We start from the raw sequence: 56151 nt of genomic DNA, 5'->3' as shown, positions 1-56151 counted from the left end.
GCAAGCGCCCGCCGTTAGTTGCTTTCCGACTTCTGAAAATCGGCGAACGAATTCCCCGCCTCCCCTGTGCTGTTCAAAAGTGCTAGATACAGAGACGAAGGAAGTAGAACCACGCGAGTCTTGCCGCCCTTACCATAAATCGAGAGTTGCCCACTTTCACCGTTAGGTCATCGCACACGATCGCTGAATTAATTGTTGTAACATCCGATCAATCTCAGTGATCGCTCCCAGGTTGAGACAAAAAACATTCTCAAGGGTAGCGCGGAACTCTGCAACCGTTGAAAGGACGCGGTGTTCTGTTCGACCATCCAAATAATGCACCGTAAACTGATTATTCCACAAGGCATAACGACAATTTGAAGCTGGTTTTGCCACCATCAAGTTAGTAACAAAAATCGAGTTTGGATGAGTTGAAACATACCAATTGCTCACCTCATAATCGGGTAATTCTTGCTCCTGAAGGTCGAATCTGTAAAGGGATTTCCACTCCTGCTTGATATATGCTTGCATAATGTAGCTGCGATCCGTTGCGATCAATCGATATGGTTCATGGGATGTAGGTTGTTCAATATCCGGTGTCAAAGCAAGCGGCGCGGTAAGCGTTAATCCTCCGAATCCCACATCTGCAATGTATGGCTCTCCATCAATATTGACCCCTAGCACCATATGGCTGCGAGGTGCGATCGTCCCGGATGGCAAATTCCACAGCACGCGGGCTGCCAAATTCTTTACCTGAAAGCCAAGAGCAAGCAAAACAGCCCGCAACAGTGAATTTTGTTCAAAACAATAGCCACCCCGTCCCTCGTTGATTAGTTTTTGTTGCAAGGATGCTAAATCCAGCTTCACAGGTTGTTTCAGGAGTGAATTGAGGTTTTCAAAGGCGATCGTTTGGGAATGTCGTTGATGAATTGCCTGTAACGTTGTCAGCCTGGGTGAGCAGTCACCACTATAGCCAATTCGTTGAAAATAGGCATCCAGGTCTATCTCAGTCAGTCGTTGTTGCAATTGCATATTTTATTAAAAGCGTTAGGGGCTTTGATTTGACACTCGATCAAGACCGAATCATCTCCAAAGTCAGGCAGCCTTTACGAGATAACGACCAAGCTCACCCGCCGCCGTCCGGGAGCGAGAAACGAGCGGACTGTAGGCGGTCGGGTGCAGCGCCTTGTTAGCCTGTTGTTGGGGCGTTACAGTGCCAGCGCCGTGAAGCCGAGCAACGCCCAATTATTCTTCCGTGATTTGTCATCATCTGTAAAATACTTGTGGTCGAACCAACGGAAGCCAGGTTCTTTTCTCACCGACCCGTCACGCTTTGGCTTGCTCATGTACTCATCGTAGATGTGATTAACTCTTTCCACGAGTTCATCGTGTTTGTAAATATAGAAATCGTTTGTGCCATTGTCGTGCATATTTACCAGAACAACATACAAGTTGTCGTTATTCTTCTTTACGCTCATGTTTGGCCCGAATTTCCAACCTTGTGTGTTGGCGATTGCCATAGTTTTGACTTGAATCGAGATTGTTCTTTGGCCGAAAGTATCCGAAGCCAGAACATCAAAAATCTCGTTATTCTTTGGCGTGACAAGTGCCAAAACTCCACGTCGGCACAATTCGGCACAAACGTAGTATTCACCTGCGGCACCAATGAGGTTTTTCGAGAGCATGGGCGTTGCTGATTTAGGGTATGAAAGGCTAATAGGCAAGTCATAGAAACCAGTATCGACAAAGCTTAGGGATTTTCAACTTATTTTTTTCATACCCTGGTTAAGCAACGCCACCAAAAGTATGGCAGTAGCAAAATGCAACAAATTGATATTAAACGTGTCCTGTTTTGTTAGCGGTAATGAAAAAGATATGAGGGTCATCAATAATAGAACGCGGTGAAAACTGAAAGGTAAAACGTCCAAATGAAGCTCCATCTTCACCGGGTTGAATGCCAAAAGCGTTCCAGCCATACTCGGCAAAAAAGGATTCAGGATGATTGCAACTCGATTGCCAATATGAAGTTAGATCGCCGGAACTGTTGAGGATTGCTTCGTTGATAAGATCCGCTCCCAATTTGCTACCTGGTAAGGTTATGGCATTAATAGTTGCCATCAGCTCGTTCACTTCACCGTCACTCAAGTAGTAGAGCAATCCTTCCAACAACCATACCGAGGGTTGGTCTGCTCGATAACCGCTTTCGACTAATGGTTGCACCCAGGTCTCTCGCAAATCCATCGCCAGCACGTGCCGATGACATTTTGGCGTTATGTCTTTCAATATGCTTTCTTTATAATCTAAAACTGATGCTCTATCAATTTCATAGTAATGCGTTTCCGGGTGCAAATCTAGCCGATATGCACGAGTATCCATTCCGGCCCCCAGCAACACGACTTGGCGGATGGTGTGGCTATATTGCATGAGGAAGTCGTCGAAAAAGCGAGTTCGCACTGCAACGTAAGGTCGACCGTTCGCTTCGTATTCTTCTACTTTGGGGAGCATTAGTTCCATTGCTTCGATTCCCGCCAATTGTTCGGAAAACGGCTCGTTAAACAGCCGATTGGTTCGTTTGCTCTCAAATGCTCGACTGGCGGCCATCAATCGAGCTGTAAAACTAACTTGGGCTTCCGTATTATGTGACATAATTATTAGAACACTATTATTTATTAGAATTTAGAACACTGATACAATCATATACTACGTCTCCAGCAGTTTAGTAGATAATCCAGCCCAATCACCGCCATCCGTCACCCCAACAATGTAAGCATTGATGTTGATGTTACCAACTCGATAAACCTGGATGTTGGATAAGTTCTGCTTCAACACCCTCACCAAGTTCTGAAAGCGTTTCACTGTTTCCCGTTCTTGGCATTGCTTAATCAGGGTATGAAAAAAATAACTTTAAAATCCCGAAGTTTTGTGGGTACTGGTTTCTCTGACTTGCATATTGAGCCAGTCATACCCTAAATCAGCAACGCCCTTTACCTTTCGCTTCAAATCAATTTTACAGTTTCACGCTTGCATCGCCCACCGTCTCGGGCTATACCTGTGCTGACATAACGCATCTCAAGAGCTAATCTCAAAGTTAGTTCTTTACCGCAATTGCTCATGGGTAGCCAATCTACAGCCAAAACTATCTTTCTGGTCGCCTCTATGGTGGGCTGGCTTATCGTTGGTGCATCTTTGATGTATCTTTTTCCGGTCGTCGCAGATTGGTTAATATCCTCCGATCGCACCCATATATGGATGCAGACCCTCAGCCGTAGCGGTTACAATCCTATGCTGGCTTGGGTAGGAGGAGGCATCACTCTGGTTATTACCGTGTCGGGGTATATCCTCTGGCATCAGAGGTTTGAAGGCAAGATTTAGAGCGATGTTGACAGATCGATTTTGGAGCGATCGAGTTCTGAGTTCTTAGAAGTGGGAGGCTTTTGCGGTGAGGCGTAAAAAAGCCTCCCAAGACGACTATCAGAATTTTAGATATTTATGTGTGCTGGTTTGATATACAGTGCTTACTTGTTGGAAAACAGCTAATGCTCTATTTCTAAAAGTTTTAGCTAATGTAAGAAATCATAGCCTAATGAATCTAAATTGGCAACAGTTATTAAACTCTCAGGGATTTGGTCTTTAAGTTTCTGCTAGATTGCCTTGAGGTCTTAATAAGAGCATGGATAGTAGAGATTGAAAGCTTAAATTTTATTACAATATGCTTTTCAGCTTATCTACGTTACCTTAAGTCTTTTCTCATTTGATGAAAATTAGGCGTAATAACCTCCCATTCTTTCACCGGGTTTGAGGGCTATGTCCTTGATTTTATAAAGCTTTTGATGGGGTTGTAACCCCGTCAGATTCTGACCTAGCCGTAACAGTTTCAAGTTCTAGACTGAGAAATACCAATTTCCTGCTTCAGAACGTCAAACCTCTACAACTACGTGTTTGTACAGACGTATCAAAGCAAAAAGGGAATTAAGGTAGAGATAGAGGTAGATTTTTATGCGAGACGCTATAGGATGATCGAAACGCGATCGCAACTCCCTCTTGATTCTGCTGCATCTACGGCTTGTTTGACTGCAATACCAAACCAGAATGAAACTTGATGAAAATTAATTACAAGGTATCCAAAGCCTTGGCTGCTGCTTTTTTAGCTTTATCGGCTGTCTCGCTCGCGGAGAGTAGCTGGGGACATTCGGGTCGCACTGATGCCAGCGGATGTCATACCAATCGCCAAACCGGAAGCTACCATTGTCACAATGATTCAGGTTCCGGGTCAGGTTCCGGGTCAGGTTCTGGGTCAGGTTCTGGGTCAAGTTCACCCAGTGGCGGAGGTTCGGGAAGCGTTTGCCTGACGTTCACCGACTGCATGAGTCGGGGAGAAGCGCAGCTTAATTCGGATGCAGCCCAGGCGCTCAGATATTTCCAGCAAGCCTTACTCCTCAAACCAGGGGATATCAAAGCATTTACCCAGATTAACATTGTCGAGCCTTACGTGATGGCGATACCCGGTTCTTGTCCAGATTTTAAAACCTGTATGAATTTGGGATACGCAGGAATGAAACAGAAAAACTACCAAACCGCGTTAGTCAATTTTAAACGAGCCTTAGCGTTTGATTTAGGAAACAAGTACGCCGTTGAAGCGATTGGTAATGTTTCTCGCTATATCCAACAATCGCGCAATTGATATAAACCCTTTAAATCCTTTAGAGCCGCTGCACTGTGACTGTGGCGGTTTTCTGCATTCACCAGCTTTTTAGAAACATCAACCATTTACATCTCAACACTTTAAACAAAAAAGCTAGCCACACCCTGTGAGCGATCCGACCGTGCCAGTCCTCACCATCCAATCACCCCAAAACCCCGTCTAACCCCGTCTAGAGTGCATTTTGGGAGCCGTGCCAGATATGCAAGGCATCGGGGCGATCGACACCGGACGATCGACGCTTTAATTTGGTTTAGGTTGATTTTTCTTGACTTATTCTGATTTTCTTGGTTTAGGTTGATTCTTCAGTTTCCTGACAGCCAAAGGATCTCGCCGTCCTTGTCCGGGTGATATGTCAAGTCAAGTTGCTTCTCATCTGCGAAATTGCTTGATTCAAACCCTCGCTGTGAATCCAGCCTACGAAGCCACCGTAAATCATTTTGCCATCGGGATCGGCTAAAAAAATGTGGTCAACGCCGAGGGGGTTTTTCCAAGCCCTAACCGCAGTTCCATCCCTAAGTCTGATAATCGGATTGGAGCTGTTAAAATCCCTGTGGTGTGCTGGTGTCATTCCTGGGACAGCTTCTAAAATGGCGCGAGCCTCCCTAGTAACATCTGAAACGTTTGCAGCGCTGGCTGCTGAACAGCCACATCCATCTGTTACAGTTTGCTTGAGCCTTTCTTTGATATCGCCATCAAACAGGGATAATTGCTCAATCTCATCTAAAAGTTTCCCGTGTGGCTCAGATAAGCGCCTTTGGCAATAAATGGCTGTCAGCAAGTCCTCTAACCCTACTTTTGTTAAGGCATCTGCAATCAATCCCGTCAAACCTAGTACGGCAATACCTCCGAGCATCCCTGCCGGGCCACCTAGAAATGCTAGAGCTGCTGTGATTGCAGCCGCTCCTGTTAAACCTGTCGCAGCCATCGTCACTACCAGGATGATACCTGGTAAACCCAAAGCAGCTATTTTTTTGACGACTTCATCCATTTTACCAACCTTCGCTGTTGCTTTCTTTCCTCTACCAACCAGTTGCCAGCACGAAAAATCTGTTAGCGCAACAAGTTATTTATTATATCCTGACCTTGCCGTAGCAGTTTCGAGTCGTAGATGGAAAGATTAGATTATCCTGATGGATCTGTAGCGGTTTCAACCCCTAGGCTGGAAAATATACAAAGCTGACTCTCGTACCAAAAAAGCAACGCATTAAACCAACGAAATTACCTATGACACTTGGCAAGCTTGAACTCATCATCAAAATTAACGAACTACCGAACAACGTAGAGACTAACAAAGACAACTGGAAAACCTTTGAGCTTGACTGTGACGGTCGGATAGTGTCCGTTAGTGTTAAGCCAAAAATATGGAAGAAGCTTGAGGATGCAGCTACCAACTATCCCATGTGGGTAGCTGCTATCGGTGGCAAGATGGGTGAATCAACCTCTAACGGCTTTGTGCTATTAGAGCCAAGTATTCAGGTATTTGAGAAAAAACCGAAGGAACCTAAGCCTGAAGCAGAACAGTGAGAGAGATTCGATTGGCTGCACGGCCGGTAAGATCGGAACGGGTGTCTTAAGTGCGATCGGCGCGGTGCTTGGGCAATCGGCAACACAGTAAGCCATGCTCAAGCATAACAACAACAGAATCAGTAAAAAACCTCAATCACTTTTAATGATTGGGGTGATAAAAATTTATGGTTTTTACGTGATTGGGCGTATCACCGATTGTTATGAAAACAAGTTTCTAAGAATACCAATTGGTGTCGGTTCTACCAAATTAAGTATTGTTTCAGCCTTAGTAGGTGTTCCTGCCTCGTGAAAAAAATCCATTACAGCCTCGCCTTTCTCTTTAAACGTTTTTTTAACTGCCTTCCAGAATTTTCCACCGCCAACAATGTCTTCGGTTTCATTGCCAACAGTGTTGCAGTAATCAAGGTCTTCAATAAGTAGGTGTTGTTGAGTATCTTTCATAGCTATATCTGTTCTGTAATTTAACAACTTCAGGCTAAGCTAGCCATTTAGCTTAAGGTTGCCAAAATGGCAGTTAAACATCAAAATCACGAAGTTATTAACCTAGCTCTAGTTTAATTCATTATCCTGAGTCTGGTTCAAATCCCGATAACGCTCGCGGCTCGGACGAGAAGCCCGAGCGCACTTGGAAGAAAAATTCCGGGATTTGATAGAAGCCATGACCCAAACTGGTCAATCAGAGACTGACGATCGAACGACGGATTCTGACTCTCTACCGGAAAAGGGCGCTTTTACGGCTAGCTGACTAACCAGGATTAGAACAACACCGACTAGGATCGCCGGACAATTAGAACAAAGCCTAAAAGCACTCAAACCCTTGTTTAGACTGGAAATAGTGGTACACCCGCCCTGTCACGGCGGAAATTGTAGTATTTAAGTGCTGAATGCTGGCAGGGGTTCTGGCACGATTAAGCTGTGGGATGTCGCCACCGCACGTTGTAACCGGACGCGGATGGGCTATCCGCTGTATAAAGGCATGAATATTCAAGGGGCAACAGGATTGACGAATGCTCAAAAATCGAAATTGAAAGCGTTAGGGGCTTTGATTTGACACTCGATCGAGGTTCAAAATCATCTCCAAAGTCAGGCACCCTTTACGAGATAACGCTCTAGCTCACCGGACGCAGATAACCTTTGAAACTCCACCAATTGATTAGGACATTCTGGTGCAGCACGGTTGTTAGGTGTTTCCAATGCTTCTTACCTAGTATAAAAACTATGCTACTATGCGGGGCTTAATTGCCTCCTAATTTTGTATAAGCTGTCAAACATCTAAACTGCATTAACTAAGTTACCTTTATTTTTTATTTTTCGGTTCCATTTCATAATTAGTTCTCCTTCATTTAACATTTTATTCAACAGAGATTCTAGTTTTTCACTAGATTCAAATAATCTATTAGCAACATATTCCTTGGCGGAATGCCATACTAATTCAGCTCGCGTTGTAATCAGGACTATACTTGGGCAAAAACTCTATGATGAGATTCGGCATCTCTGCTGCTATTTTCTGCAAAGTCTCTGCTTTTTTATGAAAACTAGCGTTGTCCAAAATTATCACAAATTTACAGCCTTTATCTTCAAATTTTTCGGCTAAATTTCCTTGTAATATCCACTCTGATCTTAAATCTTCATAAAAATTTTTCAGCACTGCATAAAAATTAGCAGAATTCCCAGACGGAATAAAATCCACCCATCTTTTCTTGTCTGAATATGTCACTCCACCCATGACATTAATACGACCTTTTCGTCGGTCTCCTCTTTTTTTGCTTCGAGTCCCTTTTTTACACCAATTTTTCCTTCTAATTACCCTCAAACTAAATCCACTCTCATCCCAAAACCATACCTGTAGAAGAGCTGGAGATTCTTTGGCTATTCTTAGATACTCTGCTAGTTTATCTTTAAATAAACCTCTCTCTACGGTGTCTTGCTTATCCTCTAAGCTATATTTAGCCCAGAGGTAAACATACTTTTTTGCTTTTAAAATCCTCCTTACTTGGGTACTACTCAGCTCAATTCCTGTCTTTTCTCCTAGATATATGGCAAGTCTAGCTGTTGTCCATCTCCCGAATTCATAGCCATATTTTTCAGGTTCTACTTCAAGGGTCTCTAAGAGTAAATTAATGTATTCTTCTGTAGCTTTTCGGTAGTTACCCTTCATCCGCTCATCTTTGAAACTGTCTAAATTCTCAGGATCACCATGTATGCTCCAATAAGCAACTTTTCTCAAAGAACATCCAATTAGTTCCGCAGTTTTAGCTTGTGTATTTCCGTTATTTAGTAACAAAAAAATCAAGGCTCTTTGCCGAATATCTGGATGCTCATGCTCTTTTAATGCTTGTTGTAGACTTTTTTTGGTCTCGCAACTGAGGAAGTTTTTAGTAGGCATTGACTTTTTCTAAATACCATCATATTATACTATGGAATATGCGTTTTAAATGCTGAACAGCTTATCTCATCATAATTTAGCTTCAAGAGGGGCATACGAATTAAAATTCCATTTAGAGAGATACTTCCTTGTTCCCATCCTAATACTGCTCTATTGTAGATATCTATTAAAAGGCTATCTGTAACCCCCTTAAAATCCGAAAGATTCAAGCTTTTAGAAGATAAAATCTTTATAACTCCGTTAAGCAATTGAAGATTTAGCACAGTTATATCTTTTTTTAGCTTCCAGACTGAATGAGTGCCCAAACCAGCACGGCACAATAATACACTTACACATCGAACTTCCTCGACTCGTATTTCAAATATTTCCGATATCACAGAATCACGTCTATTTTGAGGTAAATTTTGAAAACGGTTAAGTTGGTCTATTCCCTCTTTTGAACGATTTTCAACAGCTTTAGTCATTCTTGCACCTTGTGGTGGAATAGGTGCTTTTGCTTGAATATGTAGCACTGTATTAGAGCTTGATTGATAGATGAGCAGATCAAATTCTCCCTCGCTCCAACTTTTATTAGAGACTATCCTCAAATCTGGTAGTATTTTCCATATTTCTACAGCTTGTTTTAAAAGCGTGGGTTCTAGATGCTGTGAAACAATATTGTCGAATTGATTTCGGTTACGCCTGTTAAGAACATAAAAAATATTTCTGGTTACCAGCATTGAGCGAAGAATATATGGGCTAAATAAATAAGAATGTGAATAATCTACTAAAGGCGGAAAAAACCCATCCCCAGCATTTTCAAAATCCTGATTTTCAACATTAAGGGTAAAAAACTTTAGTATGCTTTCAATTGCAGAACTTTCAACATTTGTTAAAGCCATTAACAAACCCATAAAAAAGCTCTTAGTATTAAAAACCGTAACCCATTCATAAAATTCATCAAATAGAGCCTCCTTCTTTGTGTTATTACTCTCGTTAAACCAAAGAAATTCTAAAGCGTTTGCAAGACCAATACTGTAGTCTGCATATGCAAATAGTGCAGCTCTAACTTTGCAAAACTCTTCCCATGTTGTTCCAATAGATATTTGAAAAGCATTTGGTTCTAAAATTGGTACTTCCTTAATACTATTTAAGCGATATTGAAATAGAGCTGCTAATACTTTACACATTAGAACCATATTAAGATTAGGAACTTGACGTGCTAATTCAATAAATTCTTCCTTTAAATTCGGAGCTTTGCCAACTAAAAACGTCAAGCTAAGTTCAGTCAAAATAATGTCGTACTCTTCAGCCATTGCAAACTCTTCATTGGGATGTACAAGTTCAAATCCTTCCTCGAATTTTCTAACCTCATAGTAACCTTTCCGCACTTCAGGCATAAGCTCACAAAAATGGGAATAGGATATTAGCTCTTGAAAATCTTCAATAAACTGTGCAGTAGTTGAAAAAGCATGGATTGCACTAACTCCTATTTGTGAAGTGCATTTTTTTAGAAAAGGGGCTAAGTAAGAGAGCCTACTACCTAGTGCTTCGGCTTCTGTTTGCCTCTTAGATATACTGTACCCAAAATGCTGACCCCGAACCATAACGTCGATCCCCCAGAATAAGTGTGTTAAAACACTCCTAAGCGGTAACTGAAACACATTAGATTGGGCAATTTTCTTGTCAATTTCGTGTTCAAAAGAAAACAGATCGTCTCGATCGCTCATTACTCTTACTCTCCTAAATATTTAGGTTAACCTAACCTAATATAACGGGAACCACAAGAGGCTTGTTACAACTCACAACTGACACCTAACTTATAATTGTACGGTTACTCCGGCGCTGGGATGGGGTCTAGTCGATCGCCAGATCGCTCTTCGCCCTCCTCCTTCCAGCAACTCCCTGTTTATTTGTCTGGTCTACGGTCTGTCCCCGTTGCCCCAAAGCCGAAACCTTATGATGATGGCGGCCAATTTTGCTCCACTAGAAAAGCATGGAGAGTTTTTGGCAGGCTTGGTCGCTGCGGGCCACCTGTTTGTTTCCGCAGATTTTAGACATTACTTACGGCAGGCAGGCCGCTCTCCGCTGTTTTCTCTTTTACAGAGAAGGAGAAGAGGAGTTGACAGCGCGGCGGGGGCTGGGGCCGGGCCCAAAAATAAATTGTAAAGAAATGTTGCATAACGGATTTGTTTGGGAAGCGTCATTATGCTTTGGTGCGCCTGCTGTGGGGTAATACTTTGAAACGAAGTTAGTCAGTTGAGTGTCCGTAACTTTGACCCGGCGGGTAAGACTTTGCGGATTCTTGGCAAGGGACGCGGTACGCAAGCTGAGTGGATATCGTGCGGATGTTACTGGAAGATGGATTGAAGGAGGTGGATGGGTAAAAGCGATCGTCCTAGCCCGCATTTAAGTGGTAAAGCTGACGGGGTGACAAACATGGCTATGTCCTTGATTTTATCAAGCTTTTGAAGGGGTTGTCACCCTGTAAAATCTAAAAATCTTGTTCTAGCGTATTACCGTTATCGCGTAACCAGTTTTTTGCAATTTGATAATTTGGGACTTGGACGGCGACTATATTCCAAAATATGGATGTGTGATTACTTTCTAGCAGATGGGCTAATTCGTGAACAATCACATAATTTATGACAAACATGGGGGCTTTAATCAGTCGCCAGTTGAAATTTATGTTGTTCTTAGACGTGCAGGAACCCCAACGATATTTGCTATCTGTGATTTTTGCTAGGTTAAATTTTACACCCATACGTACTGCATAAATTTGAACGCGAGGTAAAATCTGTTCTTTAGCTTTTTGGATGTACCAGTTCTTAAAAACTTCACCGCGCTGCTTTGTTTGTGCTTTAGGTACTAAAAATCGATTACTAACAAATTGAATTTCCTCATTACTATCTGATAGTTCCAGTTGATAATTACGCCCCAAATAAGGCAAAGACTCACCATTAACTAATTCTTTTCCTGGGGGAGAGAGAGGCGGATGATACTTTTGTTCGTGGTTGGTTTTTTCATAAAGCCATAGTTTTCGTGATTCTACAACTTCCTGAATTTTTTCGAGGTCTGTGCCAGTGGGTGCTTTAACAACAATAGAGCGATCTCGCTCAACAGTAATAGTTAGCTTTTTGCGTTTAGGAGAATATACAATCTCGTAGTCAAGTTTCATTTTAGTTGAGTCAGCCTAGTTTAGTCAGCGTATAAAATGGTATCATTATTTTTCTTGGCTAACTCCATTATGCGCGATATAATCCGTTGGCGATTTTGAACTATGTTAGGTAATTTTATAAAGTCAGGTGATAAGAGAATTTTCTGAATTTCAGATTGGAGTTTTTTAGAGGCGGGAATACTTTCCCAAAAACCAGTGAGTTGCAATTCTTGTTCGATTACCATGAACACTTGTTGAGTCAGTGCCACGTTCTGGGCAACCCGAGCTTCATCTAGTTCTGTATCACCAAAACATTCAGTTTTGAACATCCGAAAAAAAGGCATTTGTTTTTTCTTGTGCAATCCATAAGTAGGCTCGTTTTCGGCATTTTTAATGCGCTGACGTAGTTTTTCTAACTCTGCGTAGATTGTCTGCCAGTTGTCTTTGAATTGTTCGAGGATTTCTGCAAGGGCTGCGGCAAAAGAGGCTTGTAGCTCGGGGTCATCATCTAGTTCGGTATCGATGTGGTGACGAATAGCGTGTTCGACAACCGCAACTTTGGTTTTTGTACGATCGCGCTTGCTGACTTCACGCTCAAAGTTATCATCTAAAATAGAAATCGGCTTAATTTTGAGATCGATACCTTGGGAAATTAGGTAAGCATCGGTAATTGCTCGTAGTTTTGCGGGGATGCCTTTCATACTAAGGCGAGAATCGCGAAAGTGATTGCTAGCTTGCACGTTAATGTTAGTTAATGCCTCATAGTCTGACATATAGCGCAGGGCTTCTTTAGCCGGAAAAACTAAGTTAAGACTGCGAGTAAATTCTTTGAAGGCTAGAATAAACTCAAAGCGAATGTCTTCATCATAAAATAGATCGAAAAAGGCATCAACATCGCTCAAGTCAGTGAGTCCCTTTTGAGCAAGCATTTCCATAATCGCCCGATGGTTTGCTTCTAACTGGCGAATTTCTGCTTCGGGAAAACTGAAGGTGTCTTCGACTTCCTTTTGTTCGCGTTCGTCGTAGTTATCGAGTGCTTTCTTGAGGTGATGCCCAATGCCAACATAATCTACAACAAAGCCTTTTTCTTTATCCGCACCACCGACACGGTTAACACGGGCGATCGCCTGTAACAAACTATGAGCTTGGATAACTTTATCGAGATACATCACCTGTTCGATAGGGGCATCAAAGCCTGTTAGTAGCATATTATTAACGATGACAATGCCGATTTCACCCCTAATACCACTATCTTCGCTATCAAAAGGTAGTTTAAAGCTTTTGATTGTAGTCTTGTGTTTGGAAGAGTTAGAGTATGCCTTAAGGTGGAGTAGATCGTTGTTATTACCAGAAATAACTACATCAGTCTTGAGTTTTTTGAGGCGTTCGAGGTTGAGATTATGGGGGTTAGATTGCTCTAATTTAGTAATACTATCGGCTAGGGCGAGATCGAGGTGAGTTTTATAGCGCACGGCGGCTTCGCGAGAGGTGGCTACGACTTGGGCTTTGTAACCATTAGGAAAAATTGATTGCAGATAATGGGTAATGATATCCTCGGCTTTTGTAGCTATGGTTGATTCAGCTTCTAAGTAAGCATCGCGGGAACCATAGCCCAAAATTTGAAGGCGCTCGGTAAGGTTGTATTCGCTAAAAACATCTTCAAAAGCGCTGTCCATACCTGCTTGGTCTGGTACTTCGGCGTTGTGCGTGCGTCCTTCGTAAACTATCTCTAAAGTGACTTTATCGGCAATTGATTGGCGCATGGTGTAACTGTCGATGTAATCGCCAAAGACACGCACAGTTTTGTCGATCGGGGTTCCGGTGTAGCCGATGCGAGAGGCGTTGGGGATAGCTTTATCGAGATTGGCTCCCAGGAGGCTGTATTGCGATCGATGTGCCTCGTCGGTCATTACCAGAATGTTGGTGCTGGGGTTGAGTTCGGGGAAAGTTTCCTGTAGGTCACGCTCTTGGAATTTATGGATCATCGCCATAACGAGATCCGAAGAGTCGCTACGCAGGAGTTCCTTAAGTTTGGCAATACTGTCGGCGGCTTTGACGGTGAAACCGATATTTTGACCAGTTTCTGCCAATTGTTGTTCTAACTGGGTACGATCGGTGATAAATACCACTTTCCACTGAGAGAGGTTGGGATGGCAGTACATGGCTCGTACCATAAACATCATAGTGAGGGACTTGCCTGAGCCTTGGGTATGCCAAATGATGCCGCTACGAGATCGCGGAGTTGTGCCTTCTAGGAGGCGCTGCACGGCTTTTTTGACGGCGCGAAACTGTTGATAGCGCCCTACAATTTTGATGGTTTCGCCTTTGTCGTTAACGGAGAAGAGGGTGAAGTTGCGAATGATTTCTAGCAGGTTATTATGGTCAAGCATTCCTGCAACGAGACGCTGCTGATCGTTGGGGCTACTGGCTCCGCGCTCTAGGTCTTCCAGGGTGCGCGGGTAAGGATCGGCCCAACGATAAAAGTATTTTTCGGTGTGGGTGGAAATGGTGCCAAATTTGGCTTCGTTACGACAGGTGGCGATGATAAATTGATTATAGAAAAACAGGGGAGCGCTGCCTTCTCCCTTGGCTCCGCGCTGTTCGCTGTAACGCATGAGTTGGTCTATTGCTTCGGGAATCGCGTCCTGTACTTTTTGCGATTTGCATTCAATGACGACGACGGGTAAGCCGTTGAGAAATAGAACAATATCGGGAATGATGTGGTGTTCTGTGCCGAGAATACGGATTTTGAATTGGCAAATGGCGATAAAGGAGTTATTGCTGGTATGAGCAAAGTCTACAAATTTGACGGTGGGACTTTTTTCGCCTGTTTTGCGGTTTTCGGAGACGCTGGTATTTTCTTGGAGTAGGGTGAAGAGATGGCGGTTATTTTCGAGGAGGTTATTGCTGGGGAAGTTGGCGGTCAGTTGTTTGATGACTTCTTCTATTTGGTCAGTTTCGAGCCAAGGGTTAATTACCTGAAGTTGTTGGCGCAAAATTGGCAAGATCACAACTTCGGTGAAGTTTTCGCGATCGCTATCTTGGGGTTTTTGGTGTTTGTCGAGGTCGTGTACTTCCCAGCCTAAGCCATGTAATTGATCGAGTAATGGCTTTTCGACGTGGTTGCGTTCATCGAGTTTGATAGCGGTTGGGGTTTTATCTGGTCGCATAAACTTTTATTACAAATGTTGCCACGTTTTACCGTAATATTTTTAGGTGCTAGGGACTCAGGGGCTGGTTGGGTCTTTTTCTTTGAGGAGGTTGGTTACGCGGACTTTGCCAGTTAAAAGGTCTTGCATAAGTCCAGTTTTTCGACGTTTTAGCTTTTCAAGACTACCTCTATGTTTTAATATACATTTATCAGATTTTTTAATAATTTCCGCTATAAGATTCTGCTCATCAATTAGCTTTGGTATTGCAATCTGATACTGACGAAAAAATTGTAATCCTATAGTGACAATGGTACTGCCTGATGCAATACCTTCAAATTTGGGCTTTTCTTTTTGCAGCCAATAATAGAGGTAGTAGTTATTAAGATTTGTGCCACATTGCCAAACTATAAAATGTTGACTAACTGCCATTTCTGTCCCCAAAATTGCGCTTTTACCAACTCCTGCATCTCTAGATAAAATAACTGTTCCTTTCGGATGTAAAACAGCAGAAGAGTTTTTAAGTCCTTGGGTACTGATTTCTTTATCTGTATCAAAAATATAAATTTGATCGAGCTTATTAGAATCAGCTAAGGAAACCCATTTAATTCCCCCATTCCAATAGTTTGGATGACTTTTATTAGGAGTGTGACCACTACCACGTTCTCCTAACTTATCTAATAGTTCAACATCCCACTCTACGGGAATACGTCCGATCGCAGAATCCTTAAACTCATGGGTGGCTTCACTGCGGATGTTGCCCTTTTCGTCAATACCTTTGGTGAGTAAGTCCTGCATCAGTCCCGTTTTGATTCGCTGCTGCTTGACGATGATGGCTTCGGTTTGGGTGATCGCGCGATCAATAGTTGAGAGAACCGCAGCAATTTGTTCTTGTTCTTCTTTACAGGTAGGAAAATTAACTAAGCAGTTGGCAAGTGTACCTAAATAAACTCCACCTTGTGCAGAGGCATTTACTGAATTTTTAAGTTGTCTTTGAAAATTTTCTGATAGAAAATAGTGGTAAAGATAGTTGGCGTTAATACTTTGTGGGCGAATTACTGAGACGCTTCTTTGGATAGTAAAACGAGGTTCCGAACCTGATACTAAATAGCAGCGACCAATTGAACCAACTACGGTCAATAAAATGTCATTTTTAGCTATCTCATAATTCTTATGAATCAATGAATAATCAAAAAATGAAATTCGACGACAATCATTTGGAATTTCAAGAACTCCATTACGGATATCTTTTGCTGATAGCAATGGCACTCCACTATCAATATCTTGGTGTGTACCATGCGTACCATCTTTTATAAGAGAAGTTAAATCTTCAAGGGGTAGGGACTGCCATCCATTTATCTTACTCATCACGCTAAATACCCCAACTTACTCAAAAATTGATTTAACTCCACTAAAGTCTCCTCTCGCTCTGCCTCCAATTCCTGACTGGAAACCGCATACTTATCCCAAAGCTTCTCAACCAAAGCAATCAGCGCCCTTTTTGCCCCATTCAAATAGCGAGTTAACTGCTCCCGCACCCAATCATAGAGCTTCTGCAAAATCAACCTCTTCGCCTCCTCCATCGTCAACGGCCCACCAATCGCCACCAATAACCCATCAATGCGTGTCAGCCGTTTCTCTAACGCCTCCTTATCCTTAGTCAAACCCGCAATCTTGCGTTTATCATCTTTGTCATTAGGCTTTAGCCCCGCCATTTCCGCAATCACTTGCTGAATCAATCCCTCTGTTTCTGCTTGAAACTCCTCTCCACCAACCCGCTTTAGCTGCAACTTTATATCTAACTCTGTCTGCTTCTCCCTGACATCCACCTTCAAATCCTTGATCTGCTTTTCAAGCTTGGTGATCGCCTCATACTCAGCCTTATATTTTGCCAACTCCCGCGCCGCCGAAATACCTGAGACATTCTTAAGATCGTCCATCAAATCCTTCAACGCCTTCTTAATCGAAGTCGCCGTTACCGTCTCATCTTCCTCTGGTTCATAACTCGCCACCTCCTGCGCCGTCTCAATCGCCTCACTCAGTTCCCCCTGGGCCGCACTGATTTGACCTTCCAAATCCTTGATCGCCTTCACCTCCTCTTGAAAAAATGCCGCAATCAGATACTCATCAGGAATCAGCGTATGATGCCAACCTGTATTAACGATCGTTTTCAAGTCATAACGAATCTGTTGCCACCAATTGACAAACACCCCCGCTGCCTGAAACTCATCCAACACCCCCAACCCAATCAGCTTATCCTTTAACCCCGTCAGCAACTCCCGCCGTACCTCTGGCATTTTCTTGCCTTTGCCCACCAACTGAGCAAAATCATCCCGTGCCACCTGCCACCAGCTTTCTAGGGCCTCATAGTGTTGATTAATAGTATTTTGGAGATTAGCATCAGCTTCCAACGTCCCCTTAATCGCAGACTTAGTAGCGATCGCCTCCACAAATGCTAAATAACCCTCACGCAATGGCCCAAACAACGTCTTAGATTCCACCTTAAACCGGGCAAAATCTACCGCTTGGGCTGCAACTTCCGACTGGGGAATCCCACCAATCAAGTGAGCCGTTACATCTTCGGGTTCAGGTTCGGGCGTATTATCCACATAGCGGCGAATATTCAGATTGTAATCATGTTGCTCAACAATTTCTTGCTTACTCACCAAACGGCTGTATTTGGGATACTCCTTTTTGTGCGTAAACACAAAATCAATTTTCTCAATATCTTCAGGGCGTAACTTATTCTGAGCCTTACCCTCCGCAAATTCGAGATCGGCATTCACAAATAAAATTTTATCCCGCCCTTCATCTGGTTTGTTCTTATTGACCACCAAAACACAGGCAGGAATCCCAGTGCCATAAAACAACCCCGACGGTAAACTAATAATCGCCTCAATCACATCATTCTCGATCAATTTTTCCCGAATCAGCTTCTCCTTTCCCCCCCGAAATAACACCCCATGCGGCATAATTGTCGCCATGTGTCCGTCAGATTTCAAACTCGCAATCATGTGCTGCACAAACATCAAATCCGCTTTCTTACCCGTCTCTGGGCAAAACTCCCAAAACCGATTGCTAAATTGCAAACTAGCCCGACTATAGTTCTGCGAAAAAGGTGGATTAGCCAAAACGCGATCGAACTTACGAATTTGGCTATTCTCTAAAATCTGCGGATCTTCCAGCGTGTCCCCATTTTCAATCGTGAAACGGCTGATATTATGCAGTATCATATTCATGTTGCAAATTGACCAAACCGTACCATTAGAATCTTGACCGTACAAAGCCAAATTATTTTGGTTTTGCCCCTGTTCTTCCACATACTGATATGACTGGATTAAAAAGCCTCCTGAACCCACAGTCGGATCGTAAATTGTATTGCCCGCCTCTGGTTTAACCAGTTGCACCAATAACCGCACCACCTCTGACGGCGTATAAAACTCCCCCCCTTTTTTACCCGCACTATCGGCAAAATACTTAATCAGATACTCATAGGCGGCCCCTAGCAAATCGGGGAACTCAAAGTTATCGTTAACTAATACAAAATTAGGCTGATTAAAGTGATCGAGTAAGTCCTTCCACCTCTGATCGGGAATCTTGGTTTTACCCTTAATAGCATTAAAGTTAATATTGTTTTTTAGCACCCCCGCCAAGGCATCATTGGCATCTTCTACCGCCGCGATCGCCTTATTCAGCATATTGCCAATATCTTGCTTGAGATGCTTCAGTGGCGGCACTTGATTACCGTCTTCATCTAACCAAGCTTCGTGCCAACGAGCGCGGGGTGGCACAAAAAACGTCTCGCCATAGGAATCTTTTTCTTCCAGTAGTTCCGCTAACAATTTCGGATCATCAATATGACTATATGTTTTTTTAACTTCGTTACGCTTGCGATCGAATTCATCCGACAAGCGTTTAATAAATAGCATTCCAAAGATAAATTCCTTGAACTCTGAAGCATCCATCTTTCCGCGCAGAATATCGGCGGATTTGAAGAGAAAATTCTCTAATTGACTGAGAGTAATCTTATCTTGCTGCAAGGTAATTTTTCCAACTCCTTAAGTTTGACTAAGTTATCAAGTGTAAATAATATTTTTGCGATCGCAATCGCGACCACCCTGAATGAGAATGAAAATAGTGGCAAATATTTAAGCTGCTTTATCTGGCTTGGCTTTAGCTCTCTGCTTAAAGCTTTCAAAGTCTACAACTTTAGACTTAATAGCCGCCTCCCACACATCCTTAATGAGGTTAGCTAGCTGGGGAATAACAATTAGTACAAATTGACCGATGCCTTTATTTTTTTTGTCAGCTACTTTCATTACCTGGGGCATATCAGTCCAGTCATGCTTGACCCAATAAACTTCATCGTTAACAACGACCAAGTGTTTATTTCTGAGGCTGTCATCAAAGCCAGTCTCGTTAAGGAACTGAATAATTTTCCTAACTGTCTGCAAGGAAACTCTTTGCCTGAGATGGCCGATCGCTCGAATCTCTAATACCTGTTCCCATGTATAAATTACCGTCGGCTTCTTGGAATTGCCGTACTTCTGGGGCATCACTACCCCTGTCCTGTCTAAGTAGGCAAGACGGCTAGATGTTGTCCCAGTTAGGGCTAAAGTTTCTTGACGGGTAAAGCCTTCCATAGCAATCGCTCTCCTACAATACCATCTGGCAACTCCACTGCAACGGAATTGCCTTTCCCTGTAACATACACCTATTCCTTCAACGTCTTAATAAAAATTTAACATTTCTTAGGGTTTTACACGTACACCTTGTAAAACGTTATGTTACTTTGTAAAAAAGATGATTAACCCAGGTGAACTATATGCCGAAGGGAAAAAACCAGCACGTTGTCCCCCATCAGACCGGATGGGCAGTGGAGAGAGAAGGCGCTAGCAAAGCCACGCAGGTATTCGCCACCCAGCAGAAAGCCATTAACCGAGCACGAGAGATTGCTCAAAACCAACAATCAGAGGTAGTAATTCATCGGCAAGACGGGACGATTCGGGACAGAGACAGCTACGGTAATGACCCCTGCCCTGCGAAAGATAGAAAGTATTGAGGTTTTGTAAGAGCGATTAACCCAGTACACCGGGGAACTCGCTCTTAGTGTTCTGTCAAATTGAGTAAATTCGATTTCCCCCCATTATAAAAATGAATTTGTGCATTAATCCTCATTGCCCGAATCCGAAAAATGCCGACAATAATTTATTGCTCTGCTCTAGCTGTGGGTCTAATTTGTTGCTAGGAGGGCGCTATCGCGCCACCCGCCTACTGGGAGAAGGTGGCTTTGGCAAAACTTACGAGGTCAGCGATCGTGGCCTGCCTCCAAAAGTTCTAAAAGTTTTGATTAAAAACACCCCCAAGGCTATAGAACTATTCAAACGAGAAGCCGAAGTTCTATGCCGCCTCAATATTGTAGGAATCCCTAAAGGTGAGGAGTCTTTCACATTTACTCCTGGTAACACTCAGAAACAAGTGCATTGCTTCGTAATGCAGAAAATTGAAGGCGAAAATTTGCAAGATTGGATGTCCCAGCGGGATAATCGACCGATCGGCGAAAAGAAAGCCCGTTTTTGGTTAGAGGAGTTAGTTCATATCCTGAGCGACATCCACAAGAATCAGTTATTCCACCGGGATATTAAACCGTCCAACATCATGATTTCTCAGGACGGATTGTTGGTATTAATAGATTTTGGAACGGTACGGGAACTCACCCACACTTATGAAAGCAAACACGCAGCGAAGCAAATCACGACTATTCATACCCCTGGCTACGCTCCTTTGGAGCAATTTAATGGTCAAGCTTCCCCACAATCCGATTTTTTTGCCTTGGGTCGTACTTTTGTTTATTTACTAACGGGAAAGCATCCTGCTGATTTCAACAAACCCTATGAACATGACCTCTACACTGACGATTTAGAGAATTGGCGCGATGAAGCACCCCATGTTTCGCCCGTGTTTGCAGATTTTATCGACCAACTCATGGCGCGACCTCTTCAAAAGCGCTTTGCGGATACTAAGGCAATTTTGCAACGGCTTAACGAAGTTGACGAAATTTTGCATCCTCCTGTAGTCATTACGTGGGAAAGGTACCGATTGCAAAGAAAGTTGCAAAAAATGCAGAGGGATGAAGAATTGGCGTCACATTTGTGCCAGCTTTCTAACCATATATTTGGGGATTTTCTGACTGAGAAAACTGCTTTAGCAAGTTCAGTAGATTGGCAAAAAGTTGCGTTTGACCGCCCGTTGGGCGATTTATCATCTGGACACTCAGCACCTGTACGCTGCATCGCTATTAGTCCAGACGGGCAGTTGCTCGTTAGTGGCGGCGACGATCGGATAGTCAAAGTTTGGAACATCCATGAGGGAGAAGAACTTTACACACTTATAGGTCACTCAGCAAGCGTAACTTCTGTAGCCATTAGCCCAGATGGCGAAACTTTGGCGAGCGGTAGTGTTGATAAAACCATAAGATTGTGGGATCTAAAAACCGGACAAGAAATAAAAATTCTCTCAGGGCTTTCAAAGCCTATAACTTGCGTCGCTTTTCATCCAAAAAAGAATTCAGTTTTATTTAGCGGCAGCCTCGATACAACTGTCAGGGTTTGGAATGTTGAAACCGCTCAAATAACGCATACCTACGCTCGACATACTAACGGCGTTACTTGCCTAGCCGTTCACCCTAACGGACAAATTATAGCCAGTGGCAGCCACGATTGTAATGTCATCGTTTGGAGTAAGTACACGCTCGTTGGTCATTCTTACCCTGTGTTATGCCTAGCAATTAGTCCCGATGGACAAACTCTGGTTAGTGGCAGTCAAGACAAAGAGATTAAAGTCTGGAACCTGAGCAACGGTGAGCTGCTTCGTACTTTTACCGGACATTCCGCCCCTGTCTTGTCTCTGGTAATGAGTCCAGACGGACAGACTCTCGTTAGCGGTAGCGAGGATACAACCATCAAAGTTTGGAACTTAGAGACGGGGGAGGAAATTAAAACCCTCGCTCAGAATTTAGAATCTGTTACCTCTTTAGCTATTAGTTTTGATGGTCAACTTTTAGCTAGCGCGAATCAAGACTATAGCATTAAACTGTGGAAATAGTGCCTTGATGTAATAATTGACACCCTAATTTAGCTAGTTGATAGTACCCAATAGAACATCGATATTTGTCAAACTTTCCCGTTACACCATTCAGTTAATAAGCCCGTAATCTCGCCCTCTCGTAGAGTTATTTTTTTTGCAGGATAAAGCAACAGGCTTATGCGATCGCAATGCGTAATTAATTTAATTTCTCTCCTAAATCCAGAGAAATTCCTAAAACTGCATTTTCGATGTTCTCCTGAGAAGGCGGAAGTATTTCAAATCCATGCTTCTTGTACCATTTGACCAGGTTGGGATTATTGTTGATATCTTTTTGAGTTAGAGAACCGCTGATTCGCTTAATTCCTCGCTGACGAGCTTTCTTTATCGCAAACTGCAACAGGTGAGTTCCCAGTCCCCTGCGACGGTAATCGATTGGCTTGGGTTCAACCAGCCGTCTCAAAAGAGCTGCCCCTAAGTGCTCTGGAGCGTGAATTACATCGTCGCGAATCAAGATATCGCCTATCACCAACTTATCAGGCGGATACAAAACGCATTGGAGCCTACCGACTTCCCTGTTGCGGTACAGGAGTTTGGCAGTGAAATATTGGTCTTCGTCCGCGTCTACTTGCAGTCGGTATTCTCGTCCTTGGCGATCGCGAATAATCATCTGAGCATTGTTTTCCGATGAACTTTCCCACATCATTTATTTTTAGAATACCCGATAGCGATTGTCGCTCATCGAATCTACGATGACCCTTATTTTCCTTGGCATCTCTCCTACCACGTTAAGAAATACCCCCAACCGATGCAGCAATGCAGTATTTGCGGCAAACTCTGTGGTATAGGGTCGAGTTTACCAAGATGAAGATAGAGGGACACGGGCAGGCCAAGATATTCACGCAAGAGGAAATCGAACTCTTGTTCAACGAAGGTTTGCTAACCGATCGCGATCGCGCTCTCTTTGGAATTTGTCTCTACACCGCCTGCCGGATTGCGGAAGCTTGTTCCCTGGAAGTCATAGATATTTACACTGCCAGAGGTACAGTCCGACCTACAATCAACTTCCGCAAGCGCAACACCAAAGGAAAACTCCAAACCCGAACGATTCCGGTCATTGAAGATTTGCGATCGCTCCTAACATCTTGGAAACCCAACGCGGGTCAGACTTATTTATTCCCCGGCCGCTACCCGAAACACCACTGGAAGCATTTGCACCCCAACTCAGCGGATCGGATTTTGAGAGAAGCGTTCGATCGCGCCGGCATCGAGGGAGCCTCTACCCACAGCTTCCGACGCACCGCCCTGACTCAGATGAGCAACGCCGGAATTCCGCTGCGGATTATTCAAGAAATCAGCGGCCACAGTAACCTCGAACAGTTGCAGAAATACTTAGAGGTGAAGCCGGATCAAGTCAAAGGAGCGATCGCAAGTCTTTCCATGCTTTCCTACGAGGTATTTCCCCGCGTACAGGATGAATTACCCGCAGGGCCGTTACCAAGAGAGCAACTGTCACAAGGCCTATCAGACTCGGAGCCTGAAGAAATTCCTGATTGGTGACGAGCAATTTTAGATTTTAGATTTTAGATTTTAGATGCAAGGATGAAAGTCACGCATCCCAAATGGAATGCCGATCGCTTTCTTTCCCAAGGCAGAAGCCCTAACCCCTGGATTTGTTAGAATCGTTGGTCATGTGGAGCGGGTGCATCTCCAGAACCGGCTCAAAGGAGAATTGTTGACAATGTGGCTTAAATTTGGTGTTGCTCTCAGCGGCGAACTGACGAGCATTAATGAAGTTGGGCGGGAAAAACTAAAAACACCGCTACAAAGAATTTAATTATCGCATTGGGAAACTGACAGATATTTCACGTTTCCTTTCGGTCAAGCTTATGCGGAATGATTTGTACGGGTCTGATTCCATTGAGGTTGGTAATCAAACAACCATTTGAACTGCAAGTCAGCCAACCTTGTCGGAGTGAGCTTGTAAATGTAGTTCCGCAACAAACATCCGATCGCCGTATCCGCCTGCCCCAATTTCCCTATTTGTCTGGAACTATTGAATACGCGAGTAACTCGCTGAGTGCGGCTGGCTTCAAACTGCCGCAATAGGGAAGGAACAGTATCGCCACCAGCTTGGCTAGTACATAGCAGTTTGGCTAGTTCAAAGGAGTCTTCCACCGCCATACAGCCCCCTTGACCGATACTCGGTTGAACAGGGTGCGCGGCATCCCCGATTAAGGTAACTCGCCCTTGCCCCCATTGGGTTCCCAGCGGTGGCCGATCTACAATATCATCTCGGTAAATCTTCTCCCAGGCGATCGCCTCGATGATAGCTGGTACTGGGTCAGCATAGCCTTTAAACAGGGAGCGCAAGGCATTCAAGGAACCGCCCAGTGCATCGTCATTACCGCCCGCTGGGGTATTGTTGAAAGCATAGAAAGCAAACCGACCGCCACCGACATCGAAGTAGCCAAACCGAGTACCCTGACCCCAGAATTCTGCCCAACTGTATTGTGAATCTAGTGTTAAACCAGATCCATCAAAGTAGCCTCTCCAGCAGCAAGTCCCGCTGTACACAGGCTCCTCTAACCGCTCCCTACCGTTGAGAGTAGCGCGTACCTTGGAGTAAAGACCATCAGCACCGACTAAGATGTCACCCTCAGCAGTGCGACCATCAGAGAAAAAGACCCGAATGCCGTTGCCCGTGTCCTCAAATTTCTCAAAGGCAGCGCCAGTCCGCACAGTTCCCTCTGGCAATGCTTCAAATAAAATTTGCTGAAGTTCAGGTCGCAGGAGGCACACACCCAAGTCATCTTCGCCTATGAATTGAGGAGCGTTAATGTAGAGGGGTTCCGCTTTTTGGTCAAAAAACCCACCTTTGAGGATCTTGCCTCCCGAATGGTAAAAACGCTGATAAATCTGCCCTGATTGCAAGAGCTTGTAGACGCGCAAAGCATTGCGTTGGATGAATATGCCTCCGGGTCCTGAGAGCATAACATCCAGACCGCGCTTTTCGTAGAGTTCAACTGCAATGCCGACATCGAGACAGGCACGGGCTAGGGTCAGACCGCCAATTCCACCGCCGATGATAATTACCTTTGATACTGAAGTCATATTATTGAGTGAGCTGTACAACATGAAAAAATTTAGGAAATTGACTGGTGAGGGGGATGAACCTTTCAAAAAAACTGCCGCTCAGAAGGGGAATTGGTGAGGAATTACCGACTGACTCACTGTGTTCAAATAGCCGAATTTTAAATTTTTATCGACTGCTGCTAGCTTCACTGAAACTCCAGGCAATCTCAAACGGAGGCTCTACAAGAAATTGTCCCGTCCTCTCAGAACGCTCTGCCGAACGCTCCTCTAGCAATAAGTAACAACATCCAACTAAAGGCGAGGAATTAGAGCAATTGAAGGTGCTGCCCTTAAGAGTGCGGCAGGATTGAGCGCTCCATTTCCAGAGATTCGATCGACTTGCTATGGCGGTGGTTGGGATTGCTAGAATCAGAGGGATCTCACCTTCTGGGCGATTGCATTCCCTGATTGTGTCGCGGATACAGAACACTTTGTAATTACAGCGCCAAACCTCATGACAGGATCTTTTCACTTGGTTTACAAAGAAATCTACAAAAACCAGTCGATTGAAATTTATTGTTTCAGTCAGTTTGCGCCTGGTGGAGTTGGCTCTTCTCACTACTATGCCATTATTGATGATTACACATTGCCTGGAAATTTTGATTGCCGCTCCCATAATCCTTTTCGTGCTTCGGAGGATACAGGAAATCAGCCAACTCCCGAGCATTCGTCAGCACTTGCAGCAGCCAAAGCTTATTGCTACACAAGAGTGCAACCAAGTGAGCAACCAAGTGAGCAACGCTCCTGACGAACTGCTTCCCCTCACCCTATTCTACCGGAAAGTTAAAACCTTGCTGCGCCAATTTTTCTCTTCGCTGGTAAAAAGGTGAAGCTGCAACAGAAAACGGCTAAAGTGATACAATGATCGAGCTCGATAGTCAATAAAAGCGGGTGCATCTTCAAACCCTGCTTTGAAGAATTTTTATAAATATGTGGCTAAAATTTGGTGTTGCTCCCGACGGTAACTTGGCGAGCATTGATGAGGTTGTGCGCGGAAAAACTAACCTCGCTTGCCTCTACTGTGGCGGCTCTCTCACAGCGAAAAAGGGTTCCGTGAAAGAACATCACTTCGCTCACACTGAGGAAACTTGTAAACCCGTGTCACAGCGGATTAAAACCAAAGCGTTTCCCGCGCTGCCTCTCTACGATAATTTCACCATCCAGCTTAAGGGTGAGGAATTGGAACAGTTGAAAGTGCTGTGGAAAGAGTACGGCGCACAGGACTACGGTATTCCCAAAGACTTGGTAAACTTTCGGTGGCAATTGAAAGGATTGCTAGAGTCGTCGGGCGATCGCATTTATCAGTTTACCGACTTGGGTAAAATCCCCGTCGGCGCTCTTCCCCTGGCGCTGTTCAACAAAGTCCAAGAACCTTTGCTGGTGTCGGAACTGGCTTCATTGGAACGCTCTGTAGAGATTGCTTTATCTGCGGGGTTATCTTCTTTGGAAGAACGGCGGGCTGATTTGCTGATTTATCGAGCGCAACTTCGTCGGATTTTGGTGAATTCGCTCTATTTCCTGGAGGTCAAAGCGGAGGGTAACATCTTCTATAAAATTGGAATTACTACTCGATCGATCGAGGAACGCATCGCCGAAGTGCAGCGGGATGTGAAAGCGCATTACTCGGATGTGGTTGTCAACTTACTGGGGTTGTGGGAACAGCGGGGGAATGTGGAGCTGTACTTCAAGCACCGGTACAAAGCGTTTAATTACCCGATTGGGAAACTGACGGAGTATTTTGCGTTTCCGAACGTCAAGGCTGTTCTGAATGATTTGTATGAGATGAAACCCAAAATGCTGAGTGATGTTGAGTTGGAGGTGATCGGCGGCAGCGTGGAAGAGGATATGAGTTAACATCGAGAGAGCAGCGGGTTAGATAAGTGCGCTCGCACTTACAAACATAATTGATTGCAGTACAGTTACAAGTGTTAATTTAGCAACTATCACTAAAAAAAATAGGTAATTATGAAAGACCTTTTCACCCCGAAAAAAAAAGTATACTCGTGCAAAGACTGAATAATTTACTACCATAAAGCACCCCATCTGATTATACAACAGGCCTACAATGTTCGCTGTAAAAAAAGTCTAGTTAATCGCTCACTGAAAACGTGTTAATACTTTGTTGAAACGAGGGCAAGCGCTGTTCAAATTCCTCAGCACTGGTAGTAAATGCAACAGTCCACATATTGCTTCCCTGCTTAATCGTGTAGACTATCTGTTTGACAGATGTTCCATTCGGAATTATTGTTTCTGTCCCAATCTGACCTGCCTGATAGCCGCCAAGCGATACCTTCTTCTGCTCCACGACACGAATTTCGCTAGGTAATTGTTTGGTAATCATATCCAAGTATGTATCTGTCGTCACTGTAGATCCAACTGACTCTACAGCAATAGCGACATTAGTCAGAAAACCGGCTTTACCCACCTTCGAGTCATGAGCCCAAATGGCGTATGCGGATGGATTCTGTTTGAGAGACTGAGCTACCTGCTGATAGTAGGGTCCCCAAGATTCCAGCTCTTGAACCACCACGTCCAGATTTTTGCTGAGATCTCCGCCGCTATAACTCTCCGGTAACTGCAATTGGGCACCGCGTCCCTCAAACTTTTTCCAACCTGGGATGGTGGTGGTTTGTGTGGCGGCAAACGGACTTGATGTTTGTTGAGAGGTTTCTGGCTGCTTGCAGCCTATGACTAGGCTTGGTAGCAACAGACAGAGTATCAGCAAAAAGTGTTTTTTATTCATGGAATTATAGTTTATACCCCAACTTGGTATCACTCATGATTGTACGTCTGAACGCAACTTGGTATGAGATTTGATATATTTTTGGTACTTCGGCGAATGTAACTTTAACACTTCTCTTTGTGATGAATTTCATCTAAATAGCCAACAGATTGATTTATCTTGTACTTGGACACAGGTCACGGCCAGTTGGCGGTTTATGGCGCGCTTGTAGCTCTCTTCTTCAGAAATCCGTTGTAAGGTGGCGGGATGGCGGAAATATACCACACCGCAGACACCATCTATGCTCATGCTATCCTCGGCACAAGGTCTTTCTCCGCGCCCTTGTAATCCCCACGTCATTTTTGTTTGCCCGCCATCTTCCCAACGCAAAGTCCTTCCTCCGCCTCCAGCCCAAGAAACCGACTCATAGATGCAGGTTTGTTTAAGTTCTACCTTGTCTTGGCGAAGCAACCAACAGGAAACAGATGCTCCCTCTATTCTGCCTGCGCGTGCAGGTGTGGCAATCATGCCCAGTGCTAGAATCGGTAGGAAAACCGACAAAGTTTTCACATTTTTATCCACGGTTAACATATTCGGAAATAAGCGGAGTGTCAGGCTTAGCAAGTTCTCTTGTCACAATGACCAATCTATTACCAAACTTGTTGCCGCTCGCCACCAATACGCCAATTTTGCGAGAAACCGAACCAAACCCAACACCAAACCATGCCCCCAATCTCGAAGAGTGCGGTCGCTACACTTTATATGCACGCAACCCGAACCCCCGTTGCACCGGCCTGCCTAACTAATTATTTCGCGTTTCCTAATGTCAAGGTCGTGCTGCGGGGTTTGTACAAAAGGAAACCAAAAATGCTGAGTGATGTTGAGTTGGATGCCAAAGGCGACGGGGGTAGGAAGTGAAGAAGTGCGATCGCTACACTGGTTACATCTTCCTTTAAGTATCGTTATCGTTGACTGGAGCAATATCAACTGCAATCACCGTAGCATAGGGATTGAGAGCTTCTTCAGGCACTTGAATTGTTAACTCCCCAAGAGGATCGGCACTTAACATAGAATCGACAATGGCACAGCGAGTTGAGTATTGTAATGATTCCCCTCCAGCGACTTGAGAAACGGCTTGAATCCGTTTAATGGGTACACCTCTTACTGTTACTGAATCGTAGGGCTTCATTAGCAAGAACAAGTAAAAGCGATTGCCCAGCCGAGTAGAAGGGCCGTAGAATTGCCAAGGTTCCAGTCCAGGCTGTGTTCCTACGATACTCTGGGCATGAACAGCCATCCATGCTTCTACCAATTGCAACAAATCCAATTGTTCAGATTGAATCTGCCCATTGCCCATAGGACTGACATTCAACAGCAGATTGCCGCCTTTACCTGCAACTTCACAGAGGGTATGAATAAGTTGGCGAGCTGACTTGAATTGGGTGTCCTTCGGGTTGTAACCCCAACTTTCATTCAGAGTTAGGCAAGCTTCCCAAGTGCGCTGAGGCGGTTGAGGGGGAATGAATTGCTCGCAGGTATCGAAGTCTCCAAATCCAGGGAGGCGATCGTTGATGAGCAAATGCGGTTGCAGCGAGCGAATTATTTCATGTAGCTCTCTAGCTTGCCATTGTTCTGGTTTTCGCTCCCAACCGCCATCAAACCAAAGCAAGTCAATCTTTCCGTAGTTGCTCAACAATTCACTGACTTGAGCGAACATAAATTCAAGGTAGCGCTCCCACTGAGAATTCGTCGGCTGTCGGAATTTCCCAAACTGATACGGTTTATCGGCTTCTGTAAAAGCCGGGTAGTCAGGGTAATGCCAATCAATTAAGGAAAAATACAACCCAATTCGCAAACCCTCCGCCCGCATCGCCTCCACAAATTCTCGAACAATATCTTTTTTATACGGCGCATACTCGATAGAAAAGTCGGATTGCTGGGTATGAAATAAGGAAAATCCATCATGATGTTTAGCCGTCAAAATCACGTACTGCATCCCCAAGCGTTTTGCTAAATTAGCCCAAGTTTGAGGGTTGTATTCAGTCGGATTGAAAGTTTGGGCGGTGCGGTGATAGTCCGCTACAGGGACATCTTGGCAGTACGGCAGGCTAAAGACGCCTCCGACCAAGGGCCAAGATACTTCGTACCCGCACTGGCTGCTGTGACTCCAATGAACAAACATTCCCAATCGTGCTGTCTCAAACCAGTTATTTTCTTGAGTCATTGGTTCACCCTGAAATATAGGCGGTATTGTGAAAGAGTAATGTTTACTCGCAGGTAAAATTAATAAGCTAGGGTATACTTCTTTGTTGGATTTGGCTGCAATGAACCTCCCCATAATACCCCACTGAAAATCATGAAAGCAGACACCATCGAAATTGTTGGTTTTCACGCACATATTTACTTTGACAATGATCGCCGCGATGCTGCTGCGCGTGTACGCGAAGGATTGGCTCAGTTTGAGGTGCAGCTCGGGCGTTGGCATGACAAACCCATTGGCCCCCATCCCCAAGCGATGTATCAAATTGCGTTTTTACCCCCGCAGTTTGGCAAAGTCGTTCCCTGGTTAATGCTCTACCGCGAGGGGCTAAATATTCTCGTCCATCCCGAAACAGGGGACGATGTGGCAGACCATACTCTACATTCTTTGTGGCTAGGAGAGAAACTAGAGCTGAATGTCGAAGTTCTGCGACCTAAAACGGCCAACGCAAGCGAATAAGCGATCTGTCTGTAAAAAAAGTAGCAGTTCTCTTGTCGTCGCCGAGCGCTCCGACAGTCGCGCTCTGGTGGTCGGCACCCGATCGATTTGGATGCAGTGCCACAAGTTGAAATTGGTTAGTTAAAACAACCTTTTATTATATCAGGTTTTTGTTTCACTTAGCAAACCGATGCTGCAAATTGAAATGGGTTATTCCTGAAAAAAAAAACATTTAAGTATATCATATTTTGGTTTCACTGGCAAATCGATGCCTGCACTTAATCGCCAATGGCATCTCCAATCAAGACTTTAATGGGTTATTGGAAAAGTCCACTTTTTCTTAGACAGCTAGAAATTAACGTTTTTGGAAGGATACCAAGATTCAGGGGAGTAAAATTTGTCAAATTGACAAAACTGTTTTACAGAAAAGTTGTTATAAGAGAAACACCCAGAGTGTTAGTACCACTTTGGGTGTTGTGCAATTTAATTCATTACGCCCATGATAAACCCTTTCTCGCAAGCCCGCATATTAGGGGCTGTCGTTTTGCTATTGGTTCTCGGTTCCCTTGGGCTGGCCGTCATCGACCGAGCGTACCCGACCGATGTTTGGGGACCTGACTAAAGTTGTGGTTGGAGCTTACATCGGGCTGTACATACCAGCGCCCGGTCAAAGACCAACAGCAAAGCAGCATTCATTAAATCGCTAGAACTCTGTTATTTTGCTTGCTACGGTAGCGGCGGGTCTAAGTTCTAGTTTCGAGTCGGCGATCGCAGCAGTTGATTTCAACCGAATTTGACCGTTGCAATCGCCGAACCCTAAAACTACGATATCAAGAGAGCTTTCAATCTCTGATAGAGAGTGCCATCGATCGCGAATTGCCTCGCGAGCAAAAATTTGGAAAGCACTATCGGCATCGGACAAAATTATGGGATTTTACCGCTAATCTGGAGTTGACCAGCTCCAAGTTGGATTACCATCTTTTACATCTTGTTTGAGAATTGCAGGCATTGAATCTCTACCAGCAGTCATACCTGTCATATCCAAAATGAGATAGGCGTTCTCATGGATAAAGCGCATTCGTAGATATGAATGACCGTCAAAGGGTCTGTCATTAATTTTGGTAATTCGGGCAGTTGCTTGGCAATTATGATATTTGGCTTGCAGTTTTGCCACCCAAGTTACGCTAAATTCATCCCTGTTCTCAATCTTAAATGGTCCGGCCAACCAACCTAGGGAAGCTGACCCCTCACTCGTAGCGCCACCTTCGTAAGGGCGTGATGTTTCAGTCACATTAAACTCAGTGGGACAACTTTGGCGCTGTATGTAGGCGAATTCTCTCGTATAGAGATGATAAACGCTGAACGTGAGACGAATGGGGATGACTTGACTGGGATTTGCCAATAGAGACAATTGGGTGATAACTAAAATCCCCATACATAAAGACAGTTGCTTCAGAATTTGCCTGAAATACTTAACTTTAAAGCTTTTCATATCATTTTCTAATCGTGCTTGCACCCAGTTTACCTTTTATCCTGATTCAGTACAATTTGCGGTTTGGTAAATTCGTTGATTCGGTTATGTTGGAGAACCGAAAAGAGGTTATCGAACGGCAGCTTCCGGGTGACGATTTGTACTTGCCTTCTTGGGATTAACTGACCAGAAGTGCGATCGTTCCTACAGCTACGCTAGTTTATTGAATTTGTTCATTTTATCCTCAAAGTACCTTGAATGTTTGACCCCACAAAGCCCAACGATATTCTCAAACTCGAAGACCTAGATTTATCAGAGTTTCTACCTTCTGCCGAAGATGACCGACACGAGTACAAAAGCAGTGCAATTAAAAACGAAGGGCTCGGCGATAAAATTGCCAAGGCTGCTTCGGGGTTTTGGAATAGCGGGGGTGGATTGTTTGTTGCAGGAGTAGATGGGAACGGTCAGCCTGATGGAGGAATATCTCTTAACGTGGGGCGGCAGTCGCGACGGGATTGGGATCGATCAGGTAATTTCACAGGTGACACCTAAATCGGCTTATGCGGTACACAGTATTGAAGATAATGGATCCGGTTGTAATATTGAACCGGGAAAGGGTGTATTTCTAATTGGCTTTGGTGAAAGCGAAATAGGCCCGCACATGGCTAACGACCACCGTTACTACATTAGGGCTGGAGCGCATACTCTTCCGGCAAATCACTTTATTGTCGAAGCTATTCACGCTCGGCGGGGATTGAGAACACCTTTACTCAGCCATCTTGTCCGCGTGAAGCCGGGAAATAGTGGAGTTATTCAACTCGGTATCGTTGCGTTGAACGCGGCCGCTGCAATTAATGTTTCTATTAAAATTGACGCGCCACCCAAAATACTACATTCAAATTTTGAGGAAAAACTTTCTCTACAGATTCCTATTATTTGCGAGAAATTTCCTTTGTTTTTTGATATTTATGAATATGAAAATACATTCGGCAGGCAGAAAATATTGCCTCCATTCGAGATCAACTTAACTTATTCGGATATGGCAAACCGCACGTATCAACAAAGTTTTGAAGTTGATATCGCTCGTCAATTAGGACCAAATATCATTTGGGGCAATGGATATGACCGCATTGAGAAAGAACTTAGAAACATCGCCAGCGCTATCGAAAAATAGCAATTCTTTTTTTCAGGCTACCAGATTCTGGGAGAAACTAAACTCAAAGCAAAACTCCAACCCGCCTACCATGCCCCAATTCCCCGAATGCGTAGGCTCCATCCGGGGCGGAGTCATCGATGTCTTCTCTACGCCCGCAATCCTTACTTAGTTTGTGCCGTTCACCCCACAGGCTCCGACACCGACACTTGCCCCGACTTTCAAGAAAACCCCAACGCCGCATCTGAGGAATTGTGGGAACTCGAAGGTGCGAGCTACAACTTAGATTGGAGATTTCGCAATTTGAAAAAGCCGCCAGTGCTGCAACCAAGGGTTAGCCTGAAGTATCGCGGCGTTTACTATCAAACTGGCACAACCCCAACCCCTAACAGCACTCAGCCGACAAACACTCCGGATTTCTCTACTCAACATTAGGCGCGATTGCTAATGCACAATTAGAAGCGGGCGCTCAAAAATCGTCAGCGATCCATGTTGTACCGTGCTGTGGCAGAATTTGGGTTGGCAATTCATCCTGCCTGGTAATCTGGCAGGGGAGCATCTCGTTTTTGTAAATCAGGGATCTAGGACTACTCAAGAATAAAGCTATGAAAACAGGGATAAATCGGCAGTTACGCTTGGCATCTCGTCCTGTTGGTGACATAAAGGAAAGCGATTTTGAGTATCGGGAAGAACCAATCCCCAGCCCTAAAGAGGGTGAAGTTTTGGTACGGTCTATATATCTTTCGCTAGACCCTACCAATCGCATTTGGATGAGCGACATGGAGCAGTATATGCCTCCCGTTGAAATGGGGGAAGTCATGCGCGGTGGTATTATCGGTGTGGTTGAAGAGTCTAAGAATCAAAATTTTAAACAGGGAGATCTGGTTTCGGGTCTGCTGGGTTGGCAAGATTATGCGATTGCTGAAGGGAACAGCGGCTTTTCTCTCACGCAACTACCTGACCCTTTGCCCTGTCCGCTCACCGCATTCATGGGACCCCTAGGAGCTACGGGTTGCACGGCTTATTTTGGGCTTTTGGATATTGGACAGCCAAAAGTTGGAGAAACTGTGGTCGTGTCAGCAGCAGCAGGAGCAGTTGGTTCCATTGTTGGACAAATTGCCAAGATTAAAGGTTGTCGTGTAGTGGGTATAACTGGCTCTGATGAGAAATGCCGCTGGCTTGTTGAAGAACTTGGGTTTGATGCAGCGATTAACTATAAAACCGTTGATTTGGAAGGCGCGATCGCTCAAGCCTGTCCCAACGGAATTGATGTTTATTTCGATAATGTTGGTGGTTCTATTCTTGATGCCGTGCTGACCAAAATTAATCTGCACGCACGTATTCCTCTATGCGGTTTAATCTCAACTTATAATGCAACAGAGCCTGTTCCCGGTCCTTATAATTACAGCCAGATTCTGATGAAGCGTGTTCGCGTGCAGGGGTTTATTATCCTCGATTATATTCCCCGATGGTCAGAAGCAATAAGCGACCTCGGACAGTGGCTCAATCAGGGAAAAATTAAATATGCTCTGGAGGTTATCGAGGGCTTGGAAAATGCACCGAAAGCAATCCTAAAACTTTTCGACGGCAACAAGAAGGGAAAACTGGTCGTAAAAGTCTCAGAGGAACCTAGCTAAGACAGTAACTATCCCAGCGTAATTTTAGCTGTAATTATATTGCTAGAAAATGCGGCTAATCGAGTCAGACGCGAGAACTTAACAGTAAGACCCGCTAAAGGAATGCAGATATTTGAATTAGTAGGCGATCGCCTATATGTATCAGATTTTGCATATCTCAATGGTGAATTACTCTATGCCTCAGCTACAGAGGGAGTCAAAAATCCCAAGGTTAAGGTGTACGTGGATTCAATTTTGCAATTTGCTATGGGAGATGCTGGTGAAAAAGCAAATTTTCTGGCACAACCGATCAAAGACCTGGAGCGCTATTAGACGATAGAAGCCGAAATATTGCAAGAATTTCCCCCAACAAGCGATCGACTTCCATTAGATGAGGGTTTGCGTCTAGTGCGCCAGTGTTGTGACAAGCTAGAAGCCCAGGTGTCCTGGCTAGATGAGTCAATCTGAGTGAGGCTTGGACTAACGCCGTTGTGCCTAACTCTACCTCTATGTTAGGCAAAACAGACGGGGGAACCTTGGCAATTAGTGCCGAGATTCTGGTGGCCGTATTTTGGGAAAGGGAAGCAATCGCCGACCGTGAAGTGTAGTAAATTAAGTCAGATTTACTTAGTATGTTATTTTGTTTTTCCCACTCATCAAGTGCATACCCTGCTACACATCACCCGCACCGTGCTTTTGGTACGGTTAACACCAGCGATACTTCCCCCGCTCGCACGCCAGCAGAGTTCGCTCGGCTGGCTCATCATGGCGTTGCCACAGCATTTTCGGTTTCTAGGAATAGCTTGGTACGGTTTTCTTCACTACCAATTAATTCTGATTATTTAGCACTAATTCGGGGAAATACGACAACTCAGTGGGGTTCTCCTGACTGTTACTCCCACTTATAAAGCGGCATCATAATAACTGTAAGCAACGAGCTTCAACCCTAACTTTCCTGATAAAGCATTACCAATCTTTGAGGTGACAGATTATGTTGATGCGCCCCAAGCAACCCTTCACAGAAATTGAAACCATCCGCCAGCAACTCGATAAAGTTTTCGACCAATTGGCAACAGCGAGAGATAACTCAGAAGCCGCTTGGATGCCCGCTCTGGAATTGGCTGATGCTGGGGACAGCTTCGTATTAAAAGCGCAACTGCCCGGAATTGACCCCAAAGACATTGACGTTCAAGTCAGTCGCGAAGCAATTTCTATCTCTGGCGAACGCCGCTACGAAAACATAAACGAGAAATCTGGCTACGTCCGCTCTGAATTCCGATACGGCAAATTCCACCGGGTGCTTCCCTTGCCCGCACCCATTCAAAACGACTCCGTGCAAGCTGAATGCAAAGATGGCATTCTAACGCTAACACTACCCAAAGTGACTGAAGCTCGCAATAAAGTCGTCAAGATTAACTTAGCCGAAATTGCTGGAGCTTCAACGAATCCAGCTTTGGAACAGGCTAACCAATAACGGTCGGCTGTGCTTAATCGAGTGAGGCAAATTTTCCTTTCATTGAGCCTGCTTGGATTTACTTAACAACAGCGGAACTGGAAAAGGTGATGCCGGGAGCTACACTTGCTCTCGGTATTCTTTATTTGGGAAAGCCGAGCGAAAAACCACTTGAACCCGCAGTGAATTCAGTAACTCTTGCAAGGCAGGCTTCCAGTAAATGCAGGAGAGAACACGACGAGCAGAATACCCAATCGATCGTCCAGGGGCATTGAAGTCCCTCAGTCCTCCGTTCCACCACTTCTGTGGCAAGTAAAGGCGCTGGGATGTCTGTGGCTGTGGTTGAGACTGGGGGCGAACCCGGTCGTGAAAGAGCCCGTCACACCTATGAAAAGGTGGGCTTTGAGCTATTCCCACTTGCCAGATACTTCAAGAAGCTCGGTAGTGCAGATGTTAAGTCTCAAGGTTTACTTTGTTCTAAAGGGGCGATCGCACTCGTTCCAATACTCCGCCTTGGCATGATGTGCGAAGGCTCCGCCTCCAGCAAGCGGCAAAGCCGTATCGGAGCGGTAGATTGCGACATAGGTTAATCTTGGAGAAGACCGATATCGGGGGTGGTATCCAGCAAAAGTGACGGATAGCACCCAAGAACCCGGACTTAACCTGCTTTCGTTTCTGTTTAATTCCTTAAAACTAGGGTGTTATCTAGCAGAGCTGACGGATAATCCACCCCCCGGTAAAGGTGTTATCCAGCACATCTTTTGAATACTGAAGTTTCTACTGTCCCGGCTTAAACGGGTAGCCACGATGCTGATTAAGCAAACAAAAACAGCGCTAAGTTCCCTAGGTTATGAACTAGATTGCAGTGAGGAGGCTTTTGGTTATCTAAGGGATTCCTCCGATGTACTCGGACAGCCAGAGCAATTGCGACGGAGGATGCAACAAGACGGTTATTTATACTTAAAAGCCTTTCTTAACTCTCAAGAGGTTTGGCAAGCTCGTCAGGAAATTGCAGCTTATTTAGCTGCTGAGGGAAGCTTGGAAATTGACAGCTCTGTTCTAGATTGCATCGCTAAACCTGGATTAAACATACATTTCCGTCCCGATTTAGCAAGCAAGAGTTCAACACTGAAAACACTGCTTTATTCGGGACGGATGATGGAATTTTTTGGAATTTTTTTAGGCGGTCAAGTCCGGCATTACGATTACACCTGGCTTAGAGCGGTCGCCCCAGGAAAAGGAACTTACGCTCATTGTGACATTGTGTATATGGGACGGGGAACTGACAAGCTTTACACGGCTTGGACTCCATTAGGCGATATTCCTTGGGAATTAGGGGGGTTAATGATTTTGGAAAATTCTCATCATCTAGAGACTATTAAAAATAGCTATGGATGTAAAGATGTCGATCGCTATTGTGCCAACAGAAAAACGGCCCCTTTGTATGCCTCCAATCAAAAAGGGTGGGATGGAGCCTTATCCAAAAACCCGGTTTCTTTGCGCTGTAAATACGGAGGACGTTGGTTGAGTTCCGAATTCGAGGCTGGAGATGTTCTGATTTTTGGTATGTTTACCATTCATGCGAGTTTGGATAACCATTCTCCTTCTATTCGACTCTCCTCGGATAGCCGTTATCAATTGGCATCGGAACCAGTGGATGAAAGGTGGGTTGGCAGTAACCCTATTGGTCACTCTACTGCTGCTAAGCAAGGTCAGATTTGCTAGAAGAAGACTTTAGTATTGTGTGTTTGAATTAAAGTGTAGTCAGCCCGCCTCGCTACCGCACCAGGCTCGGAGCGCTCAAGTATCGTTTCCTCAAAAACACAGTTATGTACATCTCCCGTCTTCAGTTACTTAATTACAAGTCATTCCGGGATTCTGGGGTGTTAGAATTCCAACCCGGCATCAATATTATTGTGGGAGCCAACAATTCAGGAAAAACAGCGCTGCTGGAAGCTTTAAGCTTAAATTTCGAGAAGAAATCCCATCGCAGTCTCAAAACATTGCTACATTTTAATTCAGACTCATGCGCCAAAGTTTCTCTAGTAGCAGACAAGTCGGCAATCGAAGAAGTTGCCAAAAAACTATCAATTGATTTTCAGTTCGTTTACAGTGACAAAACAGACCGAACTCTATCGGCTCAAACTATGCACAGCCTTTTTCTAGAGTGGTTGGAGGTTCGTGCTGCTGTAGAAATTAGAGTTAGGATGGAGGAGAGCTGCAAGGTAGCTGAAATAGAGAAAAGCTTAAGCGATAGCCTAACCTTTAACATCTATTGCGTCAACAAACAAGACTACCTTATTGATAGAGCGTCGGGTGTTAATTTCAATAGGAACACTGCCGACAACGAAATAACAACCAGAATTGTTCAATATTTTAGTTGCCATACATACAGGCTTTATGCAGAACGCCCCAATTTAGCAAGCTGCTTATTTGGCGATCGGTCTGAACTGGAGCCGGACGCCTCGAATTTGGCTGAAGTCTTAAATCAACTTCAACTTTCTGGAAAAAAGAAACTTTTTAATCGTTTTTTGATGTATATATCCACTATTTTTCCTGAAATAGGCGAAGTTTCTGTCAGGCCTAAGCCCATCATCAAAGATTCGAGTGGGATTAACGCGAGTCGCAGAAGCCAGGAATTAGAAATTTTAATTTGGTCGAAAGAAGCATCTGAAAATGATAGAGAAGATTTAGCATTTCCCTTGTCAGAGTGCGGGACTGGTATTGGTCAGGTGCTGGCAATTCTTTACGCGGTGTTGGCTTCCCCAGCTCCTCGAACAATAATCATTGACGAACCCCAATCTTATTTGCATCCAGGGGCGGCTAAGAAACTGATAGAAATCCTCAAAGAGTTTCCGCAGCACCAATATTTTATTGCCACTCATTCGGCCGAGATTATTTCCGCTGCCAATCCCTCAACTATCGTGAAGCTGCGGTCTGAGGGCGGGGAAACGAAAGCATCAATGATGAATTCGCAAGATATCAAGGAACAGCGCTCTCTATTAGCCGAACTGGGAGTCAGTTTGTCTGACGTTTTCGGTGCGGACAGGATCCTCTGGGTGGAAGGGCCGACCGAGGAGCGGTGCTTTCCGTTAATTTTGGAAAAAGTAGCCAAAAAGCCTTTAAGGGGTACTCAAATTATTGCTGTTAAGAATACTGGCGATTTTGAGGGAAAACGCGCTCATCTCGTATTTGATGTTTACGACAAACTCAGCGGTGGCAGCAGTTTGTTTCCCCCGACGGTTGGATTTGTGTTCGATCTGGAGGAGCGCTGTCAGCAAGAGATGAAGGATTTGCAGAAAAGAAGCCAGCACCCAGTTAAATTCCTGGAGAGGCGAATGTATGAAAATTACCTGCTCCATCCCGATGCTATAGCAGCCGCACTCAATCATGAAGATGCGGGGCGAGAACAACCTGTTAGTGGCGAAGAAGTTCGAGAACGGCTCGAAACCCATAAATTAAATAAGAATTACTTCCCAAAACCCAATACTCAGCGTTCAAAAGACGATACTTCAAAACATCTAGGTAATGCCGAATGGATTGGCAAAATTGATGCTGCAAAAGTCCTCGATGCGCTATTTGCCGATTTATCAGAAGCGCGGGTCAAGTTTAAAAAAACCTCGCACTCACTAATGCTCACGGAATGGCTGCTTGAAAATAACCCAGAACACTTTGCCGATCTAGCCCAATTTTTGCGAGGTATCCTTGACAAAGGTAAGGCAGCGCTGGATTGACGCGAGTGCGATCGCTCCCAACACCCGGATTTTGGGAGAAACTAAAACCAAACCCCCAACCCATCCGCCATGCTCAAACTTTCGCTTGCCTGCAATCCCCGCTTAGTCTGTGCCGTCCGAAGTCCTCCACTTTATCTCGAATTACCTAATGAATCGAAAAAACCCTGAAATAAATGAACAAATTGCCCAACTTATAGCTAGCTTGCCCAGCGATCGCCTCCTACAGCAAGCTAAGACACCAGCTCAGATAGAGGAATGGCACAAAGCAAGACAAACCCAGATTCTTTTGGCTGAGTGCTGGAAATCTAAGTGGCTTGTTAAGGACTATTACCCAGTTGAGGAAGCTGTAAAACGGCAAGAGATTTCTAGGCGGAAAGCTGAGTTAATTGACCGCTGCGTTAATGAATACAAATCTCGGTGGGAGCTTTGCAAAGTAGCTGAAAAATATGTCAAAAAATGCCACACAGAGCTTCAAATTTTGACGAGTTCTGTGGAGCAGTGTCCCCAGCTCTCCGCTCATTTATCGTCCAAATTTTTGCACCAAGCTAGCCTGAGACAATATCCATTTCAATCAGCCTATGATTTATTTGCGGAAACTTTAAAAGAAGATGCGGACAGTTCTTTCTCTGTCTGTCTGAAACCCTACTATGACGTTCCGATGAAAAAGTGGAGGCAAGTAGGTAAGCAGTACACTCAACTTCTGGCTCGATCCGAGTTGGATGGTACTTACCCAGAACTTAAGAAGGCAGAGGAGCAGAGATTAAAAACAAACTTAGTTTGGCACAAAGTTGGTTTTTCTTGGATTGGGATGGTTCTGTGGACGTGCCAAATTGAGGCAGAAAATGACCCATTGCTCAGAAAGCAATTGGTTGCCTACAACAAATCGCTGTGGGAAGCACTGAGTTTAGGAGTGTCAGCTAGCCGCAATTTGCACGGCTGGGCATGGCACAAAGGGGAATTGCTTTGCACGGATAAGGCAGGCGGCATTTACCGCAAAGCTTAATAAAACTTCAAATCTGGATCGCATAGCCTCTGACGCTTGGGCAGTCCACCTATGCTGGATTGCAATAGTTTCACAGAAAGGAGCCTTTTTCCTCATGTTCGACCGTCAGACCGCTATCGTTGTATCAATTTTCCTTGGTGCTTTCATTGGTATAGCCAAGTTTCGGCGAGAGCCAGTAATGCTTTTAGGGGGTTTGGCTGCTTTCGGTATTTATTACTTTCTGTTTCTGCATAACACCTTACTAGGCATTCTCAAGCTGATAGCACTGGGTCGTTAGACAATGAAAGTGTCTTGGCTGTTTTGAATTACTGCTTGGGAGGATTTATTAGCTAGCTTGTGGGTAACACCCCGCTTGTGGAGGCGTTAATGTGGGAGTCCCACTCCCGCAGCTAGCTATATTGGTAATAGCCCGACTTATTACTAAGCCGGGCCATTACCAAGCTACCCGAGAATAGGAGTTAGAAGCGTCTAGCCTACCCGCTCAATCTTCAACAATGGAGTTGTTGAATGTAACGGTGATGTCAGCATAATCTCCGCCTTCATCATCATTATTAACCCTTTCAGAATGGGAAGCATTCTTACCGCGCGGAACCAAAACAACAAAATCTCTCTGACCGTCCAGATCGCCTGTACTTTCGCTGGTTCCTTCAAAAAGTTTAGCATTTCCATTGACTCGGACATCTCCATTATCCAATGCCTGAGCGACTAAAGTAAGTTCAACGCGGCACTCTCCTCCCCATCGACACTCCAGAGAGAGAACATTTTGAGGTACGGAATCAGAGAGTATAGTTTCCCGAACGAGAGAAGCATTGCCATACTCATTCGACCCGAATGTCTCATCATCAACTCCAGAAATATAACCAGATGCGGTTAATCGCCTTGCCATGACTAATCTCCTTAATCTAAATCTATGTGCTTTCTATCGAAATTTCTTTGACTCAACCGAGTAATACACCACAACCCGCTCTACACCATTAATCCTAAACCTGCATCCATTTACTTTGTTAGCCTAAGTAAATCAGGAAAAAGTAGAAAAGTAAGAAAAAGTTTTTGGCTCACAACAGTTGTAGTGATCGCCAAACAAACGTATCGTTAGTGTAGTATCGCGGTTGGACTTCGTGACGGGAATGTACAAAACAAAGCGTTCTCTGGAGTTGGCACAAAAGCTAGAAATATCAAGTTTATGCTGCCGAGTCGGACAACCAACGCTTACAAGCGAACTCATTCAGGTTTAGGAACTACGAAGCGTTTTTTATTAATGCGCCTAAAAGAATGGTCAATCTTTGCCACTCATTAAGTATTGTTTTCGACAAAAGTTTTTAACCTAGAAGCGTTCCTCACTGCATTGCCGTCTCCGTCGTTGTTGAAGTAGGCGAACACACGGAGCCCCTGACTTTCCCACTCCTGGATACGCTCGGCCCACCACTGCAAATCCTCATCCGAGTAGGAGCCGCCGTAGAGGTAGTTGGGGTCGGGGCCGTGGAGCCGCACATAGACGAAGGGCGCTGTTGCACGGAGGATACAAGGCAGGTGCGCCCCGCTCATCACGCAATAGGCCGCTCCAAACCTTTCCAGCATCGAAAATACCTCTTCTGTGTGCCAGCTTTGGTGTCGGAATTCGACAGCTACTTTGATCCAGGGGGGAACCTGTTCTAGAAAGTAGGCTAGGCGGGCCAAATCGCAGCCGAACTGGGGAGGAAGCTGGACGAGCAGAATACCCAATCGATCGCCCAGGCACTGAAGTCCATCACTCATGCGTTCCAACCACTTTTCTGGGGAGTAAAGGCGCTTGGAGTGCGTTAGACCACGGGGCGCTTTTACAGTCATCAGAAATCCTGGGGGGAGGCGCTGCTGCCAGCTAGCGAAGGTAGCATTTGGCGGCCAGCGGTAGTAGGTGCTGTTAACTTCGACGGTTTGATAGTGCTGGATGTAGCAATCGAGTCGGGAGCGAGGCGGTAGCTTGTGAGGATAAAGCACACCTTCCCAATGGTCGTAACTCCAACCTGAAGTGCCGATGTGAACAACCATCGCCTTTTTACTCCAACCAGACTGTGTTTGTGTTTGAATTTAAGTTTAGTCTGCCCGCATCGCTACCGCACTCTATCAATCAGCTAAAAATAGAGAAAGCAAGTTGAACTATTAAGAACTCCTTTAAACGGCGAGCCAGATATGACTGCCTTGGGCGAACGTCTCAGGCTTTTCTATCTTGAAGGAGCGAGGAAATTAATAGAAGCTTGAACGGCAAAACACTGCGAGAGCAATCGCTCCAAACAAGAGTGCTGAACTCATGCCTCTGGCAACTCCTGTAAAATCTGTTCTATTGTTACCTTCTCTCACCTTTAACGGAGGTAAATCATTCTGTTTAAGCTAAAATTAGCCAACGGTAACATAACATCGATTCGGAAAGTAGTCGCCCGATTTGATGTGAGTAAAGCATTTGTCCAAAAACTGATGATTTTCTGCTTTCCCAATTCCTCAATAGATAATTAGCCGATGAATATCCATACCCTCTTGAGCCAAACCGAACGCCAACGGGTGAGTGATGGAGCCGTTTTACCCATCTTGAGCGGCTGCGAATCCTCTATGAGGCAATTGGTGCTGTTCTTGCCACAATTGGGAGATTTCGACAGCCTTGAATATGCTTGGTGGTTGCAGCGGGACGCTCAACGGCTTGAAACACAAGGGATAGCAATCCGAGCTGTGGGAATTGGCTCACGCTCATCGGGTCAGCGATTCTGCGGTTATACAGGATTTTCTAGTGACTGTTTGTTTGTAGATCCCAGTGCCCAACTGCACAACAAACTTGACCTGTATCCAGGTTTATCGTTAAAACTACCCGGTTTCTCGACTGCTATGAATGCTTACCTCAATCTATTGTTCATGTGTGCAGGGATTGGTAGCCCTGGCACTTTGGCAGAAGTATGGAGAGGATATCGAGGCGACGCAAAAGCACCTCAATTAATTGGTGATGATGAAATTATTCAGGCTTTCCCTCTTCCACCCCTCAGAGGCTCCACTTTCCGGTGGGCAGGTGGCAAGGGGTTCCAGCGTCCATTTGAATTGGCAACTTTACGGCTGCGGAATATGGGAGAAGTGCTAAGTCATTGGAAAACCTATGTTCCAAATGCTGCTTATCTCACTCAACGAGGCGCAACTTTCTTGTTTAATGGTCAGGGAGATTTAGTCTACGAGCATCGCGATCGCGCTATCCTTGGTTTCGCTGCTGATATGAGCAATCCCCTGACATTTCTCTCAGAAATGGTGGCTGATGGAGATTCGTTGGGGCATGGCAATATGCACTAACTACCACACTTATGGTGTGGGACTTGCAGGAGCAAACTATACCCTTTACTTTCGTAGTTTGAACTCGCTCGCGTCTTCAAATACCGAAAAACGGCGGAACATACTTAATGTTCCGCTATTTTTAATGGGAACGCTCTCAATCAGAGCCTGTTATGAAGTACCGTTCTCCAAAAAAGTTTTTAACCTAGAAGCGTTCCTCATTGCATTACCGCCTCCGTCGTTGTTGACGTAGACGAACACGCTTCGCCCCTGACTTTCCCACTCGCGGATGCAATAGACCTACCAATACAAATCCTCATCGAAACATAGCAGCTAGTAGCAGTGCATTAATTAGCCAATATTTCATCGAAAATTTCTTTCTAACGCCGCCATCACAAGCATTCGTGAACGAACCTGACGGTCAACTGAGTACAGTTAGACCGCAGGCTTCTTTTTCCTTTTTTTCAAAGGCTTTTTTGAGTGACGGAGTTCCCCCGCCACTTTCGTGACTCAGACCAATTTTTCTTATAAGTTTGGCTGAATTTTCATCTCGATCCAAAGATTCTCCGCATTGACAGGAATGCCATCGCTCCGATAATTCTTTCGGGACTTTGTTGAGGCAGTTCCAGCAATGCTGAGAAGTTCCCTTTGGGTCAACAAATAAAACGCTTTTGCCTAATTTCCAGGCGACATATTTTAGGACGTTGGCGAATTGCCCATGAGCCGCATCAAGCATGGATTTATTCAAGCCACTCTTAGCTGACTGACCGTTGGGCAAATAAACCAAATTACCATTTTCAACATCAGTCTTGGGCTTGGCACGTCTAGTTAAATTCTTGACACTCAAGTCTTCAACCACTAACACCTCACACTTGCTAAATAACTCATGTGCCGTTTTGAATTGAAAATCTACTCTAGCTCTAGCTACGAACTGATGGAGTTGGGAAATCCTGTTCTTGATGATTTTCCAAGGCTTGGAACCTTTAACTCTATTAGCTAACTTCGCTTGAAGCCTTGCTAATCTCTGGGCAGACTTCCTCAAAAACCTAGGATTTTCAACTCTTTCGCCATCACAAAGGTAAGTGTAGTTGGTTATTCCCAGATCGATACCAACAGTGTTTTCTTCAGTCGGTTGAATCTCTGCAACCGTTACGGGAACTGTTTTATCTTCTAGCGTCAGGGAAATATACCACCCATCCGCTTCTCTGATAACTGTGCCCGTCTTAACTTTGAACTTTGTTGGTATTGGACGGTGAAAGACCATAGGCACTTGACCTATTTTTGCGAGGCTAATACAAATCCTGTTTTGTTCATCTTTGACAATATCAAGATTGTCTAATTGAGTGTAAGTGAAGGATTTGTAATAGTGAAGCCCTTTGAATCTGGGCTTACCTCTACGATTGCCATTTTTATCGGGCGTAGTGAAGTTTGAAAAGGAAGTTTCAACTCTGTTGACGACATCTTGCAAAACCTGGGAATCTAACACTTTATAATCAGGGAATAATTTTTTAGTGTTTTTCAGGTCGGCTAATTGTATCGTCTGCCACTGTACATATCCGCCTTCAATGTTTGAGAAAACATCACCTTTCCTAGTTAAAGGATTGCCCAACTCATCCTTTTTCCTGCCGTCCCTAGTTTGCACTCTAGTCAAAGGAATATTTTTGTAAATCTCCTCAACAGGGACTATCGAAACAATCAATGGGCAGGCGTTGATAGGCGTTCTCGTGGTTTCCCACCACCTAAATCTTTCGCCGAGTCGGTAGTTATACTGCCGACGGCAGAGTTCTAAATGAGCCACAATAGTTGCTAGTTGGGGCTTGGTTGGTTTGAGGCGGTATTTGTAAGTGAGTTGCATTTTTTAGCTTCCTTTTTCGACCTGCCTTAATATACCATTTTTTTTGTTTTAATGCTTAGAAAGTACATCAAAGTTAAAGGTACTCGCAATGTCTAATTGTCGGTTTCCGTACCTACACCCGACGAGCCTTTCATCACGCTCGGTAATTCCCAACGGGGTACTTCGCGCAGCGCTCAGATTAATCCCCTCTAAATATACCGAGGGACTTCCCGGCTGGTAGTTAATTCAATGTACGAACGGCTCTTAGAATCTATTCTACGGCATGAGGCGTAGCATCAAACGCATAGATTCTGTTTCGTAGGACATAGTAAAGCGTATCGTTATACAAAGATGGTCCCTCAATAGAGGGAGAACGTCGCTCACAGTTGTAGCACTCTTTATATTCCCAGTAGGGATTCCCGGTTTGAGGATCGAATGCGTAAAGAACTTCTTCCCGCACAAAAAAGACTGTACCCTTGTGGGCAAACGCACCTGTGTAACTGGTAGATGCTTTGGTAGGAAATCGCCATTTCTCTTGTCGCGTTACTAAATCAACAGCATGCAAATTGGGGCTAACCCCACCAAAGTAAATGACATTATCGGAAATTGCCAGATCCGAATCCACCATGCCCTCATCCACTGAATATTGCCATTGAAGTTTGCCGGTCTGAGCATCAAGCCCATAGATGTAGCCCCGATGTCTAGTCGCATCGCCAGAGCCAATGTAAACCCTCCCCTTGTCCAAAAGGGGAGTGCTGTCCACCGAGTTATCAGTGGCAAATCTCCAAAGGGGTTTACCAGTTTGGACATCTAGCGCGTATAAACCGCTGCGAGTGCCTATGTATACAACGCCATTCGCAACCGTTGGAAAAGACATCACCTCATCTGGACGACCTTCAAACCGAGTGTTAATTTTTAACGGTGGGAGCGTTCCGTATGCCGGGAAGCTCCATTTCGAGTTTCCTGTGTTGGCATCAAGCGCATAAAGATACCCATCTAGGCTTCTAAAGCAGGCTACACCATCAAACACTACGACTGGCGAAAGAACGTTGCCACTAGCCTTGGTTTGCCACTTCAATTGCCCTGTTTGGACATCCAGTGCATAAACATGAGGTGATGAACCAATTGTGCCAACATACAGCATACCGTCAGCGATAACAGGAGTATGACCAATTGCGTCCACAGGGGGTAACTTAAAGCGCCAACGTTCTCTTTCTGTCTCGACCTCAACTGCAAAAACAACTGAGGAAAATAGAGATATATCAAAGCTTTCTTTGCCACCGAAATACATCACGTTTTGTGCAATCGCAGGTGCAGTGGTAGCGTTGTATGTGTAGGTATGCTTCAGTTGTTTAGAAAATAACCTGTCTATCCAGGAATCAGAAGATATCCTAAAATCAGAACATTTCACAGCAGCTAGCAACAAACTCATTATTATCACCAAAACAATCCAGAACCGAGAATGTATTGCTCTTTGTAAATAAAACATACATGAGAGAGGTTTTTCCTTAGTTTATTACTCAAGTTTATACTACCTTGCTTACGATGTTGAATGATGCAGTGGTTGAACCCCAAACCAGTGAAGATGTTCTCGACTGAAACAAATCCCGTGTAGGTAATGGTGATGTATTGTAGGCGACTGTTCTCAGTATTTCTAAAAACGGTAAATACGAGATTGCAGTCAACAATCAACCAGACAATCCGGGCAATGCTGCTTTTCGTTTTGGATTGCCAGCAACTTGCGGGAGGAAAAATTGCGAGAAAGCCTCCTGAAACCAATTCCAAGTATCAGGATCAATACAGCCAAGTAAAACTAATCGATGGCTCTCCATCTCGTAACAGCTTGGTGTGGTGGTACTGTTTGTTGGTCGAGCGCAAGCGCGGATATCGAATAATATTTTGTACTAAGTTGCATCCAAACTGCACCAGCCCTATGCCGCCATTGAAATTGCCAACTCTGCAATCTCAAAGCAGGCGATCGCCGACTCAAAATCAGCGTTCTACCTTAACGTTCCCAAACTTGACATACAGCCCAACCCGCCCGCCATGCCCAAACTTCCCGAATGCCATCGCTGTCTCCTCTTTGCCCGCAACCCACACCTCGTCTGTGCTGTGCATCCCACAGGCCCTAACACCAATACTTGCATTGACTTTCGAGAAGACCCCGACGCTGAACCGGAGGAACTGTGGGAACCCGAAGGGGCAAGCTACTATGGCGACGAACTTATCCTGCAACCGAGGCAACGGTGGACACCAGAACAACAGTTGGAACTTTTGGATACTCACCCACTGTTTACCGGCCGGTGTCCGCAATGTGAAATGACTTATCCCCAGTACGAAACGCCGCCTGTTCATTGGGATTGCGTTTGTTGTGGATGGATGGATGATTCGGTGTGAGGCGATCGCAAAAGCTTTCAGTTATCTGGTTTGCCAAACCAAATTAACTGGGGGCTGCTTCTTCGCGTTCTTTGGTATCTGCGGTTATCCGGATCTGCCGTTTGGTGTTTGTATTTTGAGAGAATTAATGGGTTTGTTTTGGTGGCAAGGAGAATTTGCGCTTCTTGCCACGAGTTCATCTGACAAAGCGAGCAAGGAAAAGCTCTGCGCGGTGGATGACTAGCGCCCTTGGTAAAGTTGGCTCGGAATTTGATGAAGTGGAATTCGGATAGTTTGACTAATTTAGAGTGTAAAAAGGATGTTCAGCGTTTGGGGGTGACTCTGGAATTTGCAGGACGTGCATCTACGTCGGGATTCTGCACGATTTGGGTAGAACCTGTGGAAAAACGTAGGTTTAGGAATTAAATTATATGGTCGGAGTAGTGGAATCGGAATTGGCAAACTTGGTGATTTCTGCTTTTACTGAGTTGAAGTCACAGAATGAGGCAGTATCAAAAAATCAAGAAAAGATTTTAGAAAAACTTGATGAAGTTCAAGATAGCTTACGAAGCCTTGGGCAAAAATTGGATGAGCAAATTTTGAGAGATGCAAGAGCAGGAATGCGCCATCTAATTGATGGTATCAATTCAGGCATTACAAAGATTCGTGATGGTGAATTTCAACTCGCTCGCCAAAAATTTACTGCTCTTATAGAGCTTGATCCTAACGAAATTACACATGGAACATCTGGTCAAATCGACAATAAAATCTTGATTGGTTTGGGTTATTATGGCAGTTTTCATTACTTTAATCTACAGGGCGATAAACGAAGTGCTGCGATTCAAGTATATGAGTGCGTAGAAAAGTGGTCAGAGTGGGGAGGTTCTCTGTTTGCTTTACAGATGTTTTCTCCCAACTTTTTCAGTAAAAACTATGCTCAAATCATTGAAAAGCTTATTCAGCAAATTTCTAAGGCTCAGGTGAGTTCAGGAAATGCTGAACAAGAAGTAGGAACTTTGGGTTCGGTAGTTGGTGCTGCAACTATTTATGGAGTGACAGCGGGATTGGCATCTGTATCTGGTATTAGTCTAGGGACTGTGGGTCTTGGATTATTGTTTGCTGGTCCTGTCGGCTGGGGCATACTGGGTGTTGGAGCGGTTTCTGGTGGAATTGTAGCAAGTATGTTTCCCAAGAAACAAAAGCAAGTTGAGATTAATGCTAGTGACAAAGCAAAATATGAGCAACTGGTCGAAGATTTGAAGACTATTAATACTGAGCTTTATGAAGAATGTAAAAGACGCAAAAGAATGCTTCAGAATACCACACTTGATAATTTGTTAGGTGTTGGGATGAAAGCCTACATCATGCCTTTTACACTTGAAGTAGAAAATCTTCTCAAACGACCAAATTTAAAAATTTCTAATAATGATAAAATGACTTTAGAAAGAGAAGTTAGGCAATTGGCTAGTGCTGTTAACCAAAAAAGTACAAGTCAAGCTGAGGTGGCTTTATTTAATGTTGGAAACCTCCTGAGAGGACTAAGTGGTGTGGTTGAAGAGTTTTCAAACCTACTTGATAAGTGGAATGGGTTGACTGAGCAATTGAGCAAAAGTGGACTTTTACGGCAGTAATCAGCCGCTTAACAGTTTAAATGCAGCGGATGATCGAGAACTGATGGTACTGAGTTCGAGGTTACTTGCTGCTGCTGATTTGAACCGTTGAGCCCGGAGGTGAGTTGGCGAGCAATTCGGGTAATATCTCAAGAATCTTTTGCGCGATCGCATTACCCAATTCCCTCGGTTCCAGCTTATGCAGTCCACCGCCATACACGCGCCCTTCACCCATCAGCGCCTGAGCGGAAATGCGATCGAGCGCCTGCCACACCTCTTTGAGCAATTCTGGCTTCTCTAAAAGCACTTTGGCAAGAGCAGGTTTAGGATACAGCATTAAATAGACATTGGTAGCCGTAGCCATTGAGTAATTCTGAATAAATCGAAAAGGTCTACCTCTACCAGTAGGACAACTTGAGGATAGCAAGTTAAAAACCCCAGGGGTGGCCGGGACTGTGTGCGATCGTCAAGCGAGTTTCTGCTACTGTGTACTTTGTGTGCTCTCACTTGGCGATCGCTCTCCAAGTCAGACAAGCGTGAAATGATGGTGAGGCACTAAGAAATATGGAATGCAGAGAAATGACTGACTCACCGCTCGAACAAATCGATTTGCTAGACACGGACTACGCCGACATCCTCGCTCACAGCAGCGATGCGTCATTTGAACTACAACTGGTCAGGTTTGGGGTGGATGCAGCAGAAGCCCGCATCAAAACCAATTTCCTCACCCTGGTGCGCCAAAAACCTGAGACTCCAGAGGAGTGGGAAGCTCTAACCGCAGCATGGGAAGCTGCTTGCGGGTATACACCAAACACTCAAGATTTTCAACAAATTATAGAATTGCTGTGGAAACCCGCTCTGGAATAATCGACAATCGATAACTTGTAGCGTAGCTGTACCCACCGTCAAGTAGATACTTTTACCGTGCATTTTATAAAGCTGTGAATTTGTTTTGAGGTTGGCTATCGAAACATCCCAAACAATATCGATTGTCAAAAATTAAACTTGCCGAGAAATCGCTTCGTTATTCATTTTTCAACCAAGAATAAAGAGCGCTTCTTGAGCTGTACAAAATGTAGAATGCTGCTTCTTCAAATCAACTTGCTTAACAAAATTTTTAATCCAAGCTGGACTTTCAATTTTATTCTGGCTCCAAATAATTTCTGAACCGTGTATGTCTACAGACACATTGTAGCTTTCTTTCACCCAGTTAGCTATAGGACAGCAATAAGCTGTTCCTCTCATACCAACAGAGTCGCTTTTCTTTTTTGTCAACAACCAACACTCGAATTCTTCCTGATTAAGTAGTTGAGGCAACATTTGAATTGTAATCATACCTGAATTTCCTGATTTAATACCTGTGGGTTAGTTTGGGACAAACAAATTGGGGACACTCATTAAATTCACCGCAATAAGTTAGCAAAAGCATTAATCGGTAATCCCTCTTTGAGCAGGGAAAACTTTTCGATGTAGTTGCCATCAAATATGCTGAGGTTATCCATACGGTTGCGCGTGGCTAGAACAGACTCCACCCATGTTGTAGAGAGCGGAACTCCAAAATAGCAACCCGGAGAATCCCAAGTCGGGTCGATGGCGTATCCATCGGGTGCGAGCAACCAAGCATGGCTAATTGGAAATCCAACACCGGCATGAAGGGCGTATCCTTCGACGTAGGTGAGGCTGTCCGAAGCCAATACTAACTGCTGGCAATTCCAATAACAAAACTGAGGTGCGCCAAATTCGATCGTTTCGGGTAGCGCCTGGGGTTCCATAATGAAGCCGCAGTCTAAGACTAATTCCTCATACCTTTGGTACTTCCAATGCGCTCTGGCGGGCGGTACTTCCATTGCTGCAACTACACCTTGTAAGTATTGTTTTATCTGCTCTCCTGAGATAGTTTTGGTTACACTGTTCACGGTAAATTTCCTGTTGTATCGGGTTTATTGGTTCGAGCTTTCCAATCGATTCCACAGGGGCATTAGCTCGACGTCCTGCGGATTGTACAGGAGTTCCTTGAATAGCGCGAACTCTTTGACGTACATCTTGTAGAGTTTGGGATTGCTTTTGAGGCTAGCTTCGGTGTTGGCTATTCTATCAGCCAATTTAACAATCAAAGCTTTTTTGTTTGACTGGATTTTTAAGGCAGTCTTGCCAAAGCGATCGACTCGGTTTTGTCCCGGTTCGCTGGTTACGGCAAACACAATATCGGCTGTTTCTTTCCCGAATTCGGACACAAGCATCTCATAAGTTGTTGGCGTATCTTCTAGCGTATCGTGGAGCCATCCTGCTGCTGCAATCGCTTCATCGCCTGCATACCCGAATTCAGCCAGCACTTGAGATACTTGAGCTAGATGATAGGAGTAGGGATGCTCACCGTATTTCTGAGTGCCGTGTTGGGCAATTGCAAATTCTTTAGCTACGTCTGCGATATTCATTGAATCTACCCCCTTTAACCATCTTTTGTGCTGCGTCGGCTACTGTTTAACTAAGCCCTTAGTTTGCTTCCTTTCTTTTAACCGCCAATCTTTGTTTAAGTAACCAAACTCGCGGGTTTGCATTCTATCTAAAACTTCATCTTCCCAATTAGGAAAATATTGCTGCAGGACTTTGACGTGTTCAATCTCCTGTTTGGTCAGCCACCACTGCCGACCGGCGAATCTCATAGGGGATGTGAGCTGTTTGCTTTTTTCAAGGTACTTCTCTAATTCAGCAATCTGATTCTCATCCAACCCGTAGGCTTCTGCTTCATTCTGCCACTCCGTCCAACTCCTGTGCGTGTGAGAAGGAAAACTGGATAAAAAATCGTGAGTTAGCTCGTCCAGCTCATCTATGTTGATGTAATTAGTCATTCCTTCATTTCCTCTTTGGTGGATTGATAATTTAACTTAATCGGCAACGGTCTTTAACTAATGGAAAGTTAAGCAAGAGCCTCCGCCGGGAATCCTTGTTTGAAAATCGAAAAATCTTCGAGATAATTCCCCTGCAAAATGCTCAATTCATCAGTGCGTCCCTGCTGCTTTCGAGAATTCCAAATTGATTTGACCCATGATGTCGCCAAGGGAATGCCCAAATAACAGCAGCCGAAAGGTTCCCAAGTCGGGTCGATAACGTATCCGTTGGCATCGAGCAGCCAAGCGTGTTGCAGCGGGATAGACACGCCTTGCGCCATTGCGTAGCCTTCGACGTAAGTAAGGCTGCGGTTTTTTAAGACTAAGCGTTGACAATTGGCATAACAAACTCTCGGTTGACCTGGTTTGATGTTTTTGGGTAGCGGTTTGGGTTCCATCACCCTTCCGCACTCTAAAACCAATTCCTCAAAACCCCGGTACTTCCAATCCGTTCTACCGGGTACTTTTTTCATCACGGCGGCTAAATCTTGCAAGTATCCTTTGAATTCCTCTATTTCAGTAGTTTCAGTTGGATTGTTCATCGCTTTGTTGGTCTGTTACTTCGGTTACTTCGTTTGACATCGCCACCAACAATTGATATTTCCCAATCAAATTATTGATTTTGGACGCATCTACATTCGTGTGCGAACCTATTGCCTTGCCTTCTTTGACCCGGCGCGCAATTATCTGCAACGATTCTTCTAATTGTTCAATTTCTGATAATAATGTTTCCCGAATTGGTTTAATGTCCACGATCTATTCCTGATTGTTGTTCCAACTTCATCAACTTTCCCAGCTTGCGGTTGAGCAAATCGGCATCGCTTTCACCCTCGCATCGCTCCTTCTCTAACCATTCTAAAATCTCAGGTTTGGGGCGAAACGAGAACACGGGGCGCTTGCTATTGTACTTAGCTTTGGCTTTGCGGATAACTTCGGGATTGTTGGTGTGATATTGCTGCTGCGGGGAGATTTCCACAACTTCGATCTCAGTCCAGCGGCCTTGGATTCTTTCACCTTGCCGTCCCACCAAAACATGAGAGAGGAGATACTTTTTAGCACCCCGTTCCGTTTTCCATTTCTTCGCTCCTTCCAAATGAGCCGAATCAATGGCGTTGTATTCGGGATTTCCCTGCGTTTCGGTGGCATAGCGCACTTGGGCATCCTTCTTGAATCTGATGGCGTACAAGCTCAACTCGCAGCCTCCTGCAACCGCTGCTGCTGATAGCGTTCCCAAGCCCGCACCGCCAATTCTTCAAAATGAGTGTCAGGGTATTCAGGTGAGAAAGCCTCGGAACTATGATTCCGATAAGCCTGTTCTGCTGCTTTTTCTACTTGGATGCGAGCTATCAGAAACTGGGATTTGTGTTCGGGTGAACCTATTTCCGCTTCTGCGATTACTATGTAACTGTTGGGGTATTGAGCAACGGCTTTGTCAGCACCCCGGCGCGTTTTCCAGCGCCTAGCACTCGACAAAGTATGAGCGTAGTAAAACTGGTCGGGTTGTCTGATGGATTGAGCTACGAACATTTAGATAGCGCCTACTTAAAGCTTGATTGTGTTACGAGTAAATAACCGACTAGCAGACTCGATACTCGGTGTCTAGGTACTGGATTAGGAGCTTCCACTTGTCTTCGCAGAGTTTCCGAAATAAGGGAAACTGGTCTTCGGTTATTTTATAACCAATCTGCCAAGCACAAAATATGTAACCTCCTTCTCTAAGAAATCTCCCCCCTTTCTCTCCAAAGCGCGAGTACATTTCTTGTATGGCCAACCCTGCGACCAACTCTAGTTCGTCATCTGGTGGCACGGGCAGTTCTTTGGAGGTATCCCAAGTTACTGTCATTTTCATTAATTTTTTTCCTCATTTTGGTTGCAAGGATTCTACCTGCAAGGCATCTAAACCTTGAGTAAATGTCTGAATTAATGAACGTAGTTAGTCATGAAACACCCTCCGTTGTAACAGCTTTTAAAATTTCCACCTTTAAACCGAATTCTGAATGGATAGTTTTCAAGCAATTCTCTGCCAGCCTTTTGTATGGTTGCGTTCTTGCCTGCACGAAAAAGTAAATGCTGAGAATGTCTGCCTCATCTAAACTTCGCATGAGAGCGATCGCTTCGCGGCTGTAGGCTCTGGGATACACCACAAATTGAGAACCCAGCTCATCCCAAACACACTTGACTTTAGTTGCGCCGAGAACATCTTGGAGGTCGTCAACTATCACAGACGGGCCCGACCAATAGAAGCGACCGTCAGAATGGGTGACTGGCAACTGAGCTGCTGCCATGTCCAAGCAAAATTGGCGGTGTTCCGGTTCCGAGTATCTGTTAGCTGTTCCCATAACCGCGCTACCTGGGGGTGGCCCAGGGCTGTTGCCACCGAGTACGGCATCGTAATGATTGGGTTGAGCCATGTTAGCCTTCCTCCTGATTTAGTACCTGCGGCATCTCATACCTGGATGAAACTTCTAAATCTGCGAATTCAATCTCTTGTTCTTCGAGATAATTGTCTATTTCACCCAAGCAGGCTGCCGCCATTTTTAAATACACTTTCATTCTCGGATTGTCGCCGTGAATATCTCCTATTTCCCAACCCTCGGTTTTGGCTAGTATAATTGCCAATCTTTCGACTAATTCGCGATACATTGTTATGACTCCTGATTTGATAGGGTTGGTATCTGACACATTTCGGACACTTTTAAGTCCTCAAACTCTAGCTTTCTTTGTGATAGGAAACTATCGATTACACTCAAACAAGTTCTGACCGTTCCTAAATACACTTGGATAATGACATCGCCCAAGTATATCTTTTCAATCTTTTGTCCGTTAACCTTAGCTAGATTAAAGATCAGTCTGTCGGTCAATTCATCCAACAGCAGAATGTTGGCACTGGGAGAGGAAGATGTTCGCCCGATAGCGTACACTTCCAGGTCTTTGAATTTGATACCTTCTTCTTTCAATAACCCATCAATGGTTTCAAGAGAACCTTTTGCCATTGCTGGGTAGACCTGAAACTTGGGATTAGTGGTATTGCTGTTTCTAATGGAGTCTCCCTGTCGTCTGGCTAGCTCTACTGCTAGTATTTCGAGCAATTCCTGATACATAATGCTAGGCTCCCGGTAATTGGTTTAAGTGATGAATAGACCTCTTGCGAAAGTGCGCTCGTTCTAGGTAAAATAAAAGAAAAAATTAGATTAATAATATGAATTACGAACAA

General features: G+C 44.6%; 63 protein-coding genes and 1 pseudogene (1 of these 64 only partly in view). 25 read left to right on the top strand and 39 right to left on the bottom strand.

Features of this window, described 5'->3' with window-relative positions; all coding sequences use genetic code 11:
• From QT996_RS13455 to QT996_RS13435, 5 genes are all read right to left on the bottom strand, one after another.
• Positions 1-40, bottom strand: partial view of a tyrosine-type recombinase/integrase gene (locus tag QT996_RS13455; protein WP_333047086.1) — the beginning only. 227 nt of this gene lie to the left of the window's left edge; only the first 40 of its 267 coding nucleotides appear in the window; its start codon is at positions 38-40; the stop codon falls past the left edge of the window.
• A 122-nt stretch (positions 41-162) separates the two neighbouring features.
• Positions 163-1011, bottom strand: coding sequence for an arylamine N-acetyltransferase (locus QT996_RS13450; RefSeq protein ID WP_333047063.1), 849 nt, complete (start codon positions 1009-1011; stop codon positions 163-165).
• A 176-nt stretch (positions 1012-1187) separates the two neighbouring features.
• A complete protein-coding gene (locus QT996_RS13445) occupies positions 1188-1664 on the bottom strand; it encodes an aspartate-ammonia lyase (protein ID WP_194060157.1) in 477 nt (158 codons plus the stop codon).
• Between the two features lie 151 nt (positions 1665-1815).
• Positions 1816-2625: an SAM-dependent methyltransferase gene (locus QT996_RS13440; protein WP_333047062.1), complete on the bottom strand. Its 810-nt coding sequence runs from the start codon at positions 2623-2625 to the stop codon at positions 1816-1818.
• 54 nt (positions 2626-2679) lie between these two features.
• Positions 2680-2862 (bottom strand): nuclease A inhibitor family protein, encoded by a 183-nt coding sequence (locus tag QT996_RS13435; protein ID WP_333047084.1) that lies wholly within the window; start codon positions 2860-2862, stop codon positions 2680-2682.
• A 228-nt stretch (positions 2863-3090) separates the two neighbouring features.
• On the opposite strand from QT996_RS13435, the gene QT996_RS13430 reads away from it, so the two are divergent.
• Together QT996_RS13430 and QT996_RS13425 are read left to right on the top strand one after the other, a co-directional pair.
• Positions 3091-3351 (top strand): hypothetical protein, encoded by a 261-nt coding sequence (locus QT996_RS13430; protein WP_333047061.1) that lies wholly within the window; start codon positions 3091-3093, stop codon positions 3349-3351.
• Positions 3352-4078: 727 nt separating this feature from the next.
• Positions 4079-4660: a YHYH domain-containing protein gene (locus QT996_RS13425; RefSeq protein WP_333047060.1), complete on the top strand. Its 582-nt coding sequence runs from the start codon at positions 4079-4081 to the stop codon at positions 4658-4660.
• 373 nt (positions 4661-5033) lie between these two features.
• Here QT996_RS13425 and QT996_RS13420 read toward each other — a convergent pair whose 3' ends face one another.
• Positions 5034-5669, bottom strand: coding sequence for a hypothetical protein (locus QT996_RS13420; protein WP_333047059.1), 636 nt, complete (start codon positions 5667-5669; stop codon positions 5034-5036).
• Between the two features lie 236 nt (positions 5670-5905).
• On the opposite strand from QT996_RS13420, the gene QT996_RS13415 reads away from it, so the two are divergent.
• Positions 5906-6205, top strand: a complete 300-nt coding sequence (locus QT996_RS13415; RefSeq protein WP_333047058.1) for a hypothetical protein — start codon at positions 5906-5908, stop codon at positions 6203-6205.
• Positions 6206-6406: 201 nt separating this feature from the next.
• Here the strand turns inward: QT996_RS13415 and QT996_RS13410 are convergent, their stop codons facing one another.
• The 8 genes and pseudogenes from QT996_RS13410 to QT996_RS13375 all read right to left on the bottom strand — a co-directional run bounded on the left by QT996_RS13410 (position 6407) and on the right by QT996_RS13375 (position 19522).
• Positions 6407-6649, bottom strand: coding sequence for a hypothetical protein (locus QT996_RS13410; RefSeq protein ID WP_333047057.1), 243 nt, complete (start codon positions 6647-6649; stop codon positions 6407-6409).
• Between the two features lie 831 nt (positions 6650-7480).
• Positions 7481-8594 (bottom strand): annotated as a pseudogene (locus QT996_RS13405) (IS630 family transposase).
• Between the two features lie 29 nt (positions 8595-8623).
• Positions 8624-10303: a hypothetical protein gene (locus QT996_RS13400; RefSeq protein ID WP_333047056.1), complete on the bottom strand. Its 1680-nt coding sequence runs from the start codon at positions 10301-10303 to the stop codon at positions 8624-8626.
• Between the two features lie 764 nt (positions 10304-11067).
• Positions 11068-11751, bottom strand: a complete 684-nt coding sequence (locus QT996_RS13395; protein WP_333047055.1) for a SprT family zinc-dependent metalloprotease — start codon at positions 11749-11751, stop codon at positions 11068-11070.
• Positions 11752-11771: 20 nt separating this feature from the next.
• Positions 11772-14900, bottom strand: coding sequence for a type I restriction endonuclease subunit R (locus tag QT996_RS13390; RefSeq protein WP_333047054.1), 3129 nt, complete (start codon positions 14898-14900; stop codon positions 11772-11774).
• Positions 14901-14957: 57 nt separating this feature from the next.
• On the bottom strand, positions 14958-16247 hold the full coding sequence (locus tag QT996_RS13385) for a restriction endonuclease subunit S (RefSeq protein ID WP_333047053.1): 1290 nt from the start codon (positions 16245-16247) through the stop codon (positions 14958-14960).
• Positions 16247-18919 (bottom strand): type I restriction-modification system subunit M, encoded by a 2673-nt coding sequence (locus QT996_RS13380; RefSeq protein ID WP_333047052.1) that lies wholly within the window; start codon positions 18917-18919, stop codon positions 16247-16249. Before QT996_RS13380 ends, QT996_RS13385 begins: the two co-directional genes overlap by 1 nt.
• Before the next feature lie 108 nt (positions 18920-19027).
• Positions 19028-19522 carry a MerR family transcriptional regulator gene (locus tag QT996_RS13375; RefSeq protein ID WP_333047051.1) on the bottom strand — a complete coding sequence of 165 codons (495 nt, stop codon included), beginning with the start codon at positions 19520-19522 and terminating at the stop codon, positions 19028-19030.
• A 182-nt stretch (positions 19523-19704) separates the two neighbouring features.
• Between QT996_RS13375 and QT996_RS13370 the strand changes: the two genes are divergently transcribed.
• Together QT996_RS13370 and QT996_RS13365 are read left to right on the top strand one after the other, a co-directional pair.
• Entirely contained in the window at positions 19705-19941 is a 237-nt protein-coding gene (locus QT996_RS13370) for a DUF2188 domain-containing protein (protein WP_333047050.1), read from the top strand.
• Positions 19942-20033: 92 nt separating this feature from the next.
• Positions 20034-21983, top strand: a complete 1950-nt coding sequence (locus QT996_RS13365) for a serine/threonine-protein kinase (RefSeq protein ID WP_333047049.1) — start codon at positions 20034-20036, stop codon at positions 21981-21983.
• A gap of 178 nt (positions 21984-22161) precedes the next feature.
• Here QT996_RS13365 and QT996_RS13360 read toward each other — a convergent pair whose 3' ends face one another.
• A complete protein-coding gene (locus QT996_RS13360; protein WP_333047048.1) occupies positions 22162-22668 on the bottom strand; it encodes a GNAT family N-acetyltransferase in 507 nt (168 codons plus the stop codon).
• 158 nt (positions 22669-22826) lie between these two features.
• Between QT996_RS13360 and QT996_RS13355 the strand changes: the two genes are divergently transcribed.
• Entirely contained in the window at positions 22827-23522 is a 696-nt protein-coding gene (locus QT996_RS13355; RefSeq protein WP_333047047.1) for a site-specific integrase, read from the top strand.
• A 67-nt stretch (positions 23523-23589) separates the two neighbouring features.
• Positions 23590-23799, top strand: a complete 210-nt coding sequence (locus QT996_RS13350) for a hypothetical protein (protein ID WP_333047046.1) — start codon at positions 23590-23592, stop codon at positions 23797-23799.
• Between the two features lie 50 nt (positions 23800-23849).
• Here the strand turns inward: QT996_RS13350 and QT996_RS13345 are convergent, their stop codons facing one another.
• Positions 23850-25076: an FAD-dependent monooxygenase gene (locus QT996_RS13345; protein ID WP_333047045.1), complete on the bottom strand. Its 1227-nt coding sequence runs from the start codon at positions 25074-25076 to the stop codon at positions 23850-23852.
• A 475-nt stretch (positions 25077-25551) separates the two neighbouring features.
• Here QT996_RS13345 and QT996_RS13340 point away from each other — a divergent pair, with 475 nt between their 5' ends.
• Positions 25552-25845, top strand: a complete 294-nt coding sequence (locus QT996_RS13340) for a hypothetical protein (protein WP_333047044.1) — start codon at positions 25552-25554, stop codon at positions 25843-25845.
• Positions 25846-26027: 182 nt separating this feature from the next.
• On the top strand, positions 26028-26951 hold the full coding sequence (locus QT996_RS13335) for a GIY-YIG nuclease family protein (RefSeq protein WP_333047042.1): 924 nt from the start codon (positions 26028-26030) through the stop codon (positions 26949-26951).
• A gap of 235 nt (positions 26952-27186) precedes the next feature.
• Here QT996_RS13335 and QT996_RS13330 read toward each other — a convergent pair whose 3' ends face one another.
• The 3 genes from QT996_RS13330 to QT996_RS13320 all read right to left on the bottom strand — a co-directional run bounded on the left by QT996_RS13330 (position 27187) and on the right by QT996_RS13320 (position 30043).
• A complete protein-coding gene (locus QT996_RS13330) occupies positions 27187-27840 on the bottom strand; it encodes a hypothetical protein (RefSeq protein WP_333047041.1) in 654 nt (217 codons plus the stop codon).
• Between the two features lie 129 nt (positions 27841-27969).
• Complete coding sequence (locus tag QT996_RS13325; RefSeq protein ID WP_333047040.1) at positions 27970-28443, bottom strand: hypothetical protein; 474 nt, start codon at positions 28441-28443, stop codon at positions 27970-27972.
• A gap of 328 nt (positions 28444-28771) precedes the next feature.
• Positions 28772-30043 carry an alpha-L-fucosidase gene (locus QT996_RS13320; protein WP_333047039.1) on the bottom strand — a complete coding sequence of 424 codons (1272 nt, stop codon included), beginning with the start codon at positions 30041-30043 and terminating at the stop codon, positions 28772-28774.
• Between the two features lie 132 nt (positions 30044-30175).
• Between QT996_RS13320 and QT996_RS13315 the strand changes: the two genes are divergently transcribed.
• Positions 30176-30538, top strand: coding sequence for a DOPA 4,5-dioxygenase family protein (locus QT996_RS13315; protein ID WP_333047038.1), 363 nt, complete (start codon positions 30176-30178; stop codon positions 30536-30538).
• 682 nt (positions 30539-31220) lie between these two features.
• Here QT996_RS13315 and QT996_RS13310 read toward each other — a convergent pair.
• Both QT996_RS13310 and QT996_RS13305 read right to left on the bottom strand, forming a co-directional pair.
• A complete protein-coding gene (locus QT996_RS13310; protein WP_333047037.1) occupies positions 31221-31439 on the bottom strand; it encodes a hypothetical protein in 219 nt (72 codons plus the stop codon).
• An 18-nt stretch (positions 31440-31457) separates the two neighbouring features.
• Entirely contained in the window at positions 31458-32009 is a 552-nt protein-coding gene (locus tag QT996_RS13305; protein ID WP_333047036.1) for a hypothetical protein, read from the bottom strand.
• 237 nt (positions 32010-32246) lie between these two features.
• On the opposite strand from QT996_RS13305, the gene QT996_RS13300 reads away from it, so the two are divergent.
• From QT996_RS13300 to QT996_RS13255, 10 genes are all read left to right on the top strand, one after another.
• The gene (locus tag QT996_RS13300) at positions 32247-32540 is read left to right on the top strand and encodes a hypothetical protein (protein ID WP_333047035.1); all 294 of its coding nucleotides are present in this window, start codon (positions 32247-32249) and stop codon (positions 32538-32540) included.
• Positions 32530-33162 carry a hypothetical protein gene (locus tag QT996_RS13295; RefSeq protein ID WP_333047034.1) on the top strand — a complete coding sequence of 211 codons (633 nt, stop codon included), beginning with the start codon at positions 32530-32532 and terminating at the stop codon, positions 33160-33162. The genes QT996_RS13300 and QT996_RS13295 overlap by 11 nt, the downstream gene beginning before the upstream one ends.
• Positions 33163-33249: 87 nt before the next feature.
• Positions 33250-33576: a DUF4278 domain-containing protein gene (locus tag QT996_RS13290; RefSeq protein WP_333047033.1), complete on the top strand. Its 327-nt coding sequence runs from the start codon at positions 33250-33252 to the stop codon at positions 33574-33576.
• A 170-nt stretch (positions 33577-33746) separates the two neighbouring features.
• Entirely contained in the window at positions 33747-34778 is a 1032-nt protein-coding gene (locus tag QT996_RS13285) for an NADP-dependent oxidoreductase (protein ID WP_333047032.1), read from the top strand.
• Between the two features lie 102 nt (positions 34779-34880).
• Positions 34881-35090, top strand: coding sequence for a hypothetical protein (locus tag QT996_RS13280; RefSeq protein WP_333047031.1), 210 nt, complete (start codon positions 34881-34883; stop codon positions 35088-35090).
• Between the two features lie 664 nt (positions 35091-35754).
• Positions 35755-36231: an Hsp20/alpha crystallin family protein gene (locus tag QT996_RS13275; protein ID WP_333047030.1), complete on the top strand. Its 477-nt coding sequence runs from the start codon at positions 35755-35757 to the stop codon at positions 36229-36231.
• 284 nt (positions 36232-36515) lie between these two features.
• On the top strand, positions 36516-36800 hold the full coding sequence (locus QT996_RS13270) for a hypothetical protein (protein WP_333047029.1): 285 nt from the start codon (positions 36516-36518) through the stop codon (positions 36798-36800).
• Positions 36801-37017: 217 nt separating this feature from the next.
• Positions 37018-37935: a phytanoyl-CoA dioxygenase family protein gene (locus QT996_RS13265; protein ID WP_333047027.1), complete on the top strand. Its 918-nt coding sequence runs from the start codon at positions 37018-37020 to the stop codon at positions 37933-37935.
• A 104-nt stretch (positions 37936-38039) separates the two neighbouring features.
• On the top strand, positions 38040-39944 hold the full coding sequence (locus QT996_RS13260; protein ID WP_333047026.1) for an AAA family ATPase: 1905 nt from the start codon (positions 38040-38042) through the stop codon (positions 39942-39944).
• A 148-nt stretch (positions 39945-40092) separates the two neighbouring features.
• Positions 40093-40947 carry a hypothetical protein gene (locus tag QT996_RS13255; RefSeq protein ID WP_333047025.1) on the top strand — a complete coding sequence of 285 codons (855 nt, stop codon included), beginning with the start codon at positions 40093-40095 and terminating at the stop codon, positions 40945-40947.
• A 481-nt stretch (positions 40948-41428) separates the two neighbouring features.
• On the opposite strand, the gene QT996_RS13250 is transcribed toward QT996_RS13255, so the two are convergent.
• Both QT996_RS13250 and QT996_RS13245 read right to left on the bottom strand, forming a co-directional pair.
• Positions 41429-41833 (bottom strand): hypothetical protein, encoded by a 405-nt coding sequence (locus QT996_RS13250; RefSeq protein ID WP_333047024.1) that lies wholly within the window; start codon positions 41831-41833, stop codon positions 41429-41431.
• Positions 41834-42240: 407 nt separating this feature from the next.
• Positions 42241-42975, bottom strand: a complete 735-nt coding sequence (locus tag QT996_RS13245) for a DUF72 domain-containing protein (protein WP_333047023.1) — start codon at positions 42973-42975, stop codon at positions 42241-42243.
• Between the two features lie 465 nt (positions 42976-43440).
• On the opposite strand from QT996_RS13245, the gene QT996_RS13240 reads away from it, so the two are divergent.
• The gene (locus tag QT996_RS13240) at positions 43441-44250 is read left to right on the top strand and encodes a peroxiredoxin-like family protein (protein ID WP_333047022.1); all 810 of its coding nucleotides are present in this window, start codon (positions 43441-43443) and stop codon (positions 44248-44250) included.
• A gap of 150 nt (positions 44251-44400) precedes the next feature.
• Here QT996_RS13240 and QT996_RS13235 read toward each other — a convergent pair whose 3' ends face one another.
• The 3 genes from QT996_RS13235 to QT996_RS13225 form a co-directional block, all read right to left on the bottom strand.
• A complete protein-coding gene (locus QT996_RS13235) occupies positions 44401-44520 on the bottom strand; it encodes a DUF72 domain-containing protein (RefSeq protein ID WP_333047083.1) in 120 nt (39 codons plus the stop codon).
• 130 nt (positions 44521-44650) lie between these two features.
• Complete coding sequence (locus QT996_RS13230) at positions 44651-46084, bottom strand: transposase (protein ID WP_333047021.1); 1434 nt, start codon at positions 46082-46084, stop codon at positions 44651-44653.
• 250 nt (positions 46085-46334) lie between these two features.
• On the bottom strand, positions 46335-47552 hold the full coding sequence (locus QT996_RS13225; RefSeq protein WP_333047020.1) for an outer membrane protein assembly factor BamB family protein: 1218 nt from the start codon (positions 47550-47552) through the stop codon (positions 46335-46337).
• Between the two features lie 557 nt (positions 47553-48109).
• On the opposite strand from QT996_RS13225, the gene QT996_RS13220 reads away from it, so the two are divergent.
• From QT996_RS13220 to QT996_RS13215, 3 genes are all read left to right on the top strand, one after another.
• Positions 48110-48460 (top strand): hypothetical protein, encoded by a 351-nt coding sequence (locus QT996_RS13220; RefSeq protein ID WP_333047019.1) that lies wholly within the window; start codon positions 48110-48112, stop codon positions 48458-48460.
• Between the two features lie 228 nt (positions 48461-48688).
• On the top strand, positions 48689-48865 hold the full coding sequence (locus tag QT996_RS28645) for a DUF6753 family protein (protein WP_445304566.1): 177 nt from the start codon (positions 48689-48691) through the stop codon (positions 48863-48865).
• A gap of 5 nt (positions 48866-48870) precedes the next feature.
• A complete protein-coding gene (locus QT996_RS13215; RefSeq protein ID WP_333047018.1) occupies positions 48871-50070 on the top strand; it encodes a DUF2892 domain-containing protein in 1200 nt (399 codons plus the stop codon).
• Positions 50071-50131: 61 nt separating this feature from the next.
• Here the strand turns inward: QT996_RS13215 and QT996_RS13210 are convergent, their stop codons facing one another.
• The gene (locus QT996_RS13210; RefSeq protein WP_333047017.1) at positions 50132-50413 is read right to left on the bottom strand and encodes a hypothetical protein; all 282 of its coding nucleotides are present in this window, start codon (positions 50411-50413) and stop codon (positions 50132-50134) included.
• 215 nt (positions 50414-50628) lie between these two features.
• On the opposite strand from QT996_RS13210, the gene QT996_RS13205 reads away from it, so the two are divergent.
• Positions 50629-50916 (top strand): hypothetical protein, encoded by a 288-nt coding sequence (locus QT996_RS13205; protein WP_333047016.1) that lies wholly within the window; start codon positions 50629-50631, stop codon positions 50914-50916.
• A 168-nt stretch (positions 50917-51084) separates the two neighbouring features.
• On the opposite strand, the gene QT996_RS13200 is transcribed toward QT996_RS13205, so the two are convergent.
• From QT996_RS13200 to QT996_RS13145, 12 genes are all read right to left on the bottom strand, one after another.
• Entirely contained in the window at positions 51085-51384 is a 300-nt protein-coding gene (locus QT996_RS13200; protein WP_333047015.1) for a hypothetical protein, read from the bottom strand.
• 68 nt (positions 51385-51452) lie between these two features.
• Positions 51453-51965 carry a hypothetical protein gene (locus tag QT996_RS13195; RefSeq protein WP_333047014.1) on the bottom strand — a complete coding sequence of 171 codons (513 nt, stop codon included), beginning with the start codon at positions 51963-51965 and terminating at the stop codon, positions 51453-51455.
• Between the two features lie 24 nt (positions 51966-51989).
• The gene (locus tag QT996_RS13190; RefSeq protein ID WP_333047013.1) at positions 51990-52484 is read right to left on the bottom strand and encodes an HD domain-containing protein; all 495 of its coding nucleotides are present in this window, start codon (positions 52482-52484) and stop codon (positions 51990-51992) included.
• Positions 52485-52523: 39 nt separating this feature from the next.
• On the bottom strand, positions 52524-52898 hold the full coding sequence (locus tag QT996_RS13185; protein WP_333047012.1) for a hypothetical protein: 375 nt from the start codon (positions 52896-52898) through the stop codon (positions 52524-52526).
• A gap of 68 nt (positions 52899-52966) precedes the next feature.
• Positions 52967-53479, bottom strand: a complete 513-nt coding sequence (locus tag QT996_RS13180) for a hypothetical protein (protein ID WP_333047010.1) — start codon at positions 53477-53479, stop codon at positions 52967-52969.
• Positions 53463-53690 carry a hypothetical protein gene (locus tag QT996_RS13175; RefSeq protein ID WP_333047009.1) on the bottom strand — a complete coding sequence of 76 codons (228 nt, stop codon included), beginning with the start codon at positions 53688-53690 and terminating at the stop codon, positions 53463-53465. Before QT996_RS13175 ends, QT996_RS13180 begins: the two co-directional genes overlap by 17 nt.
• The gene (locus QT996_RS13170) at positions 53680-54171 is read right to left on the bottom strand and encodes a hypothetical protein (protein ID WP_333047008.1); all 492 of its coding nucleotides are present in this window, start codon (positions 54169-54171) and stop codon (positions 53680-53682) included. The genes QT996_RS13175 and QT996_RS13170 overlap by 11 nt, the downstream gene beginning before the upstream one ends.
• Positions 54126-54464 (bottom strand): hypothetical protein, encoded by a 339-nt coding sequence (locus QT996_RS13165; protein WP_333047007.1) that lies wholly within the window; start codon positions 54462-54464, stop codon positions 54126-54128. The genes QT996_RS13170 and QT996_RS13165 overlap by 46 nt, the downstream gene beginning before the upstream one ends.
• A gap of 49 nt (positions 54465-54513) precedes the next feature.
• Positions 54514-54786 (bottom strand): hypothetical protein, encoded by a 273-nt coding sequence (locus tag QT996_RS13160; RefSeq protein WP_333047006.1) that lies wholly within the window; start codon positions 54784-54786, stop codon positions 54514-54516.
• 88 nt (positions 54787-54874) lie between these two features.
• A complete protein-coding gene (locus tag QT996_RS13155; RefSeq protein WP_333047005.1) occupies positions 54875-55348 on the bottom strand; it encodes a hypothetical protein in 474 nt (157 codons plus the stop codon).
• 1 nt (position 55349) lies between these two features.
• On the bottom strand, positions 55350-55580 hold the full coding sequence (locus QT996_RS13150) for a hypothetical protein (RefSeq protein WP_333047004.1): 231 nt from the start codon (positions 55578-55580) through the stop codon (positions 55350-55352).
• 2 nt (positions 55581-55582) lie between these two features.
• On the bottom strand, positions 55583-56038 hold the full coding sequence (locus QT996_RS13145) for a hypothetical protein (RefSeq protein WP_333047003.1): 456 nt from the start codon (positions 56036-56038) through the stop codon (positions 55583-55585).
• Between the last annotated feature and the right edge of the window lie 113 nt (positions 56039-56151).

The organism is Microcoleus sp. S13C4, from assembly GCF_036700865.1.
Classification (GTDB): Bacteria; Cyanobacteriota; Cyanobacteriia; order Cyanobacteriales; family Microcoleaceae; genus Microcoleus.
The sequence above is the reverse complement of the archived record's forward strand: the minus strand, read 5'-3'. Positions and strand labels throughout refer to the sequence as shown.

What these genes read in the sequence shown, in the direction of transcription:
- QT996_RS13450 (WP_333047063.1), bottom strand. Translation starts at nt 1,011, where the DNA reads ATGCAATTGCAACAACGACTGACTGAGATAGACCTGGATGCCTATTTT.
- QT996_RS13445 (WP_194060157.1), bottom strand. Translation starts at nt 1,664, where the DNA reads ATGCTCTCGAAAAACCTCATTGGTGCCGCAGGTGAATACTACGTTTGT.
- QT996_RS13440 (WP_333047062.1), bottom strand. Translation starts at nt 2,625, where the DNA reads ATGTCACATAATACGGAAGCCCAAGTTAGTTTTACAGCTCGATTGATG.
- QT996_RS13430 (WP_333047061.1), top strand. Translation starts at nt 3,091, where the DNA reads ATGGGTAGCCAATCTACAGCCAAAACTATCTTTCTGGTCGCCTCTATG.
- QT996_RS13425 (WP_333047060.1), top strand. Translation starts at nt 4,079, where the DNA reads ATGAAAATTAATTACAAGGTATCCAAAGCCTTGGCTGCTGCTTTTTTA.
- QT996_RS13420 (WP_333047059.1), bottom strand. Translation starts at nt 5,669, where the DNA reads ATGGATGAAGTCGTCAAAAAAATAGCTGCTTTGGGTTTACCAGGTATC.
- QT996_RS13415 (WP_333047058.1), top strand. Translation starts at nt 5,906, where the DNA reads ATGACACTTGGCAAGCTTGAACTCATCATCAAAATTAACGAACTACCG.
- QT996_RS13410 (WP_333047057.1), bottom strand. Translation starts at nt 6,649, where the DNA reads ATGAAAGATACTCAACAACACCTACTTATTGAAGACCTTGATTACTGC.
- QT996_RS13400 (WP_333047056.1), bottom strand. Translation starts at nt 10,303, where the DNA reads ATGAGCGATCGAGACGATCTGTTTTCTTTTGAACACGAAATTGACAAG.
- QT996_RS13395 (WP_333047055.1), bottom strand. Translation starts at nt 11,751, where the DNA reads ATGAAACTTGACTACGAGATTGTATATTCTCCTAAACGCAAAAAGCTA.
- QT996_RS13390 (WP_333047054.1), bottom strand. Translation starts at nt 14,900, where the DNA reads ATGCGACCAGATAAAACCCCAACCGCTATCAAACTCGATGAACGCAAC.
- QT996_RS13385 (WP_333047053.1), bottom strand. Translation starts at nt 16,247, where the DNA reads ATGAGTAAGATAAATGGATGGCAGTCCCTACCCCTTGAAGATTTAACT.
- QT996_RS13375 (WP_333047051.1), bottom strand. Translation starts at nt 19,522, where the DNA reads ATGGAAGGCTTTACCCGTCAAGAAACTTTAGCCCTAACTGGGACAACA.
- QT996_RS13370 (WP_333047050.1), top strand. Translation starts at nt 19,705, where the DNA reads ATGCCGAAGGGAAAAAACCAGCACGTTGTCCCCCATCAGACCGGATGG.
- QT996_RS13365 (WP_333047049.1), top strand. Translation starts at nt 20,034, where the DNA reads ATGAATTTGTGCATTAATCCTCATTGCCCGAATCCGAAAAATGCCGAC.
- QT996_RS13360 (WP_333047048.1), bottom strand. Translation starts at nt 22,668, where the DNA reads ATGATGTGGGAAAGTTCATCGGAAAACAATGCTCAGATGATTATTCGC.
- QT996_RS13355 (WP_333047047.1), top strand. Translation starts at nt 22,827, where the DNA reads ATGAAGATAGAGGGACACGGGCAGGCCAAGATATTCACGCAAGAGGAA.
- QT996_RS13350 (WP_333047046.1), top strand. Translation starts at nt 23,590, where the DNA reads ATGCCGATCGCTTTCTTTCCCAAGGCAGAAGCCCTAACCCCTGGATTT.
- QT996_RS13345 (WP_333047045.1), bottom strand. Translation starts at nt 25,076, where the DNA reads ATGACTTCAGTATCAAAGGTAATTATCATCGGCGGTGGAATTGGCGGT.
- QT996_RS13340 (WP_333047044.1), top strand. Translation starts at nt 25,552, where the DNA reads ATGACAGGATCTTTTCACTTGGTTTACAAAGAAATCTACAAAAACCAG.
- QT996_RS13335 (WP_333047042.1), top strand. Translation starts at nt 26,028, where the DNA reads ATGTGGCTAAAATTTGGTGTTGCTCCCGACGGTAACTTGGCGAGCATT.
- QT996_RS13330 (WP_333047041.1), bottom strand. Translation starts at nt 27,840, where the DNA reads ATGAATAAAAAACACTTTTTGCTGATACTCTGTCTGTTGCTACCAAGC.
- QT996_RS13320 (WP_333047039.1), bottom strand. Translation starts at nt 30,043, where the DNA reads ATGACTCAAGAAAATAACTGGTTTGAGACAGCACGATTGGGAATGTTT.
- QT996_RS13315 (WP_333047038.1), top strand. Translation starts at nt 30,176, where the DNA reads ATGAAAGCAGACACCATCGAAATTGTTGGTTTTCACGCACATATTTAC.
- QT996_RS13305 (WP_333047036.1), bottom strand. Translation starts at nt 32,009, where the DNA reads ATGAAAAGCTTTAAAGTTAAGTATTTCAGGCAAATTCTGAAGCAACTG.
- QT996_RS13300 (WP_333047035.1), top strand. Translation starts at nt 32,247, where the DNA reads ATGTTTGACCCCACAAAGCCCAACGATATTCTCAAACTCGAAGACCTA.
- QT996_RS13290 (WP_333047033.1), top strand. Translation starts at nt 33,250, where the DNA reads ATGCGTAGGCTCCATCCGGGGCGGAGTCATCGATGTCTTCTCTACGCC.
- QT996_RS13285 (WP_333047032.1), top strand. Translation starts at nt 33,747, where the DNA reads ATGAAAACAGGGATAAATCGGCAGTTACGCTTGGCATCTCGTCCTGTT.
- QT996_RS13280 (WP_333047031.1), top strand. Translation starts at nt 34,881, where the DNA reads ATGCAGATATTTGAATTAGTAGGCGATCGCCTATATGTATCAGATTTT.
- QT996_RS13275 (WP_333047030.1), top strand. Translation starts at nt 35,755, where the DNA reads ATGCGCCCCAAGCAACCCTTCACAGAAATTGAAACCATCCGCCAGCAA.
- QT996_RS13265 (WP_333047027.1), top strand. Translation starts at nt 37,018, where the DNA reads ATGCTGATTAAGCAAACAAAAACAGCGCTAAGTTCCCTAGGTTATGAA.
- QT996_RS13260 (WP_333047026.1), top strand. Translation starts at nt 38,040, where the DNA reads ATGTACATCTCCCGTCTTCAGTTACTTAATTACAAGTCATTCCGGGAT.
- QT996_RS13255 (WP_333047025.1), top strand. Translation starts at nt 40,093, where the DNA reads ATGAATCGAAAAAACCCTGAAATAAATGAACAAATTGCCCAACTTATA.
- QT996_RS13250 (WP_333047024.1), bottom strand. Translation starts at nt 41,833, where the DNA reads ATGGCAAGGCGATTAACCGCATCTGGTTATATTTCTGGAGTTGATGAT.
- QT996_RS13245 (WP_333047023.1), bottom strand. Translation starts at nt 42,975, where the DNA reads ATGGTTGTTCACATCGGCACTTCAGGTTGGAGTTACGACCATTGGGAA.
- QT996_RS13240 (WP_333047022.1), top strand. Translation starts at nt 43,441, where the DNA reads ATGAATATCCATACCCTCTTGAGCCAAACCGAACGCCAACGGGTGAGT.
- QT996_RS13230 (WP_333047021.1), bottom strand. Translation starts at nt 46,084, where the DNA reads ATGCAACTCACTTACAAATACCGCCTCAAACCAACCAAGCCCCAACTA.
- QT996_RS13225 (WP_333047020.1), bottom strand. Translation starts at nt 47,552, where the DNA reads ATGTTTTATTTACAAAGAGCAATACATTCTCGGTTCTGGATTGTTTTG.
- QT996_RS13220 (WP_333047019.1), top strand. Translation starts at nt 48,110, where the DNA reads ATGCCCAAACTTCCCGAATGCCATCGCTGTCTCCTCTTTGCCCGCAAC.
- QT996_RS13215 (WP_333047018.1), top strand. Translation starts at nt 48,871, where the DNA reads ATGGTCGGAGTAGTGGAATCGGAATTGGCAAACTTGGTGATTTCTGCT.
- QT996_RS13210 (WP_333047017.1), bottom strand. Translation starts at nt 50,413, where the DNA reads ATGGCTACGGCTACCAATGTCTATTTAATGCTGTATCCTAAACCTGCT.
- QT996_RS13205 (WP_333047016.1), top strand. Translation starts at nt 50,629, where the DNA reads ATGACTGACTCACCGCTCGAACAAATCGATTTGCTAGACACGGACTAC.
- QT996_RS13200 (WP_333047015.1), bottom strand. Translation starts at nt 51,384, where the DNA reads ATGATTACAATTCAAATGTTGCCTCAACTACTTAATCAGGAAGAATTC.
- QT996_RS13190 (WP_333047013.1), bottom strand. Translation starts at nt 52,484, where the DNA reads ATGAATATCGCAGACGTAGCTAAAGAATTTGCAATTGCCCAACACGGC.
- QT996_RS13185 (WP_333047012.1), bottom strand. Translation starts at nt 52,898, where the DNA reads ATGACTAATTACATCAACATAGATGAGCTGGACGAGCTAACTCACGAT.
- QT996_RS13180 (WP_333047010.1), bottom strand. Translation starts at nt 53,479, where the DNA reads ATGAACAATCCAACTGAAACTACTGAAATAGAGGAATTCAAAGGATAC.
- QT996_RS13165 (WP_333047007.1), bottom strand. Translation starts at nt 54,464, where the DNA reads ATGTTCGTAGCTCAATCCATCAGACAACCCGACCAGTTTTACTACGCT.
- QT996_RS13160 (WP_333047006.1), bottom strand. Translation starts at nt 54,786, where the DNA reads ATGAAAATGACAGTAACTTGGGATACCTCCAAAGAACTGCCCGTGCCA.
- QT996_RS13155 (WP_333047005.1), bottom strand. Translation starts at nt 55,348, where the DNA reads ATGGCTCAACCCAATCATTACGATGCCGTACTCGGTGGCAACAGCCCT.
- QT996_RS13150 (WP_333047004.1), bottom strand. Translation starts at nt 55,580, where the DNA reads ATGTATCGCGAATTAGTCGAAAGATTGGCAATTATACTAGCCAAAACC.
- QT996_RS13145 (WP_333047003.1), bottom strand. Translation starts at nt 56,038, where the DNA reads ATGTATCAGGAATTGCTCGAAATACTAGCAGTAGAGCTAGCCAGACGA.